The organism is Sphingobium sp. FW305-3-2-15-F-TSA7 (assembly GCF_058787155.1).
On the sequence record NZ_JBYSZM010000006.1, the window covers coordinates 122,318 to 176,793 of the forward strand.

General features: G+C 64.9%; 60 protein-coding genes (2 of these 60 running past the window's edge). 51 read left to right on the forward strand and 9 right to left on the reverse strand.

From position 1 onward, the window contains the following. On the reverse strand, positions 1-556 hold the 5' portion of the coding sequence (gene galE / locus AC3WN8_RS06295; protein WP_492668544.1) for a UDP-glucose 4-epimerase GalE. Its footprint begins 515 nt before the window's first position; the window shows 556 of its 1,071 coding nt (coding positions 1-556); the start codon lies at positions 554-556; its stop codon lies beyond the left edge, outside the window. 142 nt (positions 557-698) lie between these two features. Between galE and AC3WN8_RS06300 the strand changes: the two genes are divergently transcribed. Together AC3WN8_RS06300 and AC3WN8_RS06305 are read left to right on the forward strand one after the other, a co-directional pair. Then, positions 699-1,283 carry a hypothetical protein gene (locus AC3WN8_RS06300; protein ID WP_492668545.1) on the forward strand — a complete coding sequence of 195 codons (585 nt, stop codon included), beginning with the start codon at positions 699-701 and terminating at the stop codon, positions 1,281-1,283. After that, positions 1,280-2,407 carry a M14 family metallopeptidase gene (locus tag AC3WN8_RS06305; protein WP_492668546.1) on the forward strand — a complete coding sequence of 376 codons (1,128 nt, stop codon included), beginning with the start codon at positions 1,280-1,282 and terminating at the stop codon, positions 2,405-2,407. The genes AC3WN8_RS06300 and AC3WN8_RS06305 overlap by 4 nt, the downstream gene beginning before the upstream one ends. Before the next feature lie 20 nt (positions 2,408-2,427). On the opposite strand, the gene AC3WN8_RS06310 is transcribed toward AC3WN8_RS06305, so the two are convergent. Together AC3WN8_RS06310 and AC3WN8_RS06315 are read right to left on the reverse strand one after the other, a co-directional pair. Beyond that, complete coding sequence (locus AC3WN8_RS06310; RefSeq protein WP_492668547.1) at positions 2,428-2,877, reverse strand: carboxymuconolactone decarboxylase family protein; 450 nt, start codon at positions 2,875-2,877, stop codon at positions 2,428-2,430. 78 nt (positions 2,878-2,955) lie between these two features. Beyond that, positions 2,956-3,678 (reverse strand): dienelactone hydrolase family protein, encoded by a 723-nt coding sequence (locus AC3WN8_RS06315; RefSeq protein ID WP_492668548.1) that lies wholly within the window; start codon positions 3,676-3,678, stop codon positions 2,956-2,958. A 226-nt stretch (positions 3,679-3,904) separates the two neighbouring features. On the opposite strand from AC3WN8_RS06315, the gene gpmA reads away from it, so the two are divergent. From gpmA to AC3WN8_RS06330, 3 genes are all read left to right on the forward strand, one after another. Further along, complete coding sequence (gene gpmA, locus AC3WN8_RS06320; protein WP_492668549.1) at positions 3,905-4,591, forward strand: 2,3-diphosphoglycerate-dependent phosphoglycerate mutase; 687 nt, start codon at positions 3,905-3,907, stop codon at positions 4,589-4,591. Between the two features lie 62 nt (positions 4,592-4,653). Further along, on the forward strand, positions 4,654-5,142 hold the full coding sequence (purE, locus tag AC3WN8_RS06325) for a 5-(carboxyamino)imidazole ribonucleotide mutase (RefSeq protein WP_492668550.1): 489 nt from the start codon (positions 4,654-4,656) through the stop codon (positions 5,140-5,142). Beyond that, positions 5,139-6,209, forward strand: a complete 1,071-nt coding sequence (locus tag AC3WN8_RS06330) for a 5-(carboxyamino)imidazole ribonucleotide synthase (RefSeq protein ID WP_492668551.1) — start codon at positions 5,139-5,141, stop codon at positions 6,207-6,209. The genes purE and AC3WN8_RS06330 overlap by 4 nt, the downstream gene beginning before the upstream one ends. Positions 6,210-6,224: 15 nt before the next feature. Here the strand turns inward: AC3WN8_RS06330 and AC3WN8_RS06335 are convergent, their stop codons facing one another. Then, positions 6,225-7,055: a hormone-sensitive lipase gene (locus tag AC3WN8_RS06335; protein WP_492668552.1), complete on the reverse strand. Its 831-nt coding sequence runs from the start codon at positions 7,053-7,055 to the stop codon at positions 6,225-6,227. A gap of 217 nt (positions 7,056-7,272) precedes the next feature. Here AC3WN8_RS06335 and AC3WN8_RS06340 point away from each other — a divergent pair, with 217 nt between their 5' ends. The 4 genes from AC3WN8_RS06340 to kynA all read left to right on the forward strand — a co-directional run bounded on the left by AC3WN8_RS06340 (position 7,273) and on the right by kynA (position 11,552). After that, positions 7,273-7,749: a MarR family winged helix-turn-helix transcriptional regulator gene (locus tag AC3WN8_RS06340; protein ID WP_492668553.1), complete on the forward strand. Its 477-nt coding sequence runs from the start codon at positions 7,273-7,275 to the stop codon at positions 7,747-7,749. 82 nt (positions 7,750-7,831) lie between these two features. Further along, positions 7,832-9,451 (forward strand): AMP-binding protein, encoded by a 1,620-nt coding sequence (locus tag AC3WN8_RS06345; RefSeq protein WP_492668554.1) that lies wholly within the window; start codon positions 7,832-7,834, stop codon positions 9,449-9,451. A gap of 3 nt (positions 9,452-9,454) precedes the next feature. Next, positions 9,455-10,648, forward strand: coding sequence for a kynureninase (gene kynU / locus AC3WN8_RS06350; RefSeq protein ID WP_492668555.1), 1,194 nt, complete (start codon positions 9,455-9,457; stop codon positions 10,646-10,648). A 64-nt stretch (positions 10,649-10,712) separates the two neighbouring features. Next, a complete protein-coding gene (gene kynA, locus AC3WN8_RS06355; protein WP_492668556.1) occupies positions 10,713-11,552 on the forward strand; it encodes a tryptophan 2,3-dioxygenase in 840 nt (279 codons plus the stop codon). Between the two features lie 33 nt (positions 11,553-11,585). Here the strand turns inward: kynA and AC3WN8_RS06360 are convergent, their stop codons facing one another. The 3 genes from AC3WN8_RS06360 to AC3WN8_RS06370 all read right to left on the reverse strand — a co-directional run bounded on the left by AC3WN8_RS06360 (position 11,586) and on the right by AC3WN8_RS06370 (position 15,020). Beyond that, entirely contained in the window at positions 11,586-13,265 is a 1,680-nt protein-coding gene (locus AC3WN8_RS06360) for an ATP-binding protein (protein ID WP_492668557.1), read from the reverse strand. Between the two features lie 82 nt (positions 13,266-13,347). Beyond that, positions 13,348-14,109, reverse strand: coding sequence for a TIGR02186 family protein (locus AC3WN8_RS06365; RefSeq protein ID WP_492668558.1), 762 nt, complete (start codon positions 14,107-14,109; stop codon positions 13,348-13,350). Beyond that, on the reverse strand, positions 14,106-15,020 hold the full coding sequence (locus AC3WN8_RS06370) for a sulfite exporter TauE/SafE family protein (protein ID WP_492668559.1): 915 nt from the start codon (positions 15,018-15,020) through the stop codon (positions 14,106-14,108). The genes AC3WN8_RS06365 and AC3WN8_RS06370 overlap by 4 nt, the downstream gene beginning before the upstream one ends. Before the next feature lie 191 nt (positions 15,021-15,211). Here AC3WN8_RS06370 and AC3WN8_RS06375 point away from each other — a divergent pair, with 191 nt between their 5' ends. The 29 genes from AC3WN8_RS06375 (at position 15,212) to AC3WN8_RS06515 (ending at position 39,994) form a co-directional block, all read left to right on the forward strand. After that, positions 15,212-20,959 (forward strand): alpha-2-macroglobulin family protein, encoded by a 5,748-nt coding sequence (locus AC3WN8_RS06375; RefSeq protein ID WP_492668560.1) that lies wholly within the window; start codon positions 15,212-15,214, stop codon positions 20,957-20,959. A 136-nt stretch (positions 20,960-21,095) separates the two neighbouring features. Further along, a complete protein-coding gene (gene pbpC, locus AC3WN8_RS06380; RefSeq protein ID WP_492668561.1) occupies positions 21,096-23,216 on the forward strand; it encodes a penicillin-binding protein 1C in 2,121 nt (706 codons plus the stop codon). A gap of 282 nt (positions 23,217-23,498) precedes the next feature. Beyond that, positions 23,499-23,870: a 30S ribosomal protein S12 gene (gene rpsL / locus AC3WN8_RS06385; RefSeq protein WP_489070927.1), complete on the forward strand. Its 372-nt coding sequence runs from the start codon at positions 23,499-23,501 to the stop codon at positions 23,868-23,870. Between the two features lie 15 nt (positions 23,871-23,885). Beyond that, the gene (gene rpsG, locus AC3WN8_RS06390) at positions 23,886-24,356 is read left to right on the forward strand and encodes a 30S ribosomal protein S7 (RefSeq protein WP_489070925.1); all 471 of its coding nucleotides are present in this window, start codon (positions 23,886-23,888) and stop codon (positions 24,354-24,356) included. 66 nt (positions 24,357-24,422) lie between these two features. Further along, on the forward strand, positions 24,423-26,519 hold the full coding sequence (gene fusA, locus AC3WN8_RS06395) for an elongation factor G (RefSeq protein ID WP_492668562.1): 2,097 nt from the start codon (positions 24,423-24,425) through the stop codon (positions 26,517-26,519). An 84-nt stretch (positions 26,520-26,603) separates the two neighbouring features. Then, positions 26,604-27,794 carry an elongation factor Tu gene (gene tuf / locus AC3WN8_RS06400; protein WP_492668563.1) on the forward strand — a complete coding sequence of 397 codons (1,191 nt, stop codon included), beginning with the start codon at positions 26,604-26,606 and terminating at the stop codon, positions 27,792-27,794. Between the two features lie 87 nt (positions 27,795-27,881). Further along, positions 27,882-28,193 (forward strand): 30S ribosomal protein S10, encoded by a 312-nt coding sequence (rpsJ, locus tag AC3WN8_RS06405; protein ID WP_222989363.1) that lies wholly within the window; start codon positions 27,882-27,884, stop codon positions 28,191-28,193. 214 nt (positions 28,194-28,407) lie between these two features. Then, positions 28,408-29,172, forward strand: coding sequence for a 50S ribosomal protein L3 (gene rplC / locus AC3WN8_RS06410; RefSeq protein WP_492668564.1), 765 nt, complete (start codon positions 28,408-28,410; stop codon positions 29,170-29,172). Between the two features lie 2 nt (positions 29,173-29,174). Beyond that, positions 29,175-29,801, forward strand: coding sequence for a 50S ribosomal protein L4 (rplD, locus tag AC3WN8_RS06415; protein WP_492668565.1), 627 nt, complete (start codon positions 29,175-29,177; stop codon positions 29,799-29,801). Beyond that, entirely contained in the window at positions 29,794-30,111 is a 318-nt protein-coding gene (locus tag AC3WN8_RS06420) for a 50S ribosomal protein L23 (RefSeq protein WP_492668566.1), read from the forward strand. Before rplD ends, AC3WN8_RS06420 begins: the two co-directional genes overlap by 8 nt. Continuing rightward, positions 30,111-30,962 (forward strand): 50S ribosomal protein L2, encoded by an 852-nt coding sequence (rplB, locus tag AC3WN8_RS06425; RefSeq protein WP_492668567.1) that lies wholly within the window; start codon positions 30,111-30,113, stop codon positions 30,960-30,962. Before AC3WN8_RS06420 ends, rplB begins: the two co-directional genes overlap by 1 nt. 3 nt (positions 30,963-30,965) lie before the next feature. Further along, positions 30,966-31,241: a 30S ribosomal protein S19 gene (gene rpsS, locus AC3WN8_RS06430; RefSeq protein WP_492668568.1), complete on the forward strand. Its 276-nt coding sequence runs from the start codon at positions 30,966-30,968 to the stop codon at positions 31,239-31,241. Further along, positions 31,241-31,618, forward strand: a complete 378-nt coding sequence (gene rplV / locus AC3WN8_RS06435; RefSeq protein ID WP_492668569.1) for a 50S ribosomal protein L22 — start codon at positions 31,241-31,243, stop codon at positions 31,616-31,618. Before rpsS ends, rplV begins: the two co-directional genes overlap by 1 nt. Continuing rightward, positions 31,618-32,313, forward strand: a complete 696-nt coding sequence (rpsC, locus tag AC3WN8_RS06440) for a 30S ribosomal protein S3 (protein ID WP_492668570.1) — start codon at positions 31,618-31,620, stop codon at positions 32,311-32,313. The genes rplV and rpsC overlap by 1 nt, the downstream gene beginning before the upstream one ends. A gap of 20 nt (positions 32,314-32,333) precedes the next feature. Beyond that, positions 32,334-32,756 (forward strand): 50S ribosomal protein L16, encoded by a 423-nt coding sequence (gene rplP / locus AC3WN8_RS06445; protein ID WP_222989371.1) that lies wholly within the window; start codon positions 32,334-32,336, stop codon positions 32,754-32,756. A 12-nt stretch (positions 32,757-32,768) separates the two neighbouring features. Further along, positions 32,769-32,990 (forward strand): 50S ribosomal protein L29, encoded by a 222-nt coding sequence (gene rpmC, locus AC3WN8_RS06450; RefSeq protein ID WP_492668571.1) that lies wholly within the window; start codon positions 32,769-32,771, stop codon positions 32,988-32,990. 12 nt (positions 32,991-33,002) lie between these two features. After that, positions 33,003-33,272, forward strand: a complete 270-nt coding sequence (rpsQ, locus tag AC3WN8_RS06455; RefSeq protein WP_492668572.1) for a 30S ribosomal protein S17 — start codon at positions 33,003-33,005, stop codon at positions 33,270-33,272. Between the two features lie 59 nt (positions 33,273-33,331). Next, on the forward strand, positions 33,332-33,700 hold the full coding sequence (gene rplN / locus AC3WN8_RS06460) for a 50S ribosomal protein L14 (RefSeq protein ID WP_492668573.1): 369 nt from the start codon (positions 33,332-33,334) through the stop codon (positions 33,698-33,700). A gap of 1 nt (position 33,701) precedes the next feature. Beyond that, positions 33,702-34,022 (forward strand): 50S ribosomal protein L24, encoded by a 321-nt coding sequence (gene rplX, locus AC3WN8_RS06465; protein WP_492668574.1) that lies wholly within the window; start codon positions 33,702-33,704, stop codon positions 34,020-34,022. Next, positions 34,015-34,590 (forward strand): 50S ribosomal protein L5, encoded by a 576-nt coding sequence (gene rplE, locus AC3WN8_RS06470; protein ID WP_492668575.1) that lies wholly within the window; start codon positions 34,015-34,017, stop codon positions 34,588-34,590. Before rplX ends, rplE begins: the two co-directional genes overlap by 8 nt. Before the next feature lie 38 nt (positions 34,591-34,628). Beyond that, positions 34,629-34,934: a 30S ribosomal protein S14 gene (gene rpsN / locus AC3WN8_RS06475; protein ID WP_492668576.1), complete on the forward strand. Its 306-nt coding sequence runs from the start codon at positions 34,629-34,631 to the stop codon at positions 34,932-34,934. Between the two features lie 10 nt (positions 34,935-34,944). Then, positions 34,945-35,340, forward strand: coding sequence for a 30S ribosomal protein S8 (gene rpsH / locus AC3WN8_RS06480; protein ID WP_492668577.1), 396 nt, complete (start codon positions 34,945-34,947; stop codon positions 35,338-35,340). Then, positions 35,340-35,873, forward strand: a complete 534-nt coding sequence (rplF, locus tag AC3WN8_RS06485; RefSeq protein ID WP_492668578.1) for a 50S ribosomal protein L6 — start codon at positions 35,340-35,342, stop codon at positions 35,871-35,873. Before rpsH ends, rplF begins: the two co-directional genes overlap by 1 nt. 3 nt (positions 35,874-35,876) lie before the next feature. After that, positions 35,877-36,230: a 50S ribosomal protein L18 gene (gene rplR, locus AC3WN8_RS06490; protein ID WP_222989379.1), complete on the forward strand. Its 354-nt coding sequence runs from the start codon at positions 35,877-35,879 to the stop codon at positions 36,228-36,230. A gap of 2 nt (positions 36,231-36,232) precedes the next feature. Beyond that, positions 36,233-36,949: a 30S ribosomal protein S5 gene (gene rpsE / locus AC3WN8_RS06495; protein WP_492668579.1), complete on the forward strand. Its 717-nt coding sequence runs from the start codon at positions 36,233-36,235 to the stop codon at positions 36,947-36,949. Between the two features lie 5 nt (positions 36,950-36,954). Next, positions 36,955-37,131, forward strand: coding sequence for a 50S ribosomal protein L30 (gene rpmD, locus AC3WN8_RS06500; RefSeq protein WP_492668580.1), 177 nt, complete (start codon positions 36,955-36,957; stop codon positions 37,129-37,131). Positions 37,132-37,194: 63 nt separating this feature from the next. Continuing rightward, the gene (gene rplO / locus AC3WN8_RS06505) at positions 37,195-37,728 is read left to right on the forward strand and encodes a 50S ribosomal protein L15 (RefSeq protein ID WP_492668581.1); all 534 of its coding nucleotides are present in this window, start codon (positions 37,195-37,197) and stop codon (positions 37,726-37,728) included. A 111-nt stretch (positions 37,729-37,839) separates the two neighbouring features. Continuing rightward, positions 37,840-39,207 (forward strand): preprotein translocase subunit SecY, encoded by a 1,368-nt coding sequence (gene secY / locus AC3WN8_RS06510; RefSeq protein WP_492668582.1) that lies wholly within the window; start codon positions 37,840-37,842, stop codon positions 39,205-39,207. A gap of 136 nt (positions 39,208-39,343) precedes the next feature. Further along, positions 39,344-39,994, forward strand: a complete 651-nt coding sequence (locus AC3WN8_RS06515; protein ID WP_492668583.1) for an adenylate kinase — start codon at positions 39,344-39,346, stop codon at positions 39,992-39,994. A 58-nt stretch (positions 39,995-40,052) separates the two neighbouring features. On the opposite strand, the gene AC3WN8_RS06520 is transcribed toward AC3WN8_RS06515, so the two are convergent. After that, positions 40,053-40,184: a hypothetical protein gene (locus AC3WN8_RS06520; protein WP_492668584.1), complete on the reverse strand. Its 132-nt coding sequence runs from the start codon at positions 40,182-40,184 to the stop codon at positions 40,053-40,055. 145 nt (positions 40,185-40,329) lie between these two features. Here AC3WN8_RS06520 and AC3WN8_RS06525 point away from each other — a divergent pair, with 145 nt between their 5' ends. The 13 genes from AC3WN8_RS06525 (at position 40,330) to AC3WN8_RS06585 (ending at position 53,839) form a co-directional block, all read left to right on the forward strand. Further along, positions 40,330-40,881: an SRPBCC family protein gene (locus tag AC3WN8_RS06525; RefSeq protein WP_492668585.1), complete on the forward strand. Its 552-nt coding sequence runs from the start codon at positions 40,330-40,332 to the stop codon at positions 40,879-40,881. 124 nt (positions 40,882-41,005) lie between these two features. Then, the gene (gdhA, locus tag AC3WN8_RS06530; RefSeq protein WP_492668586.1) at positions 41,006-42,361 is read left to right on the forward strand and encodes an NADP-specific glutamate dehydrogenase; all 1,356 of its coding nucleotides are present in this window, start codon (positions 41,006-41,008) and stop codon (positions 42,359-42,361) included. A 199-nt stretch (positions 42,362-42,560) separates the two neighbouring features. After that, complete coding sequence (locus tag AC3WN8_RS06535; protein WP_492668587.1) at positions 42,561-42,710, forward strand: hypothetical protein; 150 nt, start codon at positions 42,561-42,563, stop codon at positions 42,708-42,710. A gap of 139 nt (positions 42,711-42,849) precedes the next feature. Beyond that, positions 42,850-43,542: a winged helix-turn-helix domain-containing protein gene (locus AC3WN8_RS06540; protein WP_492668588.1), complete on the forward strand. Its 693-nt coding sequence runs from the start codon at positions 42,850-42,852 to the stop codon at positions 43,540-43,542. A 4-nt stretch (positions 43,543-43,546) separates the two neighbouring features. Continuing rightward, entirely contained in the window at positions 43,547-44,902 is a 1,356-nt protein-coding gene (locus tag AC3WN8_RS06545) for a sensor histidine kinase (RefSeq protein ID WP_492668589.1), read from the forward strand. A 171-nt stretch (positions 44,903-45,073) separates the two neighbouring features. Further along, entirely contained in the window at positions 45,074-45,442 is a 369-nt protein-coding gene (rpsM, locus tag AC3WN8_RS06550; RefSeq protein WP_489070885.1) for a 30S ribosomal protein S13, read from the forward strand. A gap of 34 nt (positions 45,443-45,476) precedes the next feature. Then, positions 45,477-45,866, forward strand: coding sequence for a 30S ribosomal protein S11 (gene rpsK, locus AC3WN8_RS06555; protein ID WP_489070883.1), 390 nt, complete (start codon positions 45,477-45,479; stop codon positions 45,864-45,866). 85 nt (positions 45,867-45,951) lie between these two features. Continuing rightward, entirely contained in the window at positions 45,952-47,013 is a 1,062-nt protein-coding gene (locus AC3WN8_RS06560; RefSeq protein ID WP_492668590.1) for a DNA-directed RNA polymerase subunit alpha, read from the forward strand. Positions 47,014-47,215: 202 nt separating this feature from the next. Beyond that, positions 47,216-47,638: a 50S ribosomal protein L17 gene (rplQ, locus tag AC3WN8_RS06565; protein WP_492668591.1), complete on the forward strand. Its 423-nt coding sequence runs from the start codon at positions 47,216-47,218 to the stop codon at positions 47,636-47,638. A gap of 135 nt (positions 47,639-47,773) precedes the next feature. After that, positions 47,774-49,918, forward strand: a complete 2,145-nt coding sequence (locus tag AC3WN8_RS06570) for a prolyl oligopeptidase family serine peptidase (RefSeq protein WP_492668592.1) — start codon at positions 47,774-47,776, stop codon at positions 49,916-49,918. A 58-nt stretch (positions 49,919-49,976) separates the two neighbouring features. Next, positions 49,977-52,022: a transglycosylase domain-containing protein gene (locus tag AC3WN8_RS06575; protein ID WP_492668593.1), complete on the forward strand. Its 2,046-nt coding sequence runs from the start codon at positions 49,977-49,979 to the stop codon at positions 52,020-52,022. 125 nt (positions 52,023-52,147) lie between these two features. Continuing rightward, positions 52,148-53,452 carry a dicarboxylate/amino acid:cation symporter gene (locus AC3WN8_RS06580; RefSeq protein WP_492668594.1) on the forward strand — a complete coding sequence of 435 codons (1,305 nt, stop codon included), beginning with the start codon at positions 52,148-52,150 and terminating at the stop codon, positions 53,450-53,452. A gap of 81 nt (positions 53,453-53,533) precedes the next feature. Then, positions 53,534-53,839, forward strand: a complete 306-nt coding sequence (locus AC3WN8_RS06585) for a plasmid stabilization protein (protein WP_492668595.1) — start codon at positions 53,534-53,536, stop codon at positions 53,837-53,839. 2 nt (positions 53,840-53,841) lie between these two features. On the opposite strand, the gene AC3WN8_RS06590 is transcribed toward AC3WN8_RS06585, so the two are convergent. Further along, a protein-coding gene (locus AC3WN8_RS06590) for an alpha-ketoglutarate-dependent dioxygenase AlkB (protein ID WP_492668596.1) crosses the window boundary here: on the reverse strand, positions 53,842-54,476 show its 3' portion. 4 nt of this gene lie beyond the right edge of the window; 635 of the gene's 639 nt are visible here — the last part of the coding sequence; its start codon lies off the right edge, out of view; its stop codon occupies positions 53,842-53,844.

The window sequence follows — 54,476 nt, forward strand, 5'->3', positions numbered from 1 at the left end:
CCACGTTGAAATAGCGCAGCGCGCAATAGTTGATGGGATGTGCGGCCGCGGTGTCGGCCAGCATCATCTCCGTCATCAGCTTCGACGTGCCATAGGGGTTGGCGGGGCGGGTCGGCCAATCCTCCGCGACCGGCCGGTCCGACGGAATGCCGTAGACCGCTGCGGTCGACGAGAAGATGAAGTGCGCAACATGTTCGGCGACTGCGCTTTCGATCAGCGCGCGGCTGTTGGCGGTGTTGTTGCGATAATATTTGAGCGGATCGGCCACCGATTCGGGGACGATGATCGAGCCGGCGAAATGCATGATCGCGCCGATCTCATGGCGGGCCAGCGTCGCGCGCGTCGCAGCGATATCGCCGACATCGCCTTCGACAAAGGCGGCGCGCCGGTCGACCGCCTCGCGGAATCCGGTCGAAAGATCGTCGAGCACCACCACCGGCCAGCCCGCATCGAGCAATGCGAGCACGGCATGGCTGCCGATATAGCCCGCGCCGCCCGTGACCAGCACGGGCATCCGGCACCGTGCGCCGCGGCGCGCACGGACAGGGGTCTGCATGTTCATGGCGCCACGCTAGCGTGATTTGGTAAGCAATCCGTGAAGCTTGCCGGATCGGACGATGGCGGAGCGCTCGGTTTTGAGGCAGAATCGGCGTGCCGTTCGTTGTGGAGACGGCGAGTCGTGTAAAAAGGAATGCGAAATGGCGGCCCCTTTCACCAAGGCCCTGATCATCGGCGCGGCACTGGCGCTTTCGGGATGTGCGACAAGCCTGCCGTCGGTGCAGGTGACGCGTTTCCATCTCGGCCAGCCGATCCCGCCCGGGGGCATCAGCGTTCAGCCCTTCGTGTCGGACGGCGGCCTCGAATTCCAGACCTACGCCAGCGCGGTGCAGGGCGAATTGACCCGGCTCGGCTATCCGGCGGCGGGGGCCGATGGCGGCCAATATGTCGCGATCGTCAGCGCGATGCGCGACACGCGGGAAGCGTTGGCGCGCCGTTCGCCGGTGTCGGTCGGCATCGGCGGCGGAACCGGTAGCTATGGCGGTGGCGTCGGGCTGGGTGTCGGCATTTCGCTGGGCGGCAGGCCCAAGGGCAGCGTCGTCACCGAGTTGCGCGTCCAGATCAAGCGGCGCGGTGGCGGCGATGTGGTTTGGGAAGGGCGCGCCCAGCTCGAAGCACGGGAAAATGCGCCCGCGGCACAGCCGGGCATTGCCGCCGGAAAATTGGCGGCGGGATTGTTCAGGGACTTTCCCGGAGAGTCGGGGCGCACTATCACGGTCAGATGACCTTCAGCATCAGTAGCGATTTCGACGGCGGCAACATCAAGCTGATCGCCGTCGAGGGCGATCGGGTGGATCTCGAGATCGTGCCCGACCGCATGTCCGATTTTTACCAATGGTTCTATTTTCGCGTTTCGGGCGCGGCGGGGCGCGACCTGACCCTGCGTATCCTGAACGGCGGAGGCGCGGCCTATCCCGGCGGCTGGCCCGATTACAAGGCGCGGGTGAGCCATGACGATGCGGCCTGGCATCAGGCCGATACCGATTATGCCGACGGTGTGCTGACGATCCGGACCAGGGCGGAGGGCGACGCGCTGTGGCTCGCCTATTTCGCGCCCTATTCGAGCGATCGTCACGCCGCGACGGTCGCGCGCATGGCGGCACAGCCCGGCGTCTCGCACAGGGTGCTCGGACAGTCGCTCGACGGCAGGCCGATCGATCTGCTGAGCCTGGGCGAAGGATCGAAGCAGGTCTGGCTCTATGCCCGCCAGCATCCCGGCGAGACCATGGCGGAATGGTGGATCGAAGGCGTGCTGGACAAGCTCGTCGATCCCGACGATGCGGTGGCGGCGCTGCTGCGGCGAAAGGCGACGATCCACATCGTCCCCAACATGAATCCCGATGGCGCGGCGCGCGGGCATCTGCGCACCAATGCCGTCGGCATCAATCTCAACCGCGAATGGCATGCGCCGAGCGCGGAGAAGAGCCCCGAAGTGCTGGCGGTGCTGGCGGCGATGGACGAAACCGGCGTCGACTTCGCAATGGACGTGCATGGCGACGAGGCGATCCCGGCGGCGTTCATGGCGGGGTTCGAAGGCATTCCGTCATGGAACGAACGACAGGGCAGCCTTTATGTGAAGTTCCGCGACACGCTCGCCGAACGCACGCCTGATTTCCAGACCAAGCTGGGCTATGTCGTCTCCAGACCCGGGCAGGCGAATTTGTCGATGTCGACGCCGCAACTCGCCGAACGCTTCGGCGCGGTGTCGATGACGCTGGAAATGCCGTTCAAGGACAATTTCGGTGCGCCGGATCCCGTCGAAGGCTGGTCGCCCGAGCGCAGCAAGGCGCTCGGGCGGGCCTGTCTCGACAATCTCGCGGCGATGATCGACGAGATCGGTTCGGCCTAACGAGTTTTCGCCTCCGGCCGTCAGCCCTTGCGCACCGGGTGAACCATGCCGAAGCCGACGCCGAAGCGGTTCCAGCCGTTGATCGCGACGATCAGCAGGGTGAGATCGACTTTCTCCTCGTCCGAGAAATGCGGTGACAGCGCTTCATAGTCGGCATCCGCGACATGATGGCCGGGCAGGGTGGTCAGTTTCTCCGCCCAGGCCAGCGCGGCACGCTCGCGATCGGAATAGACCGGCGATTCACGCCATCCGTCGAGCAGGAAGATGCGCTGCGGCGTTTCACCTGCGCTCAGCATGTCGTGGCTGTGCATGTCCATGCAGAAAGCGCAGCCGTTCATCTGCGACACGCGCATGCGCACGAGTTCGGCCAATGGCTTCTCGATCGTGCCTGCGACCACGGCGTTTTCGAGCGCCATCATCGCCTTGATCGCGGCGGGCTTGACCTGGGCATAGTTCAGTCTGGCTTGCATCGTTCGTCTCCGTTGAAAGGGTTACGCGAACAAGACGAGACAGGCGCCGCCGGTGTGACATGCGGCGCCGGATCTTTTTCAGCCGAACAGCTCTTCCAGGAAATCGCGCATCGCCTTCCAGCTCCGCCGCGCGGAATCGGGCTGATAGACCACGCCGCGCTCGGGCATGTTCGCGCTTTCGTCGGTGAAGCCATGGCCCGTCCTGCCATAAGCATGGATCTGCCAGTCGGCGTCGCCGGCGGTCAGTTCGGCGGCGAGCGCCACGGTGGCTTCGGGCGGTGCGATCGGATCGTCCCAGCCATGGCAGATCAGCAGTTTCGGCCCGATCGGCGTGACATTGGCAAAGGGCGTCGGATCGTAGACGCCGTGGAAGCTGACCACGCCGAGCAGGTCGGCGCCGCTGCGCGCCAGGTCGAGCGCGCATTTGCCGCCGAAGCAGAAACCGATCGCCGCGGTCCGCGCCGCATCGACCTCGTCCAGCGCCTTGAGTTCGGCCAGCGAGCGATGGAGCCGGTCGCGCAGCAATGCGCGGTCGGCGTTCATCGCGTCCATATATTGGGTCGGGTTGGGGGACTGGCGCGTGGTGCGTTTGCCCTGGCCATAGACGTCCGCCACGAAGCCGACATAGCCCAGTGCGGCCAGCCGCTCGGCGGCGAGAGTGTCGGCTTCCTTCGGTCCAAGCACATTGGGCAGCACGAGAATGCCGGGGCGGGGGCCGCTTGCAGCGTCATCCCAGGCGATGACGGCTTCGAACCGGTCGCCCGGACCGTCATGGACAATCGTGCGCCGCTGGATCGCCATTTGCCTTCTCCTCGATGATGATGGGGCGGAGGCTAGAGCATCGTGCGGAAAAGTGGGAACCGGTTTTCCGCAACAACGATGCGATCACAAATGTCTGGAGCGGGCTGTGCGATTGGATTTCGCGCAGCCTGCTCCAGCCATGCCGGGCCGCAGTGCGCAACAGCGTTGCCTCGAGCGCGGCGATCGGTAGAAGGCCCCGATACCGATCCAAGGAGCCCGCTCAAAAATGCCCCAGCTCGTGCTTATCCGTCATGGCCAGTCCACCTGGAACCTGGAGAATCGCTTCACGGGCTGGTGGGATGTGGAGGTGACCGAGAAGGGCGCGGAGGAAGCGCGCGCCGCCGGCCGGCTGATGAAGGAGAAGGGGCTGGATTTCGACCAGTGCTTCACCTCGCTCCAGACCCGCGCGATCAAGACGCTCAACCTGGCGCTGGAGGAAATGGGGCGGCTGTGGCTGCCGGTCGAGAAGGACTGGCGCCTGAACGAGCGCCATTATGGCGGGCTGACCGGGCTCGACAAGGCGGAGACCGCGGCCAAGCATGGCGAAGATCAGGTGAAGATCTGGCGCCGCAGCTTCGACGTGCCGCCGCCGCCGATGGAAGCGGGCTCGCCCTGGGATCTCTCGGCCGACCGCCGCTATGCCGGTATCGCCGTGCCCGCGACCGAAAGCCTGAAGGACACGATCGCGCGCGTGCTGCCCTATTGGGACGCTCGCATCGCCCCCGCGCTCAAGGCGGGGCAGCGCGTGCTGATCTCCGCGCACGGCAATTCGCTGCGCGCGCTGGTCAAGCATCTCTCGGCGATTCCCGACGATGAGATCACCGGGCTGGAGATCCCGACCGGCCAGCCGATCGTCTATGATCTCGACGGTGATCTGGTCGCGCGCGACCGCTATTATCTCTCCGAGCGCTGATTGCGCACGCGGCGCAGCGCCGTTAAGGGGCTGTGCTTCGCGGGCACTGGACGGGACGGGCAATGGCCGAGGCGCAGCCGATCATCGGCATCATCATGGGCAGTCGCTCCGATTGGGAGACGATGCGTCACGCCGCCGAGACGCTGAAGGCGCTCGATGTCCCGCACGAATGCCGCGTGGTCTCAGCGCATCGCACGCCCGAACGGCTTTATGATTATGCGAAAGCGGCGGTGGACCGCGGGCTGCAGGCGATCATCGCCGGTGCCGGCGGTGCGGCGCATCTGCCGGGCATGACCGCATCGATGACGCGCGTGCCGGTGCTGGGCGTGCCCGTCGAATCCAAGGCGCTGAGCGGCATGGACAGCCTGTTGTCCATCGTCCAGATGCCGGCCGGCATTCCCGTCGGCACGCTCGCGATCGGCCGCGCCGGCGCGGTGAACGCTGCGCTGCTGGCGGCCGCGATCGTTGCCAATAACGATGCGGCGCTGGCCGAACGGCTCGACGCCTGGCGCGCGAAACAGACCTCCGACGTGGATGAATCGCCCGAATGAATGTGCTGAGGCCGGGGTCGACGATCGGGATCATCGGGGGCGGCCAGCTTGGCCGGATGCTGGCGGTCGCGGCGGCGCAGCTCGGTTATCGCTGCCATATCTACGCACCCGAAGCCGATTCGGTCGCGGCGGAGGTGGCGGCGCGCTTCACCTGCGCACCCTATGAGGATCAGGCGAGCCTGGAGGCATTTGCGGCCGCGATCGATGTCGCGACCTATGAATTCGAAAATCTGCCGGTGGCCGCGCTTGCGCCGCTCGCCGCCCGGCTGCCCGTGCACCCCGGCTTCGCCAGTCTCGAAACCGCGCAGGACAGGCTGGCGGAAAAGACATTCATGCGCGATCTGGGCGTGCGCACCGCGCCGTGGCGCGCGGTCTCCGATCAGGCCTCGCTCGAAACCGCGGTGGCCGAGATCGGCATGCCCGCGATCCTGAAGACGCGCTTCTTCGGCTATGACGGCAAGGGGCAGGTCCGGCTGAAGACCGATGCCGATGTCGCGACCGCGTGGGATACGATCGGCGCAAAGCCCGCGATCCTCGAAGGGTTCGTCGATTTCGAAGCGGAATTCTCGATCCTGATGTGCCGCGCCGCCGACGGCAGCTGCGTCTTCTGGGATGCGGCGACCAACGTCCATCGCGATGGCATCCTCGACACCTCGACCGTGCCGCCGGGCGCGCTGGTCGCGAGCCAGGCGGAGGAGGCGCGGGCGATCGCGCGCAAGGCGGGCGATGCGCTCGGCCATGTCGGCGTGTTGACGCTCGAATTCTTCGCGGCCCCGGACGGCCCGGTGTTCAATGAGATGGCGCCGCGCGTCCATAATAGCGGTCACTGGACGATCGAGGGTGCGCTGACCTCGCAATTCGAGAACCATATCCGTGCGGTGGCCGGCCTGCCGCTCGGCGACACCGGCTTGGTCGGGCGCCGCGTGACGATGGAGAATCTGATCGGCGCCGATGCCGAGACCTGGCCCGAGATCCTGGCCGATCCGACCGCGCATCTGCATCTCTACGGCAAGGACGAGATCCGTGCCGGTCGCAAGATGGGCCATGTGACCCGGCTGGATCTGTAGAGCAGGCCCCTGAGGCTATTCGCAGAGCAGGCTGCGGACCAGGGGATGATCGGCGTCGCCGAGACCGTCGACCACGTTGAAATGATGCCGGTCGGGCTCTCCGATGAATTGGGTTCTCGCACCGAGCCCCGTCCAGATATTGGCGAGCAATTGGGACTGGCGCACGAATTCGGCGCGTTCGGCTCCGCCGACCCAGCATGTTACGCGCGCATCGGCGATCGGGTGCAGCAGTGCCGGGCTTTCGGCATCGGCCTCCATTTCGTCGAGCCCCAATTGGGCGTTCATCGCGGTGCGCATGATCGGGCGCAGATCATGGAGGCCCGAGATCGACAGCACGTGACGAATGCGTGCCCGGATCGGGTCGGGCAGCGGTGAGGTTTCGCAGATCATGCGCGTGACGAGATGGCCGCCCGCCGAATGGCCGGTCAGGAAGATCGGTCCGTCGACCCGTGCCGCGGCCTTTTCGATCGCGGCGCCGATTTCGCCGGTGATATGGGCTATCCGCCGTTCGGGGCAGAGGCTGTAGGACGGCATGGCGACGGCGAAGCCGCGATCGATCGCGCCCTGCGCGAGATGCGACCAATAGCTTTTGTCGAGCGCGAGCCAGTAGCCGCCATGCACGAAGACGACGAGGCCGGCGGGTGCGGTTTCCGGCAGGAACAGGTCGAAGCGATTTCGCGGCGACGGTCCATAGGCGATGTCGAGCATCGCCCTGCCGGCACGTTCCAGCGCGTCGCGATAGTCCTGCGCCGGCTGCACCCAAGCCGCGGGCCAGCGATCGCCGTCCGCGATATGGCGGCCATTGGCATAAGCGTCGTCCCAATCGACGATCCGGCGCGCGATCATGGTCGTTCACTCTCCATTATCGGCCGCCAGCAAGCGGTCCTTCCATGTCTGTAGAAGCGCACGCTATGGGCGCTCGCAAGGTATTTCAAGTATAAAGCTTTAAGCTTGAACTAATGAAATCGCCGTGCGATGCTTTGCCCGCAAATGATTCGAGGCGCGCAATCGGATGACGCTTGCCGCGCCTCGTGACGGACTGGCGGTTTCGGGGGAGTGAAACATGGTGAGCGCACCGCTTCCTTCGCCTGCGGTCGGCGACGACGGCAAGGAACGACTGCGGCTCTGGGTCAGGCTGCTGCGCGCGTCGCGCGTGATCGAGGCCGAACTGCGCGAGCGATTGAAAACCCAGTTCAACACGACGCTGCCGCGCTTCGACGTCATGGCCGCGCTCTTCCGCACGCCCGAGGGCATGATGATGAGCGAATTGTCGCGCTTCCTACTCGTCTCCAACGGCAATGTGACGGGCATCGTCGATCGTCTCGTCTCGGATGGCCTAGTGACGCGCGCCAATCGCGATGGCGACCGGCGCACATCGATCGTCCGGCTGACCCCCTCGGGAGAGCAGGCCTTTCGCGAGATCGCGGCAGCGCACGAGACGTGGATCAACACATTTCTGGAGAGTGTCGGCGCGGACGAAGCGCGGCACCTCGCTTCGATGCTCACATCGTTTCACAGCAAATGGGAAGGCGAACATTGACCAATCAGGCAGGTCTGACACCGCGGCATTTCCTGTGGCACATTAACGACGTGGCGCCGCGCCGCGCGACGGGAGCATCATGATGTTGGGACCGACCGCACATATCGACAGCTTCGCGCGCGACAATCTGCCGCCCGCGGATCAATGGCCCGTCATGCCGCTCGACCGTTTCACCTATCCCGAACGGCTGAATGTCGGCGTCGAACTCACCGATGCGATGGTCGAAAAGGGCTTTGGCGATCATACCGCGCTGATCGGCAATGGCCGCCGCCGCACCTATAAGGAGCTGGCCGACTGGTCGAACCGCATCGCGCATGCGCTGGTCGAGGATTTCGGGATCAAGCCGGGCAACCGGATCCTGATCCGTTCGGCCAACAATCCCGCGATGGTCGCGTGCTGGCTCGCGGCGACCAAGGCGGGCGCGGTCGTGGTCAACACCATGCCGATGCTGCGCGCGTCCGAGCTCGCGGCGATCGTCGACAAGGCCGAGATCGCCTTTGCCTTGTGCGATACGCGCATCAAGGACGAACTCGTCGCCTGCGCCAAGACCAGCCGTTTCCTGAAGCTGATCGTGGGTTTCGACGGCACCGCCAATCATGATGCGGAGCTCGATCGCGTCGCGCTCAACAAGCCGGTGCGTTTCGCCGCGGTGGAGACGGGGCGCGACGATGTCGCCCTGCTCGGCTTCACTTCGGGTACGACGGGAGAACCCAAGGCGACGATGCATTTCCACCGCGATCTGCTGATCATCGCCGACGGCTATGCGAAGGAAGTCCTGGGCGTGACGTCCGATGATATCTTCGTCGGATCGCCGCCGCTGGCCTTCACTTTCGGTCTGGGCGGGCTGGCGATCTTTCCGCTGCGCTTCGGCGCGACCGCGACCCTGCTCGAAAACGCATCGCCGCCCAATATGATCGAGATCATCGAAACCTATCGCGCGACGATCAGCTTCACCGCGCCCACCGCCTATCGCATGATGCTGATGGCGCTCGACGAGGGCGCCGATCTGTCCTCGCTGCGCATCGCGGTATCGGCGGGCGAGACGCTGCCGGCGCCGGTGTTCGAGGACTGGACGCGCAAGACCGGCAAGCCGATCCTTGACGGTATCGGCGCCACCGAAATGCTGCATATCTTCATCTCGAACAGGCTCGACGACATGGCGCCGGCGACGACGGGGCGGCCGGTGGCTGGCTATGAAGCGATGATCGTCGACGAGGATATGCAAGAATTGCCGCGCGGCGAAATCGGCAAGCTCGCGGTGCGCGGGCCGACGGGGTGCCGCTATCTCGCCGACGACCGCCAGCTTAAATATGTTCGCGACGGCTGGAACCTGACCGGCGATTCCTTCTTTCAGGATGAGGACGGCCGTTTCCACTTCGCCGCGCGTTCGGACGACATGATCATATCGTCGGGCTACAATATCGCCGGCCCCGAAGTGGAGGCCGCGCTGCTTGCGCACCCGGATGTCAGCGAATGCGCGGTGATCGGTATCGCCGATGCCGCGCGCGGCCAGATCGTCGAGGCGCATATCCTGCTCGTCGAGGGCGCGGAGGCCGATGATGCGATGCGCAAGCGGCTGCAGGATCATGTGAAGGCGACGATCGCCCCGTTCAAATATCCGCGCTCGGTGAAATTCGTCAGCGCGCTTCCCAAAACCGCGACCGGCAAGATCCAGCGCTTCCGGCTGAAGACCGAGAACTGAACCATGACCGATTTTACCCGCACGCGCGCGCAATTCCACTTGCCCGAGGGCGTGATCTATCTCGACGGAAATTCGCTCGGCCCGCTGCCGCGCGCCGCGAAAGGGCGCGTCGCGCGCGTGCTCGAGGATGAATGGGGCGATCAGCTCATTCGTGCCTGGAACACGGCCGGATGGATGGTTCAGCCACGTCGCGTCGGCGACCGTGTCGGCCGGCTGATCGGCGCGCCCCAGGGCTCGGTGGTGATGGGCGATACCTTGTCGATCAAGGTCTATCAGGCGCTGGCATCGGCGCTTGCGCTCAATCCCGAACGCCGCGTCATCATTTCGGACAATGGCAATTTCCCGTCCGATCTCTACATCGCCCAGGGCCTGATCGCGTCGCTCGATCGCGGCTATGAACTGAAGGTCGTCGATCCCGAAGCGGTCGAGGCGGCGATCGACGAAAGCGTCGCGGTGGTGATGCTGACCGAGGTCGATTACCGCACCGGTCGTCTCCACGATATGAAGGCGCTGACCGAAAAGGCGCATGCCATGGGCGCGCTCGCCATCTGGGATCTTGCCCATTCGGCGGGAGCGATTCCGGTCGATGTGGCGGCGGCGGGCGCGGATTTCGCGGTGGGCTGCACGTATAAATATCTGAACGGGGGCCCCGGCGCGCCCGCATTCATCTATGTCGCGGAGAAACATGCCCATGCGGCACCGCCCGCGCTGTCGGGCTGGATGGGGCATGAGGCGCCCTTCGCTTTCGATCTGGACTATCGCGCCGGCGCGGGGATCGAGCGCATGCGCGTCGGAACCCCGCCGATCGTCGCGCTGGCCGCGCTCGATGCGGCGCTCGACGTCTGGGATGATGTCGACATGGCGGATGTCCGCAAGACCTCGATCGCGCTGGCGGATCTGTTCATCGCCGAAGTCGAGGCCCGCTGCCCTGGTCTCGAACTCGCCTCGCCGCGCGACGGCGCACGGCGCGGCAGCCAGGTCTCGTTCCGCCACCCCGACGGCTATGCGATCATGCAGGCGCTGATCGCGCGCGGGGTGATCGGCGATTTCCGGGCACCCGATGCGCTGCGCTTCGGCTTCACTCCGCTCTATATCGGCGCGGATGATGTGGTGCGCGCGGTCGACACCATCGAGGATGTCGTCGTCCATCGCCACTGGGATACGGCCGAGTATCGCAAACCCGCGCTCGTCACATGAACCATCGCGATCGTCATGACGCGGCAGCGACGCGCGGAAATATCACGCAGAAGGACCTGGTTGGATGAGCGGCAAACCCTATGACCCCGCGAGCGAAGGCGCGCAAATGTCATTCGAAGGGCGGATGTCCTATGGCGACTATCTGGGGCTCGACCAGATCCTCAACACCCAGAAGCCGCTCTCCGACGCGCATGATGAGATGCTGTTCATCATCCAGCATCAGACGTCCGAATTGTGGATGAAGCTGGCGATCCACGAGGTTCGTTCGGCGATCAAGGCGATCCGCGAAGACCGGCTGCCGCCCGCATTCAAGATGCTGTCGCGCGTCGCGCGCATCTTCGAGCAGCTCAACAGCGCCTGGGACGTGCTCAGGACGATGACCCCGAGCGAATATACCGAGTTCCGCGAATCATTGGGCCAATCCTCGGGTTTTCAATCCTATCAATATCGCGAGATCGAGTTCCTTGCCGGCAATCGCAACCTGGCGATGCTGCGCCCGCACGCCCATCAGCCGGACGCTATCGCGAAGCTGGAGGACGTGCTTGCCCAGCCGAGCCTTTATGACGAAGCGCTGCGATTGCTCGCGCGCAATGGCATTGCGGTCGGCCCCGATGCCGATCGCACCGAATGGCGCACGCAGCGCGAGGTGAGCGACGATGTGATCCAGGCCTGGAAGGTGGTTTACCAGGCGCCCGAAAAACATTGGGCGCTTTACGAGCTTGCCGAGAAACTCGTCGATTTCGAGGATTATTTCCGCCGCTGGCGTTTCAACCATGTGACCACGGTGGAACGCATCATCGGCCTGAAGCGGGGCACCGGCGGTACCTCGGGCGTTTCCTATCTGCGCAAGATGCTCGAAGTCGAGCTTTTCCCCGAGCTATGGCGGGTGCGGACCGAAATGTAGCGATATCGGGGCCGGTCGAACGGCACCCGATGTTTATCTGCCCTGCGAACGCCAGCGCTTGATGACGCGGCCGAGTATCTCGGTCTCGCCGCCGCTTTGGCGCCACAGATTGGTGAAGACCGGATCGCTCGACGCCGGACGGCGAACCTCTTCGAGCGTGTCGAGCGACACGCGGATGGGAATCGAGACGCCTTCGCCGCAGATGATGCATTCGCGGTTGCGCAGCGCGGGGATGGTGTCGAGGAATCCCTTGGCGCCTTCGGGCATCGCCGCTTTCACGAATGCCTGGTCGCGCTCGTTGTTGAGGCGCATCGCGATGATCGTGCCGCATTGCGAAAGCACGCCTTCGGCCAGGTCCGATGGACGCTGCGTGATCAGCCCCAGCGAGACGCCGTATTTACGGCCTTCCTTGGCGATGCGGCCGAGGATCTTGCCGACCGATGAGCCGTCGGCGTTCTTTTCGGACGGCACGTAGCGATGCGCTTCCTCGCAGACGAGGAGGATAGGGCGTTGCGGCTCGTTGCGCGACCAGATCGCATAGTCGAACACCATCCGGCTGAGCACCGCCACCACGACGGCGGTGATGTCCGACGGCACGCCCGACACGTCGATGATCGAGATCGGCTTGCCGTCGCCCGGCAGGCGGAAGATCCGCGCCAGGAAATCGGCCATGCTGTCGGCGACGAGCATGCCGGAGAACATGAAGCTGTAGCGTGGATCGGTCTTGATCTCGTCGATCTTGGTCTTGAGCCGCATATAGGGGGCGCTGTCGCCCGCCTTGTCGAGCTTGCCCATCTCGTTCTGGATGAGCGTGGTCAGGTCGGACAGCAGATAGGGGATCGGCGAATCGACGGTCAGCTTGGTAATACCCTCCGCCGCGCGGTTCTTCATGCGCGCGGCGAGCAGGCATTTGGCCAATATGTCGCGGTCGAGCTGGTTCTCGCTGCCCCGGGACTGGACGAAGACCTCGCAATGCTCCTCGAAGTTCATCAGCCAATAGGGCATTGCGAGATTGCCGACGTCGTAGATCGCGCCGTTGGTCTTGAACGCCGCCGAATATTCGCCATGCGGATCGATCATCACGATATGGCCCTGCGGCGCCATGTCGCAGATCCGGTGCAGGATCAGTGCCGCCGACGTCGATTTGCCGGTACCGGTCGAGCCGAGCAGCGCGAAATGCTTGCCGAGCATGGCGTCGACGAACAGGGCGGCGCGGATGTCCTTGGTCGGATAGACCGTGCCGACCTCGATATTCGGGATCTCCTCGGCCGAATACATCTGCATCATGTCGTCGCTGGTGACGGGATAGATGCGCGTGCCGGGCACCGGATAGCGGGTGATACCGCGGCGGAAATGGGTGAGCCGGCCGGTGAGGCGCGCTTCGCTGCCTTCGCCGAGAAAATCGATCTGCGCGATGATCAGGTCGCTGTCCGCCCGGTCGAGGCTGAGGTTGCGGACATTGGCGACGATCCAGAGCGGGCCGACCTTCATCTTGATCTGGCTGCCGACCTGCCCAGCCACCGCGATGCTCGGATCCTCGTCATTGCCCAGCCGGCGCATCGTCGGCGCATCCAGCTCGATGCGCGCGCCCGAACCCGAAACCTCGAAGACCTTGCCGATTTCGATACCCTCGAAGCTGGCCTGCTTTGCGCTTGTCGCGAGCTGGTCATCGGTCGGCGCTCTGCTGATCGGCGTCGCCGCGAAATCGGTCATGCGATATCCCTTTGCGGGCACAGGCGCCCCGGATCGCTCTAACCCGGCTGGGTAAAGAATTGTTTTACCGTGCCACCGGCGGTCAGGTTCGCCGGAACAATGCCCCCGCCGCCCAGCCGAGCAGAACCGACATCGCGGTCGCGAACAGGCCATAGGCGAGGGGATTATGCTCCGCCGCATCGGCGACATAGCCTTCGAAGCCGGTCTTGCGGATCGCGACGTCGCGGCTGGCGCCCGCGATCACCCGGCCGTCCTGGATCAGGAAGGTTTCGGCGGTGTAGCGCCCGATCGGCACCCGCGCCGGAATGACGAGCCGGGCGCGGTAGAGCACGCCGTCGGTGATCTCGACGCCGCTGGTCCGCTGTCCATAGAGCTGGGTGCGTTGCCGCAGGTCGATCAACCCGTCCTCGAAGCGGCTGAGCTCGCCCGGGGAGCCGACATTGGCGGGGGAAAGCTGGAGATTGCCGAGCCCAAGCTCGAAGATCGCGGCGGTGCGGTCATTGACCATCTGGCGCAGCGGGCGCGACGATGCGACCGCGTAGAAGGAAGGGGCCGACCGGAAGCGGACGCTTTCGGCATTCACCCAGATGCCCGCCACTTTCTGTTTCTCGCGCACGACGATCGGCTGCACCGGGCCGCGCAGCACCACTGCGACCTCGGCGGGCTTCGCGGGCACCTTGCCGCCGGGATAGAGGATCGCGCCGAACAGCAGCAGTTCGGCACCGGTGAAGCTGTAGCGGATCTCGACATCGCGCTGCGACACGTCGGGCACCAGCACGGGCTTGTCGGCGGCCAGCAGCAGTGGCGCGAGCGCGAACAGCGTCAGGGCGGCCGCCCGGCTCATTCGACGATCACCGAATAAATCTCGTCGGGCCGCCAGCCCAGACCCAATGCCATGCGGATCGCGACCAGCAGCACGATCGCGGCGAGCACGCCGCGCAGATATTCCGGCTTCATCTTCTGCGCCAGCCGCGCGCCATATTGCGCGCCGATCACGCTGCCGATCAGCAGCAGCCCGGCAAGCACGATATCCACCGCCTTGGTCGTCGTGGCATGGACCAAAGTTGCCGCCATGGTGACGAACAGGATCTGGAACAGCGACGTGCCGACGACGACCTGGGTCGGCATGCCGAGCAGATAGAGCATCGCGGGCACCATCACGAAGCCGCCGCCGACACCGAGCAATATCGTCAATATGCCCGTACCGAAGCCGAGCAATAGCGGCGCGAGCGGCGAGATATAGAGGCCGGACCGATAGAAGCGCCAGCGCAGGGGTAGGCTGGCGACCAGCGGATGGTGCCGCCTTTTGCGCGCGACGATCTGCGTGCCGGTGCGCATCGCGATCAGGGTGCGGACGGCGTCGCGTGCCATCATCCCCCCGATCCCGCCGAGCATCACGACATAGAGCAGCGCGATCACGGTATCGATCTGGCCGCTGTCCTGGAGCAGGCGGAAAATGCCCGCGCCGGCGATCGAGCCGAGCACCCCGCCCACGACCATCACCGCGCCCATGAGGAAGTCGATCCCGTTGCGCCGGGCATGGGCAAAGACGCCCGATACGCTGGCGCCGGTCACCTGGGTGGCGGCGGACGCGGCGGCAACGGTCGGCGGGATGCCGTAGAAGATCAGCAGCGGTGTGGTCAGGAAGCCTCCGCCGACGCCGAACATGCCCGAAAGCAGGCCAACAAGTCCGCCCAGCCCGACGATGACGAGCGCGTTGACCGAGAGGTTGGCGATGGGAAGATAAAGGTCCATCTCCCGTCCAGCGGGTAGACCGGAATTGCCGCGCGGAAAAGCTGCAGCGCACACCGTCGCTCAGAAAAACATGCACACCGCGCTTCTCCCGCCAGGCAAAGCCGGGCAAGGTCTTGAATGGATTTCGGATAATCTCTGGATTCGGCGTCGGCTTCACGCCAGTCTGGGACCTCTTGCGAGGAGAGCGGTATATGCTGAGTCGGTCGTGGCGCTTCGCTATACTTGCCTTGGCGCTTGCGCCCGTTGCGGCGGTGGGGGACCAGACCGCGCAGGTGGTGCTGGCGACTCCGGGCACTGGCGACGGCGCGATCGAGCGCTTCACCATCCGTTTCTCCGACGACATGGTGGCACTTGGCGATCCGCGTGCGACCGCACCGGCCAAGGTGACGTGCCAGGTCGGCGGGCAGGGCCGCTGGATCGATACCAAGACCTGGGTGTGGGAATTCGCCAATGCGCTGCCCGGCGGAATCTCGTGCGGATTCGCGCTGAACGACGATCTCAAGACGCTTGCCGGTAGCGCGATCGGCGGATCGCGCAATTTCACCGTCGATACCGGCGGTCCCTCGGTCCGGGCGGTGCTGCCCGGCAGCTATGACGGCGATATCGAGGAGGATCAGGTTTTCCTGGTCGCGACCAATGTCCGCGCCGATCCGGCCTCGGTCGCCACCAACGGCTATTGCGCGGTCGACGGCGTCGGCGAGAAGATCGCGCTCGATATACTCAAGCCCGATGTGGCCGGCGAAGTGCTGGCCGGGCTCGGACCCGACCGGTACCAGGTGACCAATTTCCTCGGCGAGGCGGGGCTGCCGCAGGTGCTGCCTGCCAATGCTGCTGAACGGATCAAGGCGCTGTCCACCATCATGGCGGTCAAGTGCCGGCGCCCTTTGCCGCCGGGCCGCGACATGGCGCTGGTCTGGGGCCAGAATATCTCGGGCGCCGGACGGCTGGCGGGACGCGACCAGCGTTTCGACTTCACCGTCCGCAAGCCGTTCGAGGCGCGTTTCGAATGCTCGCGCGTCAATCCGCAGGCGGGATGCAGCCCGGTGCAGAAGGCGTGGGTCCGTTTCTCCGCCCCGATCGCGAAATCGGCGGCGGAAACGATCCGGATCCAGCTGGCCGACGGCAAGCTGCTCAAGCCCGAGATCGAGAAGGGCAGCGCCCAGACCGTGACGCAGGTGAGCTTTGCGCCGCCGCTGCCCGCCGCGACGACGGCGAAGGTGACGCTGCCCGATGCGCTGAAGGACGAAAGCGGCCGTCCGCTCGTCAACCAGCAACGCTTTCCGCTCGACGTCCGCTTCGACGCGCCGCCGCCTTTGGTCAAGTTCGCGGCCAATTTCGGAATCATCGAGGCCGGTGACAATGCCGCGCTGCCCGTCACCGTCCGCAACGTCGAACCCGAATTGCAGGGGCGCAACCTGGGCGTCAGCGGCGCGACTTTGCGTGTCGCCGGATCGGACGGCCAGATCGCCAAATGGCTGCGCGATATCGAGAAAGCGAGCGAGACCGATATCCGCACCGAGAAGCGGGGTGGCGAGGATATCAGCGTCAACTATACCGGCAGCGCACCGCTGATCGCCGGTCAGGGCGCCGCGATGAAGCTGCCTTTGCCTGGCAAGGGCAAGGATTTCGAGGTTGTCGGCATCCCGCTCGCCAAGCCGGGATTCTATGTCGTCGAACTGGCCAGCCCGACGCTGGGTCGCGCGCTGCTGGGGCGCGAAACGCCGCGCTATGTGACGGCGGGCGCGCTCGTCACCAATATGAGCGTCCATTTCAAATGGGGCCGCGCCGCTTCGCTTGCCTGGGTAACCGCGCTCGATAGCGGCAAGCCGGTCGGCGGCGCCGCGGTGCAGGTGACCGATTCCTGTTCGGGCGCAGTGCTCGGCAAGGGCCAGACCGACGCGCAGGGGCGGCTGGTGATCAAGGGCGGACTGCCGTCGCCCGAAACCTATGGCAGTTGCGAGGGCAGCGGCGAGTCTCCGCATCCGCTGATGGTCTCGGCGCGCAAGGGCGACGATTTCAGCTTCACCCTCACCCAATGGGGCAGCGGCATTCGCCCCTATGATTTCGACCTGCCCTATGGCTGGCAGGAGAATGCGGACCTGTTCCACACCATTTTCGACCGCACTTTGCTGCGCGCGGGCGAAACGGTGAATATGAAGCATATCCTGCGCAAGCCGGTGGCGGAGGGTTTCAGCTATGCCGGCGGTCTGGCGGGCACGCTCAAGCTCAGCCATCGCGGCTCGGGCACCGAATTCGAACTGCCGCTCACCATCGGCGCCGACGGCATCGGCGAGACGACATGGACCGCGCCGCAAGGCGCCCCGCAGGGCGATTACGACATATCGGTGGTTGCCAAGGACCGGACGATCTTCACCAACCAGTCGGTCAAGGTCGACGAATTCCGCCTGCCGACGATGCGCGCGACGATCGACGGACCGAAGACGGCGACGGTGCGGCCCAAACAGGTGCCGCTCGACCTGTTCGTCGGCTATCTGTCAGGCGGCGGCGCCGGCGGCCTGCCCGTCCGCGTGCGCAGCGCGTTCAACCGCAGCGGCGGTGCGCCCAAGGGCTGGGAAGGCTGGAGCTTCGGTGGCCGCGACATGGTCGAAGGCACCGTGCCCCTGAACGGCGACGGCGAGACGATCGAGAAGCCGCTGCCGCCCGCGCAGACCCTGCCGATCACCTTGTCGGGCGAGGGTACCGCCAAGGCGACGGTCGAGGTGCCGATGGCGGTCGACGACATCACCGACATGACCGTCGAGATGGATTATGAGGATGCTAATGGCGAGATCCTGACCGCGTCGCGCACCATCCCGCTTTACCCCTCCGCCGTCCGCCTCGGCATCAAGACCGATGGCTGGATGATGAAGGACGACGATCTCCGCCTGAAGCTCGTCGCGGTCGATACCGAGGGGCAGGTGCTCAAGGGCAAGCGCATCAAGGTGGCGCTGTACAGCCGCGAGGTGCTGACCGCCCGGCGACGGCTGATCGGCGGCTTTTATGCCTATGATAATCAGGCGCGGACCAAGCGGATCGACGCGAGCTGTTCGGTGAGCACCGATGCCCAGGGCCTGGCCGAATGCCAGCTCGATCCCGGCGTCTCGGGTGAGGTCTATGCGGTCGCGACCACCGAGGATGACGACGGCAATGTCGCGCGCGCGGTGACGTCGGTCTGGCTGGCCGGCGAGGATGACTGGTGGTTCGGCGGCGACAATGGCGACCGCATGGACGTGATCCCCGAACAGAGGGAGTATAAGGCGGGCGAGACCGCGAAGTTCCAGGTGCGCATGCCGTTCCGCTCGGCGACCGCGCTCGTGACGGTCGAGCGCGAGGGCGTGCTCTCCAGCTTCGTGACCGAGCTGTCGGGCAAGGATCCGGTGGTCGAGGTGAAGATGCCCGGTACCTATGCGCCCGACGTCTTCGTCTCGGTGATGGCGGTGCGCGGGCGCATCGGCGGTTTCCGATTGTGGCTGGCCGATCTCGCGCGGCGGTGGAACCTGCCCTTCTTCTCGCGCGAAGGCGCGCGACCGACCGCGTTGGTCGACCTCGCCAAACCCAGCTACCGGCTCGGCATCGCCAAGGTGAATGTCGGCTGGGAAGGGCATCGTCTGGGCGTCGAGGTGAAGGCGGACAAGGCCAAATATGCGGTGCGCGACACCGCTAATGTCGATGTCGCGGTGACGCAGCCCGGCGGCAAACCCGCGGCCGAGGCGGAGATCGCCTTCGCGGCGGTCGACGAGGCGCTGCTCCAGCTTTCGCCCAATGAGAGCTGGAAGCTGATCGACGCGATGATGGGGGAACGACCATTGTCGGTCCTGACCTCGACCGCGCAGACCCAGGTCGTCGGCAAGCGGCATTTCGGCAAGAAGGCGGTCGAGGCCGGCGGTGGCGGCGGTGCCGACCTGTCCGCGCTCAACCGCGAGGATTTCCGTCCGGTCCTGTTGTGGAAGGGGCGGGTGAAGCTCGACGCGGCCGGTCATGCGAAGATCCCCGTCCAGCTTTCGGATTCGCTGTCGTCGTTCAAGCTGGTCGCGATCGCGACCGACGGGGCGAATCTGTTCGGTACGGGCGACGTATCTGTCCGCACGACGCAGGATCTGACGATCTTCTCCGGCCTGCCGCCGCTGGTGCGCACGGGCGATTATTATGGCGCCAGCTTCACGCTGCGCAACGCGTCGGACAAGCCGATGACGGTGACGGCGAGCGTCTCGCTCAATCCCGATGTGGCCAAGGGCGCGCCGCTGACCGTCACATTGCCGCCGGGTGCGGCCGCGCCGGTCACCTGGAACCTGCCGGCGCCGGCCGGCATCGACAAGCTCGACTGGACGGTCGAGGTGCGCGACGCCGGCGGCAAGGCGCTCGATCGGATCAGCGTCAGCCAGGTGGTTGCGCCGGCGGTGCCGGTGGAGACCTGGGCGGCATCGATCTTCCGCGTCGGCGCGGGCGGTACGCAGGTGCCGATCGCCGCGCCGGCCGGGGCGCTGCCGGGGCTCGGCAGCGTCGATGTGCGCCTGACCGATACGCTGGCGCCGCCGATGTCGGGGGTTCGCGACTATATGGCCGCCTATCCCTATAATTGCTTCGAACAGCAATTGTCGCGGGCGATGGTGCTGGGCGACCTCGGCACCTGGGGGCGGCTGTCGGGCGAGATCCCGGCCTATCTCGATGGTGACGGGCTGCTGCGCTATTTCCCGGTCGACCGGCTCCAGGGATCGGAGGCGCTGACGGCCTATGTGCTGTCGCTGACCGCCGAAGCCGGCTGGGTCATTCCGGAAAGCGCGAAGGCGCGGATGGTGCAGGCGCTGACCGCGGTGATCGACGGCCGGTTGCGGCGCGACGCGCCCTGGGCGGGGGACGATCGGCTTCAGCGGATCGCGGCGTTGGCGGCACTGGCGCGCAATGGCGCGGCGACGCCGCAGATGATCGGCCAGATCGGGCTGGCGCCGCAGGACATGCCGACCAACGCGCTGGTCGACTGGCTGGTCGCGGTCGACCGGACGGCAGGATTGCCCAACGCCGCGCAATTGCGCGCGCAGGCACAGCAGATCCTGCGCCAGAGGATGGTCTATGAAGGCACGCGGATCGACATGGTCGACGGCAAGAGCGCGCCCTGGTGGATGATGTCCTCGGGCGACGAGATGGTGCTGAAGGCGCTGATCGCAACGCTCGGCAAGCCGGGCTGGCAGGACGAGACGCCCAAGATGATGGTCGGCGCGGCGGCACGGCAGCAGCGCGGCCATTGGGATACGACGCCCGCCAATGCCTGGGGCGCGGTCGCGGTGCAGAAATTCGCATCGCTTTATCCCGCCACCGCGATCATCGGCACGACGACGGCGACGCTGGGCAGCCAGAGCCTCAGCCGGAGCTGGCCGCAGGCGGTGGGGGCGGCGCCCCTGAGTCTGGCGCTGCCGGTGCAGCGCACGCCGCTGATGCTCAGCCAGGCGGGCGGTGCCGGCCCCTGGGCATTCGTCTCGGTCCGCGCCGCGGTACCGCTCACCCAGGCGCTGTTCGCGGGCTACCGGATCAGCAAGTCGGTCGCCTTCCTCGAACAGAAGGTGAAGGGCCGGGCGACGCGCGGGGACGTGATCAAGGTGACGATCACCGTCGACGCGACCGCCGATCGCAACTGGGTGGTGGTCAATGATCCGGTGCCGCCGGGGGCGACGATCGTCGGCAATCTCGGTGGCCAGTCCGGCATGTTCGCGCAGGCGGGCGCGGAAGGTGGGGAGGGCGTCCAGCCCAGCTATGTCGAACGCGGCAAGGATGCGTGGCGCGGTTATTTCGAATGGGTGCCGCGCGGGCGCTTCACCGTGTCCTACGCGATGCGGCTGAACGGCACCGGCCGGTTCGGATTGCCGCCGACCAAGGTGGAGGCGCTCTACTCGCCCGAGATCCGCGCGGCGATCCCGAACCAGCCGATGGCGGTGGTGCTGAAGTGACGAAGACTGCCTGCCGCTTGATCCCGGCGAGTTATCCTCTCGGTGTCATTCCCGCGAAAGCGGGGATGACAGGTGGGGGATATTGGCCGGGGATTTACGCAAAGCTCCCGCCGTCATCGGCATGACCCGTATGCGAATGCCAGCGTTTCGCAGGGCCCATCTCTGGTGGGCGGTGGCGGCTGCCGTCTTCGCCGCTTTCGCCGCGCTCTGGTTCCTGACGCTGCCGCCACCTTTGCCCGATTATGCGGCGGTCAAGGCGCGCTGGCGGCCGAGCGAGGCGTGGCTCTATGATCGCGACGGGCAGTTGCTCGACAGTGTCCGTGTCGATTTCGCGGCGCGGCGCCTCGCCTGGACGCCGCTCGACCGGATCTCGCCGGTGGTGCGCGAGACGCTGGTCGCTGCCGAAGATCGTCGTTTCGCCGATCATGGCGGAGTCGACTGGCTGGCGATCGCCGGCTCGATCCGCGACAGGATCGAACGGCGGCGTTCACGCGGCGCCAGTACGCTTTCGATGCAGGTGGCCGCTTTCCTCGCGCCCGACCTCGCCGCGCCGGGATCGCGCGGCTGGCGCGAAAAGGCGCGGCAGATCCGCGCCGCCTGGGCGCTCGAGGATCGCTGGAGCAAGGACGAGATCCTCGAAGCCTATCTCAACCTGGCGGGTTATCGCGGCGAGGCGCAGGGGATCGGCGCGGCGGCGCTGTCGCTGTTCGGCCGGACGCCCGACGCGCTGGGCCGGCAGGAAGCTTTGCTGCTCGTGGCGCTGCTGCCCGATCCCCGGGCGGGGCCAGGCGCGCTGGCGCGGCGCGCATGCGGATTGGCCGGGGGCGGGGACTGCACCGCACTGAACGCGGCGGCACGCGACATGCTCGGGCCGTCGCGCCGGCTGGCGCTCGACCCCGGCCTGGCGCCGCATCTCGCCAACCGGCTGCTGACCGAGCCGGGCATGCAGGTCACGACCACGCTCGACACGCGCGTCCAGCGGGTCGCGGCGCAGGCGCTTGCGCGTCAGCTCCAGGGGCTGGGGTCGGACCGTGCGCGCGACGGGGCGGTGGTGGTGGTCGACAATGCGACCGGCGACGTGCTGGCCTATGTCGGCGGGGTCGGGGGCGCATCGACCGCGGCGCAGGTCGACGGCGCCGACAGCTATCGTCAGGCCGGATCGACCTTGAAGCCGTTCCTCTACGCGCAGGCGATCGAGCGGGGCTATCTGACCCCCGCATCGATCCTCGACGATTCGCCCGTCCAGCTCGACACGGCATCGGGCCTTTATGTGCCGCAAAATTACGATCGCGACTTCAAGGGGCCGGTTTCGGTGCGCAGCGCGCTCGCCGGATCGCTCAACGTGCCCGCAGTGCGGACCCTGCTGCTTGCCGGCGTCGATTCGTTCCGCGACCGGCTGTGGGATACCGGCTATCGCGGGCTGACCGAGGACGGCCAATATTACGGCTATTCGCTTGCGCTCGGATCGGCGGAAGTGACTCTGCTCGAACAGGCGGCCGCGTATCGCGCATTGGCGCTCGAAGGGCGCTGGTCGCCGTTGCGCATCCGTCCGGAGGACAAGCGGGAGCGGGCGCGCGTCGTGTTCACGCCGCAAGCATCGTGGATCGTCGCCGACATGCTCGCCGACGCCAATGCGCGTGCGCAGACCTTCGGCATGGACAGCGCACTGCGTCTGCCATTCTGGGCGGCGGTGAAGACGGGCACCTCCAAGGCCATGCGCGACAATTGGTGCATCGGTTTCTCGGACCGATTCACCGTGGCGGTGTGGATCGGCAATCTGGAGGGCGATTCGATGCGTGCCGTTTCGGGCACCAGCGGTGCCGCGCCGGTGTGGCGCGACGTGATGCGCGCGCTTCATGCCGACCGGCCGGGCCGCGCGCCGCCGCGCCCGTCGGGTATCGAGCAGCGCGCGATCCGCTTCGCCGACGCGATCGAGCCGCCGCGCCGCGAATATTTCCTCGCAGGCACGGGGCAGGCCGTCGTCGGAACCGCGCCCCCGGCATCGCGGCGCCCGAGAATCGTCAGCCCGGTCGGCGGCAGCGTCTATGCCCTCGATCCCGATATCCCGATCGAGCGGCAGCGCATGGCGGTGCAGGTGGCGGGCGAAGTGCTCGGGCATCGGCTGACGCTCGATTCGCGCGACCTGGGCGATGCCGCGGCGCGGCCGTTGGTGCTGGCGGGGCCGGGCACGCATAGGCTGAAGCTGCTCGATCCGGGGGGGAAGGTGATCGACAGCCTGATGTTCACCGTGCGATGAGCTTTTGCCTGGGAAAGTGCGGAAGAGCGCTTTCCGCCGCGGGCACGGGTTTCTCCGCCAAACTCTGATTTCGCGCCGGTTGACCGCCTCCGAGTCCATCGCTATAGGCCGCCCCTGCCTGCGGGCTGGTGGTGGAGTCCATCCAGACGCTGTCCTTAAGCAGGCACGCTTGAACATTGCTGATGCGTGGGAAGGCCTGGGGGGCCGTTATGGCCGCCGGGGTCCTTTTTGCATTTTGCATGCCTCATGCTGCAGCAAAGTAACTGAGAAGGTGAAGGCTTCATGCCAACGATTAACCAGCTGATCCGCAAGGGTCGCGAACCGCAGAAGGCCAAGTCCAAGGTCCCTGCGATGGAGGCGAACCCGCAGAAGCGCGGCGTTTGCACTCGCGTTTATACGACGACCCCGAAAAAGCCGAACTCGGCGCTTCGCAAGGTGGCCAAGGTTCGCCTGACCAACCAGCGCGAAGTCATCACCTATATCCCGGGTGAGGGCCACAACCTTCAGGAGCACTCGGTGGTGCTGATCCGTGGCGGCCGCGTTCGCGACCTTCCCGGTGTTCGCTACCATGTTCTGCGCGGCGTGCTCGACACGCAGGGCGTGAAGGATCGCAAGCAGAGCCGTTCGAAGTACGGCGCGAAGCGTCCCAAGTAAGAAGGATCGGCTGAAATGGCACGTCGTCGTCGTCCCGAGAAGCGGGAAATCCTCCCTGATCCCAAGTTCGGTGATCAGATTCTTTCGAAATTCATGAACAGCGTGATGCTCGACGGCAAGAAGTCCGTCGCTGAAGGCATCGTGTATGGCGCCCTGGAAACCGTCGAGGCTCGCGCCAAGAAGGATCCCATCGGCGTATTCCACGAAGCGCTGACCAACGTGAAGCCGGGCATCGAGGTCCGCAGCCGCCGCGTCGGCGGTGCGACCTATCAGGTGCCGGTCGAGGTTCGCCCCGAGCGTGCCCAGGCTCTGGCGATCCGCTGGCTGATCACTGCCGCGCGTGCGCGCAGCGAGACCACGATGGCCGCACGGCTTTCGGGTGAGCTGCTCGACGCTTCGAACAATCGCGGCAACGCGGTGAAGAAGCGCGAAGACACGCACCGCATGGCCGAGGCGAACCGCGCCTTCAGCCACTACCGCTGGTAAGCTTCGTACCTATATCGTGGGGAGCCGGTCGATCCGGCTCCCCGCATCGCTAAGGAAGACCCGATCATGGCCCGCAGCCATCCGCTCGAGAAATATCGCAATATCGGCATCATGGCGCACATCGACGCCGGCAAGACGACGACGACCGAGCGCATTCTCTATTACACCGGCAAGTCCTACAAGATCGGCGAGGTCCATGAGGGCACCGCGACGATGGACTGGATGGAGCAGGAGCAGGAGCGCGGCATCACGATCACGTCGGCTGCGACGACCTGCAAATGGCGCGCTGATGACGGCAAGGGCGAAGAGCACCTGATCAACATCATCGACACGCCGGGTCACGTCGACTTCACCATCGAGGTCGAGCGTTCGCTGCGCGTGCTCGACGGCGCCGTGGCGTGCTTCGACGGCGTTGCCGGTGTGGAGCCGCAGTCGGAGACGGTGTGGCGCCAGGCGGAGAAGTACAAGGTTCCCCGCATGTGCTTCGTCAACAAGCTCGACCGCACCGGCGCGAGCTTCGAGCGCTGCGTCGACATGATCAAGGACCGCCTGGGTGCGCGTCCCGCCGTGCTGTATCTCCCGATCGGCATCGAGGGCGGCTTCAAGGGTCTGGTCGATCTGGTCCAGAACCGCGCGATCATCTGGCTCGACGAGCAGCTGGGTGCGAAGTTCGAATATCAGGACATCCCCGACGACCTGAAGGACGCGGCGGAAGTCGCGCGCGCCGAGCTGATCGAAATGGCGGTCGAGCAGGACGACGACGTGATGGAGGCGTATCTTGAGGGCAACGAGCCCGATACCGCCACCCTCAAGAAGCTGATCCGCAAGGGCACGCTGAATTTCTCGTTCGTTCCGGTCGTCTGCGGCTCGGCGTTCAAGAACAAGGGCGTGCAGCCCCTGCTCGACGCGGTGGTCGACTATCTGCCTTCGCCGCTGGATATTCCCGACGTGCAGGGCGTGAAGCTCGACGGCGAGACGCCGGACTCGCGTCCGCCGGCCGACGACGCACCGTTCTCGGCACTGGCGTTCAAGATCATGAACGATCCGTTCGTGGGCACGCTCACCTTCGCGCGCATCTATTCGGGCAAGCTCGAGGCTGCGTCGACCGTCACCAATTCGGTGAAGGACAAGAAGGAGAAGGTCGGTCGCATGCTGCTGATGCATGCGAACAGCCGCGAGGACATCCAGGAGGCTTTCGCCGGCGACATCGTCGCTCTCGCGGGCCTGAAGGACACCACGACCGGCGATACGCTCTGCGCGCAGCAGGCGCCGATCATCCTTGAGCGCATGGAATTCCCGGATCCCGTGATCGAGCTCTCGGTCGAGCCCAAGACCAAGGCCGACCAGGAGAAGATGGGCGTCGCGCTCAATCGTCTCGCCCGCGAAGATCCGTCGTTCCGCGTGAGCTCGGACGCCGAGAGCGGCCAGACCATCATCAAGGGCATGGGCGAGCTCCATCTCGAGATCCTGGTCGACCGCATGAAGCGCGAGTTCAAGGTCGAGGCCAATGTCGGCGCGCCGCAGGTTGCGTATCGCGAATATCTGAAGAAGCCCGTCGACATCGACTATACCCACAAGAAGCAGTCGGGCGGCACTGGCCAGTTCGGCCGCGTGAAGGTCAAGGTTCAGCCGGGCGAGCGCGGTTCGGGCATCATCTTCAAGGACGAGATCAAGGGTGGTAATATTCCCAAGGAATATATCCCCGCGATCGAGAAGGGTTTCCGCGAGACGGCGGCGACGGGCTCGCTGGTCGGCTTCCCGATCATCGACTTCGAGATCCTGCTGTATGATGGTGCGTACCACGACGTCGACTCGTCGGCGCTGGCGTTCGAAATCTGTGCCCGCGGCGCGATGCGCGAAGCGGCCCAGAAGTCGGGCATCACGCTGCTCGAGCCGGTGATGAAGGTCGAAGTCGTCACCCCGGAGGATTATCTGGGCGACGTGATCGGAGACCTGAACAGCCGCCGCGGCCAGATCCAGGGCACCGACACGCGCGGTAATGCGCAGGCGGTGACCGCGATGGTGCCGCTGGCGAACATGTTCGGCTATGTGAACTCGCTCCGCTCGTTCACCCAGGGCCGTGCGCAGTACAGCATGCAGTTCTCGCATTATGACGAGGTTCCGCAGAACGTTGCGGATGAAGTGAAAGCAAAGCTGGCATAATTCGGGAATCGTCGCTATGGGGCCACGCTTCGAGCACCCCCCTGGCGGCCGGCGATCGAGTTCAGAGAAGAAGGTAGGAAGAAAATGGCGAAAGCTAAGTTTGAGCGGACGAAGCCGCACTGCAACATCGGCACCATCGGTCACGTCGACCATGGCAAGACCTCGCTGACCGCGGCGATCACGAAGGTGCTGGCCGAAACCGGCGGCGCGACGTTCGTCGACTATGCCAACATCGACAAGGCTCCCGAAGAGCGCGAGCGCGGCATCACCATCTCGACCGCGCACGTCGAGTATGAGACCGCTGGGCGCCACTATGCGCACGTCGATTGCCCGGGCCACGCGGACTATGTGAAGAACATGATCACCGGCGCCGCGCAGATGGACGGCGCGATCCTCGTGGTCTCGGCCGCTGACGGCCCGATGCCGCAGACCAAGGAGCACATCCTGCTCGCCAAGCAGGTCGGCGTTCCCACGATGGTCGTCTTCCTGAACAAGGTCGATCAGGTTGACGATGCGGAGCTGCTCGAGCTCGTCGAGCTTGAAATCCGCGAAGAGCTTTCCAAGCGCGGTTTCGACGGCGACAACATTCCGATCATCGCGGGTTCGGCTCTCGCCGCGCTCGAGGACAGCAACTCCGAGATCGGCCGTGATGCCATCCTGAAGCTGATGGCTGCCGTCGACGAGTGGATCCCGCAGCCGGAGCGTCCGCTGGACCGTCCGTTCCTGATGCCGATCGAAGACGTGTTCTCGATCTCGGGCCGTGGTACGGTCGTGACCGGCCGCGTCGAGACCGGCATCGTCAAGGTTGGCGAAGAAGTCGAGATCGTCGGCATCAAGGACACCAAGAAGACCGTCGTCACCGGCGTCGAGATGTTCCGCAAGCTGCTCGATCAGGGCCAGGCCGGCGACAACATCGGTGCGCTGATCCGCGGCGTCGGCCGTGAAGAGGTCGAGCGTGGCCAGGTGCTCTGCAAGCCCGGCTCGATCAAGCCGCACAGCGAGTTCACTTCGGAGGTATATGTCCTCTCGAAGGACGAGGGTGGCCGTCACACGCCGTTCTTCGCGAACTATCGTCCTCAGTTCTACTTCCGCACCACGGACGTCACCGGTGAGGTTGTTCTCCCCGAGGGCACCGAGATGGTCATGCCGGGCGACAACGTCCAGCTGGCAGTCAAGCTGATCGCTCCGATCGCGATGGATCCGGGTCTGCGCTTCGCAATTCGCGAAGGTGGCCGTACCGTCGGCGCAGGGGTTGTCGCGACGATCACGAAGTAATATAGGCACCGCAGCCGCCCGATTCTCTTCGAGGGAATCGGGCGGCTCGCATTTTACAGTTACGGCTCTTTCGCATCGGTAGTGGACATGGAAACGCAGAATATACGGATTCGCCTGAAGGCGTTCGATCACCGCGTGCTCGACCAGGCAACTGGCGACATCGCTGATACGGCTCGCCGCACCGGCGCTCTGATTCGCGGACCTATTCCGCTGCCGACGCGCATCGAGAAATTTACCGTGAACCGCGGCCCGCACATCGACAAGAAGTCGCGCGAGCAGTTCGAGGTGAGAACGTACAAGCGGCTGCTCGACATCGTGCAGCCCACGCCGCAGACCGTCGACGCGCTGATGAAGCTCGACCTTGCTGCCGGCGTGAACGTCGAAATCAAATTGGCCTGAGCCAATTGACCTTTTGCCCTCGCTGATGCGGGGGCGCCTGAAGAGCTTCGGTTCTTCGGAGATGAAAGGGATACCGCACGGTTCGCCGTGGACTGCGTCCCCCGTCTCCCTCTTCGGAGGGAAACCAGCCCGGACGGGGCGACGCATGAATTCAGGGCTGACATGCCCCCCGGAAATGGTTCCGTGGGGGCCTCTGTTTTAAGGAGTCTTGATCATGCGCACTGGCGTGATCGCCAAGAAGATGGGGATGACCCGCCTGTTCCAGGGCGATGGTCGTCATGTTCCCGTCACTGTCCTGTCCCTTGAAGGGTGTCAGGTTGTCGCGCGCCGTGAGGCCGATCGCGATGGCTATGTCGCCGTTCAGCTCGGCGCCGGTACAGCAAAGGCGAAGAATGTTTCGAAGCCCGTTCGCGGGCATTTCGGCAAGAACGAAGTCGAGCTGAAGGCGCGTGTCGCCGAGTTCCGCGTCGCTGACGATGCGCTGCTCGATGTCGGCGCGACCATCGCTGCCGACCATTTCGTGACCGGCCAGCTGGTCGACATTGCCGGCCAGACGCAGGGCAAGGGCTTTGCCGGTGCGATGAAGCGCTGGGGTTTCGGCGGTATGCGCGCCACCCACGGTGTTTCGATCTCGCACCGTGCGCACGGTTCGACCGGCAACCGCCAGGATCCGGGCCGCGTGTTCAAGAACAAGAAGATGGCCGGCCATATGGGCGACCGTCAGCGCACCCAGCAGAATCTGGAAGTCGTCGGCACCGATGTCGAGCGCGGCCTGATCTTCGTGAAGGGCTCGGTGCCCGGCTCGAAGGGTGCGTGGCTTCTCGTCAAGGACGCCGTCAAGGTCGCCCGCCATGCTGAAGCGCCGTATCCGGCCAGCCTGAAGCAGGCAGCCAATTCCAACAACGACAGTGTTCCCGCTGACACCCCGGCTGAAGCCGAGGCTGCGCCTGCGGAAGTCACTGAAGGCCAGGAGGGCTGAACGTGAAGGTCAAGGTTCAAACCCTCGACGCCAAGGGCAAAGGCGATATCGAGCTCAATGATGCCGTGTTCGGCCTCGAGCCGCGCGCCGACATCCTGCACCGCGTCGTCACCTGGCAGCTCGAAAAGGCCCGCGGCACCGCCCGTGGTGCCCGTGAGCGTTCGGATGTCGCACGCACCGGCAAGAAGTTCGGTCGCCAGAAGGGCGGCGGTACGGCGCGTCACGGCGATCGTCGCGCCCCGATCTTCATCGGCGGCGGCAAGGCCCACGGTCCTCGCGTTCGCGACTTCAATCCGTCGCTGAACAAGAAGATTCGTGCACTGGGGCTCCGCATGGCGCTGTCGTCCAAGGCGAAGGCCGGACAGCTCATCGTGATGGACAGCCTCGAAGTGAAGGATGGCAAGACCAAGGCGCTGGCAGCCGATCTGGCGAAGCTGGGCTTCGGCAAGAGCGCACTGGTGATCGATGGCGAAAGCGTCGAGCAGAGCTTCGCGCTGGCATCGGCCAACCTGCACGCGATCAACGTGCTCCCGGCGATCGGCGCGAACGTCTATGACATTCTTAAAGCCGACACGCTGGTGCTGACCCGCGCCGCTGTCGAAAAGCTGGAGGCGCGGTTCAATGGCTAAGAAGCAGAACGCCGTGGACAATCGCCACTATGACGTGGTGGTCGCTCCGCACATCACCGAGAAGTCGACCCTGTTGAGCGAGCACAACGCCGTTGTGTTCAAGGTGGCGGGTGACGCCACCAAGCCGCAGATCAAGGCGGCCGTCGAGGCGCTGTTCGACGTCAAGGTCACCGGCGTGAACACGCTGGTCGTCAAGGGCAAGACCAAGCGCTGGAAGGGCAAGCCGTATACGCGCTCGGACGTGAAGAAAGCGATCGTGACGCTGAAGGCCGGCGATTCGATCGACGTGACCGAAGGGGTTAAGGCGTAATGGCACTCAAGCATTACAACCCGACGAGCCCGGCCCGACGCGGCCTGATCCTCGTCGACCGCTCTGCGTTGCACAAGGGCAAGCCCGTCAAGGCGCTGACCGAAGGCAAGCGCAAGACGGGTGGCCGCAACAACAAGGGTCACGTGACGTCGCGCGGCATCGCCGGCGGCCACAAGCAGCGCTATCGCATCGTCGATTTCAAGCGCCGCCTGTGGGACGTCGAGGGCACGGTCGAGCGGATCGAATATGATCCCAATCGCACCGCGTTCATCGCGCTGATCAATTACGGTCCCGACGAAGCCGGCAAGGAGCGTCTGGCCTATATCATCGCGCCGCAGCGCCTGGGCGTTGGCGACAAGGTGATCGCGGGCAAGAAGACCGACGTGAAGCCGGGCAACGCCATGGAGCTCGGTCAGATGCCGGTCGGCACCATCGTCCACAATGTGGAGATGAAGCCGGGCAAGGGCGGTCAGATCGCGCGTTCGGCGGGCACCTATGTCCAGGTCGTCGGTCGTGACCGTGGCCTCGTCATCGTCCGCCTCAACTCGGGCGAGCAGCGTTATATCCGCGGCGAGTGCATGGGCACGGTCGGTGCAGTGTCGAACCCCGACAATGCCAACCAGAACTTCGCCAAGGCTGGTCGCAGCCGCTGGATGGGCAAGCGCCCGCTGACCCGCGGTGTCGCCAAGAACCCTGTCGATCACCCGCACGGCGGTGGTGAAGGCCGGACCTCGGGTGGCCGTCATCCGGTCACGCCCTGGGGCAAGCCGACCAAGGGTGCGCGCACTCGTCACAACAAGGCGACGGACAAGATGATCATCCGTTCTCGCCACGCCAAGAAGAAGAGGTAAGCCATGGCCCGTTCCGTCTGGAAAGGTCCGTTTGTCGACCTGCATCTGCTGAAGAAAGCCGAGACCGCTCAGGAATCGGGTGGCCGCGCGCCGATCAAGACCTGGTCGCGTCGTTCCACCATCCTGCCGCAGTTCGTGGGGCTGACCTTCAGCGTCTACAATGGCCGCAAGTTCGTTCCCGTCTCGGTGAACGAGGATATGGTCGGCATGAAGCTCGGTGAATTCGCGCCCACGCGCTACTTCCCCGGCCACGCCGCCGACAAGAAGGGCAAGCGCTGATGAGCAAGGAAAAAGCCCCCCGTCGCGTTGGCGACAAGGAAGCGCTTGCCGTCGGCACGCAGATCCGCGGTTCGGCGCAGAAGCTGAACCTGGTCGCGGCGCTGATCCGCAACAAGAAGGCCGGCGACGCGCTGAACATCCTCTCCTTCTCCAAGAAGGGGATGGCGGTCGATGTCCGCAAGGTTCTCGCCAGCGCGATCGCCAATGCGGAGAACAACCACAATCTCGACGTCGACGCGCTGATCGTGTCCGAGGCGAGCGTGGGCAAGAGCATCTCGATGAAGCGCTTCGCCGCCCGCGCCCGCGGTCGTTCGTCGCGGATCGTGAAGCCGTTCAGCCGCGTGCGCATCGTGGTCCGTGAGCAGGAAGAAGCATAATGGGTCAGAAGAGCAATCCGATCGGGCTCCGCCTCCAGATCAACCGGACCTGGGACAGCCGCTGGTTCGCCGAAGGCGGCGATTATGGCCGGCTGCTGCTGGAGGATCTCCGGATCCGTCAGTATGTCATGAAGGAACTGCCGCAGGCCGCGATCTCCAAGGTCGTGATCGAGCGTCCGGCCAAGCTGTGCCGCGTTTCCATCTATGCCGCACGCCCCGGCGTGATCATCGGCAAGAAGGGCGCCGACATCGAAAAGCTTCGCAAAAAGCTGGGCGCGATGACGTCGTCGGACGTCAGCCTGAACATCGTCGAGATCCGCAAGCCGGAAATCGACTCCAGGCTGGTGGCCCAGTCGGTCGCTGATCAGCTCGAGCGCCGCGTGGCTTTCCGTCGTGCGATGAAGCGCGCCGTGCAGTCGGCTCTCCGCCTTGGCGCGGAAGGCATCCGGATCACCTGCGGCGGCCGTCTCGGCGGCGCCGAGATCGCGCGGACCGAATGGTATCGCGAGGGCCGGGTTCCGCTGCACACGCTGCGCGCGAACGTCGACTATGCCGAGGCCGAGGCTCACACCGCTTATGGCGTGTGCGGCATCAAGGTCTGGATCTTCAAGGGCGAGATTCTCGGCCATGATCCCATGTCGCAGGATCGGCTCATGCTGGAGGCACAGACCTCCGGCGTGCGTCCGGCACGCTGAACGAATTGAGGTAGGCTCCAATGCTGCAACCCAAAAAGACCAAGTTCCGCAAAGCGTTCAAGGGCCGCATCCACGGCGACGCCAAGGGCGGCACGGCGCTGAACTTCGGGTCGTTCGGCCTGAAGGCGCTTGAGCCCGACCGGATCACCGCGCGCCAGATCGAGGCGGCCCGCCGCGCGATCACGCGTCACATCAAGCGTCAGGGACGTTTGTGGATCCGCGTGTTCCCCGACGTGCCGGTGTCGAAGAAGCCCGCCGAAGTCCGCCAGGGCAAGGGCAAGGGTTCGAACGAATATTGGGCGGCGCGCGTCAAGCCCGGTCGTATCCTGTTCGAGCTGGACGGCGTTCCCGGCCCGCTGGCCCGCGTCGCTTTCGAGCGTGCGATGGAAAAGCTGCCGATCAAAACCAAGGTGGTCGCCCGCCTTGGCGAATCGATGCACTGAGGAATTTGAGAGATGGCAAAGAAATCCACAGCCGCTCCGAAGGACGATCTGAAGGTGAAAACCGACGACGAGCTGTCGACGCAGCTCGGCGAGATGAAGCGCGAGCAGTTCAACCTGCGCTTCCAGGCCGCCACCAACCAGCTCGAGAAGCCGAGCCGTGTGCGTGAGGTTCGCCGCACGATCGCCCGGATCAAGACGCTCCAGACGCAGCGTTCCGCTGCGGCTGGCAAGTAAGGAGCATCTGAGATGCCGAAGCGCGTGCTGACCGGGACGATCGTCTCGGACAAGACCGACAAGACCGTGGTGGTGAAGGTGGAGCGCCGGGTGAAGCACCCGCTCTACGGAAAGATCATCAAGCGGTCCAAGAAGTACCACGCCCATGACGAGGCGAATACGTACAAGGAAGGCGAGACCGTGCGCATCGAGGAGACCGCGCCGATCTCGAAGCTGAAGACGTGGAAGGTCGTTGACCGGGTGGATACCCACCGGGCACCGGAAGCCGCAGTCGAAGGCTGACAAGCAGTCAGGGAACTACCGGGGCATCCCGGCAAGCCAAGTGAGAAGGAACCGGATCAATGATCCAGATGCAGTCAAATCTTGACGTCGCCGACAATAGCGGCGCCAAGCGCGTCCAGTGCATCAAGGTGCTCGGCGGCTCCAAGCGTCGCACCGCGAGTGTCGGCGACGTGATCGTCGTTTCCGTCAAGGAAGCGGCGCCGCGCGGCAAGGTTAAGAAGGGCGACGTCCATCGCGCCGTGATCGTTCGCACCGCGAAGGACATTCATCGTCCCGACGGTTCGACGATCCGCTTCGACGGCAACGCCGCGGTGCTGGTCAACAAGAACGAGGAGCCGATCGGCACCCGTATCTTTGGCCCGGTCGTTCGCGAGCTGCGCTCGAAGAACTTCATGAAGATCATCTCGCTCGCGCCGGAGGTGTTGTAAGATGGCTTCCGCGAAGATCCGCAAGGGTGACACGGTTGTCGTTCTGTCCGGCAAGGACAAGGGCCGCACCGGTGAAGTCACCAAGAGCTTGCCCAAGGACGGCAAGGTGATCGTGTCCGGCGTCAACGTCGCGACCCGCCACCGCAAGCCGACCCAGGCGAACCCGCAGGGCGGGCTCGAGCGCACGGAAGCGCCGCTTCACGTCTCGAAGGTCGCGATTGCCGACCCCAAGACGGGCAAAGCAACGCGCGTCCGCTTTGAAACCAAGGACGGCAAGAAGGTCCGTGTGGCCGTGAAGTCCGGGGAGGTCATCAATGGCTGACAAATATACGGCGCGACTCCGGAAGGTCTATGACGACACGATCGTCAAGGCGATGACCGAGAAGTTCGGCTATGAGAACGCAATGCAGGTGCCCCGGCTCGAGAAGATCGTGCTGAACATGGGTGTCGGCGAAGCGACGCAGGACAAGAAGAAGGTCGACACCGCGGCAGCGGAGCTTGAGCTGATCGCGGGCCAGAAGCCCGTCATCACCAAGGCGAAGAAGTCGATCGCGCAGTTCAAGCTGCGTGAAGGCATGCCGATCGGTGTGAAGGTGACTCTGCGCCGCGAGCGGATGTACGAGTTCCTCGACCGCCTGGTGACGATCGCGCTTCCGCGCGTTCGCGACTTTCGCGGTCTGAACCCGAAAAGCTTCGACGGACGTGGCAATTATGCCATGGGCCTCAAGGAGCAGATCGTGTTCCCCGAGATCAACTATGACCGCATCGAAAAGGTGCGCGGCATGGACGTGATCGTGACCACCACGGCGAAGACCGACGATGAAGCGCGCGAGCTGCTTCGCCTGTTCGGTTTCCCGTTCCCGATTGAAGAGCAGAAGCAGGCGGCTTGAGGCCGGACCTGCCTGACAGAAGGAAGAGAACTTAAGTCATGGCGAAACTGAGTTCGATCAACAAGAATGAGCGTCGCAAGAAGCTGGTGAAGAAGTATGCCGGCCGTTATGCGAAGCTGAAGGCACTGGCCGCGGACAACACGCTCGACGAGACCGAGCGCCTGATCGCGCGCCTGAAGATGGCTGAGATCCCCCGTAACGGCAATCCGACCCGGATTCGCAACCGTTGCGAGCTCACTGGCCGTCCGCGCGCCTATTATCGCAAGTTCCGTCTCTGCCGTATTCAGCTGCGCGATCTGGCCAATAAGGGCCTGATCCCCGGCGTTACGAAGTCGAGCTGGTAAGGGTAAGAAGATGGCATTGACCGATCCCCTGGGTGATTTGCTCACCCGCATCCGCAACGGCCAGCGGGCCCGCAAGGACAGCGTGGTTTCCCCCGCGTCCAAGCTGCGCGCGCGCGTCCTCGACGTGCTTCAGCGCGAGGGCTATATCCGCGGCTATAAGGAAGAAGAGCTTGCCGGCCATGACGGTCTGCGCATCGAGCTGAAATATTTCGAGGGCCAGCCCGCGATTCAGCATGTCGCGCGCGTCTCGAAGCCTGGCCGCCGCGTCTATTCGGGTTCGAAGGACCTGCCGCGCGTGCGCAACGGCCTCGGCATCACGATCGTTTCGACGCCGAAGGGCGTTCTGTCGGACGCGGAAGCGCGCGAGCAGAATGTCGGCGGCGAAGTGCTGGCGGAGGTGTTCTGATGAGCCGCATCGGTAAAGTACCGGTTCCCGTGCCCGCCGGCGTCAGCGCCAGCATCGAGGGCAGCATTCTTTCGGTCAAGGGACCGAAGGGCACGCTGACCATGCCGATGATGGACGACATCAGCTATGGCATCGAGGATGGCCGTATCGTCGTGAAGCCCGCGAACGAGAGCAAGCGTGCACGCGCCTTCTGGGGCATGCATCGCACGCTCGTTCAGAACCTGGTGACCGGCGTCACCGACGGTTTCTCGAAAGTGCTCGAGATCACCGGCGTCGGCTATCGTGCCAATGCGCAGGGCCGGAAGCTCAAGCTTCAGCTCGGCTACAGCCATGATGTCGATATCGAGGTGCCCGAGGGCATCGAGGTGAAGACGCCCGATCAGACCACGGTCGAGATCAGCGGCATCGACAAGCAGAAGGTGGGCCAGCTGGCCGCCGAGATCCGTCGCTGGCGCAAGCCGGAGCCCTATAAGGGCAAGGGCATCAAATATCGCGGCGAGTTTATCTTCCGCAAAGAAGGCAAGAAGAAGTAAGCCATGGCGAAACTCTCTCTCTTCGATCGCCGCCGTCGGCGCGTCCGGACCGCTCTCAAGGCGCGTGGCGGTTTGCGTCCCCGGCTCTCGGTCCATCGCTCGGGCCGTCACATCTACGCTCAGGTCATCGACGATGCCCAGGGCCGTACCGTGGCGTCCGCTTCGACTCTCGACAAGGATGTGCGCGGCAAGACCGGCGCAACGGCCGAAGCCGCTGCCGATGTCGGCAAGCGCGTGGCCGAGGCTGCCAAGAAGGCGGGCGTCACCCAGGTGGTGTTCGACCGTGGCGGCTTCCTGTTTCACGGACGCGTCAAGGCGCTGGCGGAAGCCGCGCGTGAAGGCGGATTGGAGTTCTGATTATGGCTGACGAAACTGAAATCCAGGGCGTCGAAGCCACTCCCGCAGCCGAGGGCGCTCCCGCAGAGGGCCGCGGCCCCCGTGGTCCGCGTGGCGGCCGTGGCGGCAATCGCGGCGGCAACGACCGCGGTGGTGGTCGTGGTGGCCGGCGCGACGATCGTCGCGGTGGCCAGAACCAGGACGAAGGCGGCGAAGAGCTGATCGAGAAGCTGGTTCACATCAACCGCGTCTCCAAGACCGTGAAGGGCGGCAAGCGCTTCGGCTTTGCCGCGCTGGTCGTGGTCGGCGACGGCAAGGGTCGTGCGGGCTTCGGCCACGGCAAGGCCCGCGAAGTGCCCGAGGCGATCTCCAAGGCGACCGCGGCGGCCAAGAAGGCCATGATCCGCGTGCCGCTGCGCGAAGGTCGCACGCTGCATCATGACGGCAATGGCCATTTCGGCGCCGGCAAGGTGACGCTGCGGTCGGCGCCTGCCGGTACCGGCATCATCGCGGGTGGCCCGATGCGCGCCATCTTCGAGAGCCTCGGCGTTGCCGATGTGGTGACCAAGTCGGTCGGCACGTCCAACCCGTACAACATGATCCGCGCGACCTTCGCGGCGCTCGGCGAGCAGACCTCGCCGAAGAGCGTGGCGCAGCGTCGCGGCAAGAAGATCGCCGACCTGCTCGGCCGCGGCGGTTCGCAGACCGCTCAGGCCGATGCCGAAGCGGTCGTGGAGTAAGCGACATGGCGAAGATCAAGATCAAGCAGATCGGTTCGCCGATCCGTCGTCCCGCCAGCCAGCGTGCGATCCTGACGGGCCTCGGCCTCGGCAAGATGCACCGTGAGGTTGAGCTGGAGGACACTCCCGAAGTGCGCGGCATGATCAAGAAGCTGCCGCACATGGTCCAGGTCCTGGATTGAACGAATATCCGCTGCTCTTCGGGGCAGCGGTAGCGCGACAAAAGCGAAAGCGAGTGCAAGACAATGAAACTCAATGACATCCGCGACAATGAAGGTGCCCGCAAGGGCCGCATGCGCGTTGGCCGGGGCATCGGCTCGGGCAAGGGCAAGACCGCTGGACGCGGCCAGAAGGGCGCCAAGGCGCGTTCGGGCGTTGCGATCAACGGCTTCGAGGGCGGTCAGATGCCGCTCCACATGCGTATCCCGAAGCGCGGCTTCAACAACATCTTCGCCAAGGACTTCTCGGAAGTGAACCTGGGCGCGATCCAGAAGCTGCTCGACACCGGCAAGCTCGGTACCGAGGGCACGATCGACCATGCTGCGCTGAAGGCCGTCGGCCTCGCGCGTGGCGGCAAGGACGGCGTGCGCATCCTGGGCAAGGGCGAATTCTCCGCGAAGCTCTCTTTCAAGGTTGCCGGCGTGTCGAAGGGCGCGAAGGAAGCCATCGAGAAGCTCGGCGGCTCGGTTGAGGTGATCGCGGTGGTTCCGGCCGCCGAGAAGGCCGCAGCCAAGAAGGGCAAGACCCTGGCCGCGAAGAAGGAAAAGGCGAAGGGCTGAATCAGCCCCTCGCGTGATCAGGCTTAGACAAAGCCGGATCGACCACTATATGGGGCGGCGGGGTGCGGCAACGCGTTCCGCCGCTCTTATTTTCTGGGTCTAAGGACGATCATGGCATCCGCAGCCGACAACCTGGCATCCAATCTCAACCTGTCGAAATTCGCGCAGGCCACCGAGCTCAAGAAGCGCCTGTGGTTCACGCTGGGCGCGCTCATCATCTTCCGATTGATGAGCCACGTCCCGCTGCCCGGCATCGACCCGCGCGCGCTGTCGACGCTTTATGCGACGACGCAGGGTGGCGTGCTCGATTTCTTCAACACCTTTTCGGGCGGATCGCTCGAGCGGATGAGCGTGATCGCGCTAGGCGTGATGCCGTACATCACCGCCTCGATCGTCATCCAGCTGGCGACCGCGCTGTCGCCGACGCTGACGGCGATCAAGAAAGAGGGTGAGAGCGGCCGCAAGCGGCTGAACCAATATACCCGCTACGGCACGGTCGGCCTGACCGCGATCCAGGGCTATTTCATCGCCGTGGGCCTCGAGAATTGGGGCGCGGCGCAGGGCATGGCCGCGGTCGTCGAACCGGGCATCGCCTTCCGCGTCGCCGCGGTGATCTCGCTGGTCGGCGGCACGATGTTCCTGATGTGGCTGGGTGAGCAGATCACCAGCCGCGGCGTCGGCAACGGCGTATCGCTCATCATCATGGCGGGCATCGTCTCGCAGTTGCCGCGCGCGCTGGTCAACCTGTTTGAAGGCGGCCGTACCGGTTCGATGCAGCCGCTGGTGATCCTCGGCATCATCGGCCTGGCGCTCGGCCTGATCGCGTTCATCTGCTTCATGGAGCGTGCGCAGCGACGCGTGCTGATCCAATATCCCAAGCGACAGACGCAACGCGGGCTGATGCAGGCGGAAAAGAGCCACCTGCCGCTCAAGATCAACACCGCGGGCGTGATCCCGCCGATCTTCGCCTCGTCGCTGCTGCTGATGCCGCTGACTTTGGTCCAGTTCGCCGGACAGCGCGCCGCGGGCGAGAGCGCCTGGGGCGACTTCATGATCTCGGTGACGACGTCGCTGCAGCATGGTTCGCCGCTCTACATGTCGCTCTATGCGGCGGGCATCATCTTCTTCTGCTTCTTCTACACCGCGGTCGTGTTCAACCCGGAAGAGACGGCGGACAATCTGAAGCGCTATGGCGGCTTCATCCCCGGCATCCGTCCCGGCAAGAACACCGCCGACTATCTGGATTTCGTGCTCACGCGCATCACCGTGATCGGCGCTGCCTATCTGACGGTGATCTGCCTGGTGCCCGAATATCTGATCGCGACCGCCGGCATCCCCTTCTATCTGGGCGGCACCAGCCTGTTGATCGTCGTCAATGTGACGATGGATACGGTCACGCAGATCCAGAGCCACTTGCTGGCGCACCAATATGGCGACCTGATCAAGAAGGCGAAGCTGAAGGGCGGTCGGCCGCGCTGACCGGTCCAGGCGATTTGCGGTTCGATGGGGTCATCGAACGACTCGAAAATCGCGACAAAACGAATATCCAGGTCAGGCTGCGTGATTCCGGAATTGGGCAGCTTGATCTGGAACGATACGCGGAGAGACTGCGCACATGAATATCATCCTGTTGGGACCCCCGGGGGCGGGGAAGGGGACGCAGGCCAGCCGGCTCGTCGAGGAACGCGGAATGGTTCAGCTCTCGACGGGCGACATCCTCCGTGCGGCGGTGAAGGAGGGGACCGAGGTCGGCAAGATGGCCGACGAGATCATGAAGGCCGGCAAGTTCTTCCCGGACGAGCTGATGGCGCAGATCCTGGGCGAGCATATGGACAAGCTCGATCCGGAAACCGGCATCATCTTCGACGGCTATCCGCGCACCGCGCGCCAGGCCGAATTGCTCGACGAACTGGTGGCTGATCGCGGACGGACGCTCGATCACGTCATCGAACTCGAAGTCGATGAGGATGCGCTGGTCGAGCGTATCACCGGCCGCTTCACCTGCGCCAAGTGCGGCGAAGGCTATCATGACCGGTTCAAGCAGCCCAAGGTCGAGAATGTCTGCGACGTCTGCGGTAGCCATGAGTTCAAGCGCCGGCCCGACGACAATGCGGAGACCGTCCGGACGCGCATGGCCGAATACCGCGCCAAGACCGCACCGATCCTGCCGATCTACGATGCGCGCGGACTGGTGAGCCGGGTGGACGGCATGGCCGACATCGCCGAGGTGACCGAGGCGATCGAAAAGATCCTCGGCCCCGCCTGATCACATATGAAATCTCCCCTCCGCGCTGCGCGCGGGGGAAGATGACAGGACTGCCGGATCAGCCGATCAGCGCGGCGAAGAATTCCGGTTTCATCGCGATCAGCAACGCGATCATGCCGCCGATGGCCAGGCCCATCAGCGTGCCGGCGGCGACCCCGCGCATCACCAGCTTCTGTTCTCCGTTCGTCATGTAATTCTCCACTGGCCGCGTCATGATCCCGGCCAGACTCGATAGTGTCATGCGCGCGGACTTTCTTACAGTGTGAATCACATATCCGTGTGCGCCCGAGCGAATCCCGCTAATATCGAGTGATCGGGTTGGACATGGAGGGGGCATGCGCAAAATCTGTCTTTTCGTCGGGCTGGCGCTGTTCGCGGCTGCGCCAGCGGCGGCCGAGGTCAAGTCGGCGAGCGATACCGGCTTCGAACTGGTCTTCAGCGAAACGGTGAGCAAGCCGCCCGAAGAGGTGTGGGCCGCGCTCAAGGCGCCCGCCAGATGGTGGAACAAGGACCATACCTATAGCGGCGACGCGGCCAATCTGTGGATGGACGCGCAGGCCGGCGGCTGCTTCTGCGAGAAGCTGGCGGGCGAGGGCGGCAGCCGGGGCAGTATCGAACATGCGCGGGTCGTCTACGCCCAACCCGGCAAGGTGCTACGTCTCCAGGGCGCGTTCGGGCCGCTCCAGGCTCATCCTGTGATCGGCATCATGACTTTCACGCTCAAGCCCGCCGAAGGCGGCGGCACGGCCATCGCGGTCAGCTATGTGCTGGGCGGCCATGTCGCTGCGGACGGCGGCACCGCCGCCATCGCGCCGCTGGTCGACAAGGTGCTGGGCGAGCAGGTCGCGGGCCTCAAGGCGTTCGTCGACGCGGCCCCCGCGCAATAGATCTTCGGACCAATTGATTCGGACGGAAGGAGGTTTAACCTCCTTCCACGGACGACCGCCGACTCGAGCGGGCCGCCGTGGGTCGCCTGTGCTGCGTTTGGAACGAACGGCGGGGGCGAAGCAAATGGCGATAACCGATCATGTCGATCTGCCCACCTTCATGGAGGGGGTGAAGAAGCGTAATCCCGGACAGCCCGAATTCTGTCAGGCGGTGCAGGAGGTGTCGGAGGACATTTTCGACTTTATCGAGGACAAGGAGCAATATCACTCCCAGCAGATATTGCGCCGCATCGCCGAGCCGGACCGGATCATCTCGTTCCGCGTCTGCTGGGAGGACGATGCCGGCAATATCCGCGTCCAGCGCGGCTGGCGCGTGCAAAACAACAATGCGATCGGGCCGTACAAGGGCGGCATCCGCTTCCATCCGTCGGTCACCGAAAGCGTGCTCAAATTCCTCGCCTTCGAACAGACCTTCAAGAACGCGCTGACCGGCCTGCCCATGGGCGGCGGCAAGGGCGGCGCGAACTTCAATCCGAAGGGCAAGAGCGATCGTGAGGTCATGCGCTTCTGCCAGAGCTTCATGACCGAGCTTTACCGGCATGTCGGCGCGGACGTCGATGTGCCGGCCGGTGATATCGGCGTGGGCGGACGCGAGATCGGCTATATGTTCGGCCAGTATAAACGGATCACCAACCAGTTCACCGGCGTGCTGACGGGTAAGGGGCTGGAATATGGCGGTTCGCTGATCCGGACGGAGGCGACCGGCTATGGCGCCACCTATTTCCTGCAGAATATGCTCGCGACCAAGGGGCGCGACCTGAGCGGGATGACCGCGGTGATCTCGGGATCGGGCAACGTCGCGACGCACGCGGCGGAAAAGGTGACGCAGCTTGGCGGCAAGGTGCTGACCCTGTCGGACTCGGCGGGCTTCATCCATGATCCCGACGGCATCGATCTGGAGAAGATCGACTGGGTGAAACACCACAAGACGCACACGCGCGGCCGCATCTCCGATTATGTCGCGCAATATCCGCGCGCCAGCTTCACCGAGGGGCGGACGCCCTGGGGCGTGCCGTGCGATGTGGCGCTGCCCTGTGCGACGCAGAACGAATTGCTGGGGGAGGATGCGCGGACTCTGGTCGCCAATGGCTGTATCGCGGTTTCCGAGGGGGCCAATATGCCGACCGACCTGGCGGGCGTGCATATCTTCAAGGATGCGCGAATCCTCTTCGCGCCGGGCAAGGCGGCGAATGCCGGCGGTGTCGCTGTCTCGGGGCTGGAAATGAGCCAGAATTCGGAGCGCCGGTCGTGGAAGGAGGCCGAGCTCCAGCAATTGCTGCTCGATATCATGGCCGGTATCCATGCCAGCTGCCTGCGCTACGGCCGGGTGACCGACGACTATGTCGACTATGTGAAGGGCGCGAACATCGCGGGCTTCAAGAAAGTGGCCGATGCGATGCTCGCTTATGGGGTGGTGTAGCGGGCGGCGCGGTCGAGGGTTTTTGTTCGGTGTGGGAATTCCCTCCCCTCCCTGCGCGCAGCGTGGGGAGGAGAGAGGTCTCCCGTCATCCACCGCGCATGACAATTTCTTCATCTGCCCGTCACCGGGGCGAGCGGAGCGGGCTGCTACATCCTGGATCGACCCGAGCGATGGGTGCTCGGTTGAAGGAGAAAACAGGATGCGCAAGACTCTCGTCGCCTCGCTGGTCATGGCCGGCCTCGTCGCCGTGCCGACGATCGCCGCCGCCAAGTCGGACAAGCCAGCCGTGCACAAGGTCGTGAAACACGAGAAGAAGGCCAAGAAGGCAACCGCCGCGAAGACCAGCTGACCCTGATACTCCTCAGACGATCCTCCCGGCGGGCCCGGCGGAGCTTCCTCTTCTCCGCCGGGCCAACCGCGTCGGCGATCGGCGAAACGCTGGCTTGTCGAGTTGAGCCGGCCCGAAGGACATGACTGGAGACGCGTCCATGAGCCGCAAGATCCTGATCATGGAAGACGATGCGGCGACTGCCGACTATGTCGCCAGGGGGCTGGGCGAGGCGGGTTATGTCGTCGACAGCACGGGCAATGGCCGTGAAGGCTTCTTCCTCGCCAGCGAGGACAGCTACGATCTGCTCATCGTCGACCGGATGATGCCGGGCATGGATGGATTGTCGGTCGTTCGCGCCTTGCGCGCGGCCAATATCGGCACGCCGTCGATCATCCTGTCCGCGCTCGGATCGGTGGAGGACCGGATCGACGGGCTTCGCGACGGGTCGGACGATTATGTGACCAAACCCTTTTCGCTGGCGGAACTGATGGTGCGCGCCGAGGCCCTGCTGCGTCGCGCGGAACGCGCGGCCGCAAATGCCGGCGACGCCAGGCTGACCATCGGCGATCTCGAGATCGACCTGCTCGCGCGAACCGTGCGGCGCGGCAATCGGCCGATCGCACTCGTCCCGCGCGAATTCAGCCTGCTCGTCTTCCTTGCCCGGCATGCCGGCCATGTCGTGACGCGCACGATGATGCTCGAAAAGCTGTGGGGATATCATTTCGATCCCGGCACCAACGTCATCGACGTGCATATCGGCCGCCTGCGCCGCAAGATCGACGAAGGCTGCGATCGTCCGCTGCTCCACACCGTCCGCGGCGCCGGCTACAGGCTGTCGTCGGAGCCCTGATGCGATGCGGATATCGACCACTGCCCGCCTTGCCGCACTCGCCGCTTTGCTGGTCTTCGCGTCGAACCTGGCGGTGATCGGCTATGTCCGCATCCAGACCCATGACGATGCGGTGGCGCGGCTCGAGAGCGAGGTCACCGAACAGGCCGACGCATTGCAGGCGGTCTATCGGTCGGGTGGAGCACAGGCGCTCGCCCGCGCAGTCGGCGAACTGACGGTGTCGGGCGATGAGGATCTGATCGTCGCGCTGACCGATGCCGGCGGACGCGTGCGGCAAGGGAATGTCCGGGGCCCGATTCCGCTGAAAAAGGCAGCGTCCTTCCAGATTGCGCCGCCCGCGGGTGGCGAACCCCCATCGGGTTTCGTGGTCCGCCGCGTCGGGACCGGCTGGCTGTTGAACGGCCGCAGGGCCGATGAAAGCCTGTTGCTCCAGCGCGCGCTGGAGCGTGCCTTGCTGGTTTCGGGCGCGCTTTCGCTGCTGATGGGGGCGATTGGCGGCGTGATCATCGCTTATTTCGTCGGCCGCAGGCTGCGCGTGATCGCGGGCGTCGTCGACGCGGTCGCCGCCGGGGATCTCTCGCATCGCGCGGGCATCGTCTCGGGCGGGGACGCCTTCGACGCGCTTGCCGGCCGCGTCAACATGATGCTCGACCGGATCGAGGGGCTGATGCACGAGCTCCAGCTGCTCACCAACAGCCTGGCGCACGACCTCCGGTCGCCGCTGTCGCGGCTTCGCGTCAAGGTGGAGCGCGCGGTCGCGCTGGGCGACGGGCCGCAGCGCGATGCTGCGCTGAACGGCTTGTTGCAGGAAACCGACATCATCATGCGGATGCTCTCGACCTTGCTCGAGATCGGGCGACTCGAAACCATGCATGGTCGTTCGCAGTTCGACTGGATCGAGCCGGGCGCGCTGGTGAGCGATCTCTGCGACATGTACGAGCCGGTGATGGAGGATGCGCGAATCGCATTCACCTCGACTATCGAGGGACCGATCCTGCCGATGCGGGCGCATCGCGAACTGCTGTCGCAGGCGCTGGCCAATCTGGTCGACAATGCGATCCGGCATGGCTGCCATGGCGACGGCAATGATGCGATCGCGGTTCGCCTGCGCGCGCATGCGGGCGAACTCGCCCTGGTGGTCGAGGATCGCGGATCTGGTATCACGCGGGAAGAGGAAGCCGAGGCGCGCCGCCGCTTCGGCCGGCTGGACGTTGCCCGGTCTCGTCCTGGCGCAGGGCTCGGTTTGGCACTTGTGGAAGCGGTCAGCCGGATGCATGGCGGGCGACTGGAGCTGGCGGACAATGCCCCCGGTCTTGCCGCGCGCATGATCCTGCCGGCGGGCCTGGGGTCGCGTGGCTGAGAAAGCCCGCTGCCGCTTGACTCTCTCCCGCGGCAAGCCTAAATCCAACATATTCCGAAACACCGGTTCCCGGCGGCGCTTTCTTGCGCTCGCCGATTTCTTGCGTTTCGGGAGTCAGGCGTTGAGATGGGTGGCCGTGCCAAAGTCACCCGTGGAGCAGGAGAAAGAAGAATGGCTCGTATTGCGGGTGTCAACATCCCGACCAACAAGCGCGTGCTGATCGCGCTTCAGTATATTCACGGAATCGGCCCGGCCAAGGCCAAGGCGATCACGGAGAAGCTGGGCATTGCGTCCGAGCGCCGCGTTCAGGACCTGTCGGACCAGGAAGTGCTTCAGATCCGCGAGACGATCGACGCCGATCACACCGTGGAAGGCGACCTGCGTCGCGAGACCGCGATGAACATCAAGCGTCTTATGGACCTGGCCTGCTATCGCGGCCTGCGTCACCGCAAGGGGCTGCCCGTTCGTGGCCAGCGCACGCACACCAATGCGCGCACCCGCAAGGGCAAGGCCAAGCCGATCGCCGGCAAGAAGAAGTAAGCCCGCGGGCTAGATACAGGTCAGGATATATCCAATGGCACGTGAACCGCAGCGCATTCGCCGTCGCGAGCGCAAGAACATCACTTCCGGCGTCGCGCATGTGAACGCCAGCTTCAACAACACGATGATCACCATCACCGACGCGCAGGGCAATGCGATTTCCTGGTCGTCCGCCGGCATGATGGGTTTCAAGGGCAGCCGCAAGTCGACGCCCTATGCTGCCCAGGTTGCCGCCGAGGACGCGGGCAAGAAGGCCGCCGAGCACGGCGTCCGCACGCTCGAGGTCGAGGTGAAGGGTCCGGGTTCGGGTCGTGAATCCGCGCTTCGCGCGCTTCAGGCGGTCGGTTTCAACATCACGTCGATCCGCGATGTGACGCCGATCCCGCACAACGGCGTGCGCCCCTCCAAGCGTCGCCGCGTCTGATTCCTGGACGCCGCGCAACCGCGCGGCGTTCTTGCAGTTTATCCCGGCGGACCGTTCGTGTCCGCCCAAAGCCAAGGGGAAGCCCGTGTCTGTCAATGCAAAGAACTGGCAGGAAATGAAGAAGCCCAATGGCCTGGAAAAGAAAGCAGGCGGAGACAGCAAGCGCAAGGCGACCTTCGTCGCCGAGCCGCTGGAGCGCGGCTTCGGCCTGACGCTCGGCAACGCGTTGCGTCGCGTGCTGCTTTCGTCGCTCCAGGGTGCTGCGGTGACTTCGATCCGTATCGAGAACGTGCTCCACGAGTTCTCCAGCCTCGCCGGTGTTCGTGAGGACGTGACCGATATCGTCCTCAACGTGAAGCAGATCGCGCTCAGGATGGAAGGCGAGGGCCCCAAGCGGCTCCAGCTTTCGGCGACCGGGCCGGCGGAAGTGACCGCCGGCATGATCTCCGTCTCGGGCGACATCGAAGTGATGAACTCGGATCTGGTGATCTGCCACCTCGACGAGGGTGCGACGCTGAACATGGAACTGACCGCGGATGTCGGCAAAGGCTATGTGCCCGCCGCCGCCAACCGCCCGGCCGACGCGCCGATCGGCCTGATTCCGATCGACGCGCTCTATTCGCCGGTCCGCCAGGTCGCCTATAAGGTCGAGAACACCCGCGTCGGCCAGGAGCTCGATTACGACAAGCTCACCCTGACGCTCGACACCGATGGCACCGTGACGCCGGAAGATGCGCTGGCCTATGCCGCGCGCATCCTTCAGGACCAGCTCCAGCTGTTCGTCCACTTCGACGACCAGATGATCCAGTCGTCCGCGCCGATCGGCATGGCCGCTCCCGCTTCGTCGGAAGGCGAGAGCGACACCAACCAGATCAACCGCTACCTGCTCAAGAAGGTGGACGAGCTGGAACTGTCGGTGCGTTCGGCCAACTGCCTCAAGAACGACAACATCATCTATATCGGCGATCTGGTGCAGAAGACCGAAGCGGAGATGCTGCGTACGCCGAATTTCGGCCGCAAGTCGCTCAATGAGATCAAGGAAGTCCTCTCCAGCATGGGCCTGCGCCTCGGCATGGAGATCCCCGGCTGGCCGCCCGAGAATATCGAGGAAATGGCCAAGAAGCTGGAACAGGAAATCATGGGCTGACGCCCATCGGGTCGAAGCCTGGCTTCGACCCGGATTTCCGGCTTCGCATTCCGGCTGCCGCTGGAGTGACGAGACGATTTCAAGGGTTTTCGGCGGTGGCCCGTTTCGCACCGCCTGGTCCGGGGTACCAGCGGGTCTCCATCAAAGTACCGCTTTGATGGGTTCGCTATACGGCCCCCGAACGAACTGAAGGAAGATTACCATGCGTCATCGCGTCGGCGGCCGTAAGCTGCAACGTACCTCGTCCCATCGCGCGGCCCTGTTCCGCAACATGGCGGCGGCGCTCATCAAGCATGAGCAGATCCTGACCACCACCGCCAAGGCCAAAGAGCTTCGCCCCTATGTGGAGAAGCTGATCACCCTGGCGAAGAAGGGCGGCCTGTCGAACCGCCGCCTGGCGCATGCCCGGCTGCTCGACGATACCCAGCTGAAGAAGCTCTTCGAGGTGCTGGCGGATCGCTACAAGGATCGCAACGGCGGCTATACCCGCGTCATCAAGGCCGGTTTCCGCGCCTCGGATGCGGCGGCGATCGCCTATATCGAACTCGTCGATCGCGACGTCAGCGCCAAGGGGCAGGATTCCGGCCCGGTGCTGAGCGATGACGAATATGCCGACGCCGCGTAAGCAGCGTTGAGCGACGAGACAGAAGGGGCCTCGCGGAAACGCGGGGCCCTTTTTCGTTTCGGGGGTCGCGATAGTGGATTCCCGACCCCGAATTGCTCTAGTCTCCGGGATAAGAATTACCGGAGATGATCGTTGATGCGCGCTGCGCCGTTCCTGTTTCTGTCTTTGTTCACGCTCGGCGCGCCGGCGCATGCGGCCGATGCCGGCGGCTATGGCTATCCTGCAACCGCGACGGTGCCGGTGGTCGAGACGCAGTTCGGCGTGGCGGTGGCCGACCCCTATCGCTGGCTCGAGAATGACGTGCGTACCGACGCGAAGGTGCGGCAATGGGTCGAGAGCGAGAATGCGGCCACCAACAAATATCTCAATACCCTGCCGGGACGCGATATCCTGAAGACGCGGATGCGTGCGCTGACCGATTTCGAGCGGTTCGGTGTGCCGCGCAAGGCGGGCGCCCGCTATTTCTACATGCGCAATGACGGGCTCCAGAACCAGTCGGTGCTGTGGGTGCGCGAGGGACTGGCCGGCCCGGCGCGCATATTGATCGACCCCAATGGCTGGGCGAAGGACGGCGCGACCGCATTGGGCGAATGGAGCGCGTCCGACGACGGCGCCAGGCTGGTCTATGCGATCCAGGACGGCGGCACTGACTGGCGGACGCTCAAGCTGCTCGACGTGGAGAATGGACGCACGCTCGACGACGAGGTCAAATGGGTCAAGTTCTCGCCTCTGTCATGGGCGGCGGACGGTAGCGGCTTCTATTATTCGCGCTTTGCCGCGCCCGAGGCGGGCCAGGCCTATCAGTCGACCAACCTCAACCAGACCGTCCATTTCCACCGCATCGGGACCCCGCAGGCGGAGGATGTGCTGATCTATGCCACGCCGGACCGGCCGCGCCTGGGCCATCGCGCCCAGGTGACTGATGACGGGCGCTGGCTGCTGATCACCTCGTCGGAGGGAACCGACGCGCGGTTCGAACTGCATGTGCTCGACCTGACCAGGCCGAACGCCAGGCCGGTGACGCTGATCAAGGGGCTCGAGCATAATTGGGCGATGATCGGCAATGTCGGTCCCAGCTTCTATTTCGTGACCAATCACGATGCGGCGCGTCAGCGGATCGTGACGCTCGACGTGACCAGTCCCCGGCGCAAGCCCGTGCCGATCGTGCCGGAACGCCCGCAGACACTGGTCGGTGCGTCGATGGTCGGCGCGAAGATCGTCCTGTCATATCTCGGCGACGCGAAGTCGGACGCGGAGATGGTCCATCTGGACGGCAGCCCCGCCGGCGACGTCCGCCTGCCCGGCATCGGCACCGCGGCCGGCTTTGGCGGCAAGGTGGGCGATCCCGAGACCTTCTACAGTTTTTCAAGCTACGCCACGCCGCCGACCATCTACCGTTTCGATACCGCGACTGGTGCGGCGGAGATCTTCGCGCGGCCCAGAACCGCGTTCGACCCGGATCGCTTCGAGACGGTCCAGCATTTCTATTCGTCGAAGGACGGGACGCGGATTCCAATCTTCGTGATCCGTCGCAAGGGCGCGGCCCCCGCGGGCGGCGCACCGACATTGCTCTATGGCTATGGCGGCTTCAACGCGTCGCAGACGCCGGGTTTTTCCGCGACGCGGCTCGCCTGGATCGAGCAGGGCGGCGTGTTCGCGATCGCCAATCTCAGGGGCGGCGGCGAATATGGCAAGGCCTGGCACGATGCCGGGCGGCTGCAGAACAAGCAGAATGTCTTCGACGACTTCATCGCGGCGGGCGAATATCTGATCGCTCAGGGGATCGCCGCGCCGGGCAAGCTGGCGGCGGAGGGGCGTTCGAACGGCGGGTTGCTGGTCGGGGCCGTCGTCAATCAGCGGCCTGATCTCTTCGTCGCCGCGCTGCCCGCCGTGGGCGTGATGGACATGCTGCGTTTCGACCGCTTCACCGCCGGACGCTATTGGGTGGATGATTATGGCAATCCGGCGAAGGAAGAGGATTTCAGGACGCTTTATGCCTATTCGCCCTATCATAATATCCGCAGCGGCGTGGATTATCCCGCGATCCTGGTGACGACCGCCGATACCGACGATCGCGTCGTGCCCGGGCACAGCTTCAAATATGCTGCAAAGCTCCAGGCATCGGATATCGGCCCCAGGCCGCATCTGATCCGCATCGAGACGCGCGCGGGCCATGGTTCGGGCAAGCCCACCGACAAGCTGATCGAGGAAAGCGCGGACATGTATGCCTTCGCCGCTAAATGGACGGGGCTGGCGATCGGCCAGCCCGCCGCAGATTGAACGGCACCGCAAATTGGGGCTCGCCGAAGCTGTATTGTTCATGTAGCACAGCGGAATCGTGACCGAGTCCGCAACGCCCGCTCCGCCGTTTCCGGAGGACAGGATCAACCCAGCCCCCGGGGCGATGCCGCCCGAGGCATTGCCGCCGCAAAGCCCCTGGCCGCGCCGGCGCAGGATCGCCAAGCGGATCGCGCTGGGCTTGCTGATCATCTTCATGCTGCTGTTCGCCTGGCTGGCGGTGACGGCGCCGCTGTCGCGGTCGCTGCAGCCGATCGCGCCGCCGAGCATCACCTTGCTGTCCGCGGACGGCAAGCCGATCGCGCGCAAGGGAGCGATCATCGACAAGCCGGTGGTGATCGCCCAATTGCCCGAACGCGTGCCGCAGGCGTTCCTCGCGATCGAGGATCGGCGATTCTACAGCCATCTCGGCGTCGATCCGATCGCGATCGGGCGCGCGGCCTGGCGCAACCTGCTTGCCGGCGGGGTTCGCGAGGGCGGCAGCACGATCACCCAGCAACTTGCCAAGGTCGCGTTCCTCAACGCCGATCGCACGGCCGCGCGCAAGCTGCGTGAGGTGCTGATCGCCTTCTGGCTCGAAGCCTGGCTGAGCAAGGACGAGATCCTCGCGCGCTATCTGTCGAATGTCTATTTCGGCGACAATGTCTACGGCCTGCGTGCCGCGTCGCTCCACTATTTCAACCGTCCGCCGGAAAAGCTCAGCACTGCCCAGGCGGCGATGCTGGCCGGATTGCTGAAGGCGCCGAGCCGGCTGGCTCCCACCGTCAATCTGAAGGGCGCGCGTCAGCGCGCGGCGGTGGTCGCCGATGCGATGGTCGATGCCGGCTATCTCACCCGAGCCGAGCGCGACGCCATGCAGCCGGCCAGGCTCAACGTCCGCCCGGTCAAGACGATGGCAAGCGGCACCTATTTCGCCGATTGGGTGCTGCCCGAGGCGCGCGACCGCTCGGGGCAGGTCTATGAACAGCGGACCGTCGAGACGACGCTGGACAGCGGTCTCCAGCGGACGGCGGAGCAGGTGGTGCGTCGCGCCGCGCTGGGCGGTGCCGAGGTCGCGATCGTCGTGATGCGCCCCGATGGCCGCGTCGTCGCCATGGTCGGCGGCAAGCGCTATAGCGACGGCGCGTTCAACCGCGCGACCCAGGCACGGCGCCAGCCCGGCTCCACTTTCAAGCTCTTCGTCTATCTGGCGGCGCTGCGTGCGGGCATGACGCCGGACACGCTGGTCGCGGACGAACCGGTGACGATCGGCGAGTATACGCCGCGCAACGATGGCGGGCGTTATCGCGGGCAGATCACCTTGCGTCAGGCATTCGCGTGGTCGAGCAATGTCGCGGCAGTGCGGTTGGCCGAGCAGGTCGGGCAGGAGAATGTCGTGCGCGCCGCGCGCGACCTGGGCGTCACCAGCGCGCTCCATACCGAACCCAGCATGGCGCTCGGCACTTCGGGCATGACTTTGCTCGAACTGACGTCCGCCTATGCTGCGGTTGCGGGCAATCGTTACCCGGTAAAGGCCCATGGCCTACCCGATGCCGAGCGGACCTGGTTCGCGCAGCTCGTCGATCGCCAGCGCAGCCTGGGCGACGATACGCATAAGATGATGCTCGAACTGCTGTCGGCCGCCGCCAATCAAGGCACCGGGCGATCGGCGGCGCTCAGGACGCGGACCTATGGCAAGACCGGGACGACACAGGATAATCGCGATGCGATCTTTGTCGGCTTCGCCGGCGATCTGGTGACGGGCGTCTGGGTGGGCAAGGACGACAACAGCCCGCTTGCCGGTGTCGCGGGCGGCGGATTGCCGGCGCGTATCTGGCGCGATTTCATGGGCCGGGCGCTCAATGACGCGCCGCCGCCGGCGGCGGTGGAAGAGGCGCCGGACAATGATCTCGACCTCGATCTCGGCAATATGGAGCTGAATGCGCAGATCGGCGGAGTCGAACTCGGTATCGACATCGCCAACGAGACGCTGCGCATCCGCGGACCGCGCGCGCCGGGAGAGCCGCCGGCACCCGGCGAGCGCCGGATCCAGCCGCCGACATTGCCGCCATCATCTGAGGATGACGCGCCACCGCAACCCCGCTGACGGCGGGATGTTTCTTTCGCTCTCCCTTTGGACTGAGCTTGTCGGCGCTCCGTTCTTCTTTACTGCATGATGCTCAGAGAAGGCCGGGCGGAGAGAGGCACGATGTTGAACGGAGTGGGCGGGGCATGGTGACGCCGGTTTTGACCGAATATGATGCCGAGGCCGCGCCGCGCCGGCGAAGGTGGGCGGGGCAGCTCTACGTCCAGGTGCTGATCGCGATTCTGCTGGGCGCGACGCTGGGGCATTTCTGGCCCGACACCGGCGAAGCGCTCAAGCCGCTCGGCGACGGCTTCATCAAGCTGGTCAAGATGATCATCGCGCCGGTGATCTTCCTGACTTTGGTCACCGGCATCGCCGGCATGAAGGAGATCGCCTCGGTCGGGCGGGTTGCCGGCAAGGCCTTCGCCTATTTCCTGTTCTTCTCGACGCTGGCGCTGATCGTCGGGCTGATCGTTGCCAATGTCATTCAGCCCGGCGCGGGCATGAATATCAACCCGGCGACGCTCGATACCAGCGCCGTCGCCGATTTCAGCGCCAAGGCGCATGAGACCAGCATCACCGGTTTCATGCTTGCCATCATTCCCGATACCATGGTCTCGGCGCTCACCGGTGGCTCAATCCTCCAGGTGCTGTTCGTCGCGATCCTGTTCGGCATCTCGCTGTCGCTGGTCGGCGAGCCCGCCCAGCCGGTGCTGGAATTCCTCGAGCGTGTCTCGCTCGTCGTTTTCCGCCTGGTCGGCATATTGATGCGCGCGGCGCCGATCGGTGCGTTCGGCGCGATCGCTTTCACCATCGGCGCCTATGGCATCGGATCCTTGGTCAATCTGGGCGCGCTGGTCGCGACTTTCTACCTGACCTCGCTGATCTTCGTGCTCGGCGTATTGGGCATTGTGGCGCGGCTGAACGGATTTTCGATCTTCAAGCTGATCCGCTATCTCAAGGCCGAGCTGCTGCTGGTGCTCGGCACGTCATCGTCGGAAGCGGCTTTGCCCAATCTGATCGACAAGATGGAGCGCGCGGGCTGCGCACGGCCGGTGGTCGGGCTGGTGGTGCCGACCGGCTATTCGTTCAATCTCGACGGCACCAACATCTATATGACGCTGGCCGCATTGTTCATCGCGCAGGCCTGCAATGTCGATCTGTCGCTGGGCGACCAGATCGCATTGCTGCTCGTCGCGATGATCAGCTCGAAGGGGGCGGCGGGCGTGACGGGCGCGGGCTTCATCACGCTGGCTGCCACGCTCTCGATCGTGCCGTCGGTGCCGGTCGCGGGCATGACGCTGATCCTGGGCATCGACCGCTTCATGAGCGAATGCCGTAGCCTGACCAATTTCATCGGCAATGCGGTCGCCACCATCGTCGTCGCGCGCTGGGACAAGGCGCTGGACCGCGAGGCTCTGAACCGTGCGCTCAACGGCGAATCCGCCTGACGCAGGTTGCTCCGGCATATTGAACGCTTTGCGCCGCAGATGCGTTGTGGCGGGCGAGCGGGTCGATGAAGGAGAACGACCATGCCGCGCGGCGACAAGAGCAGCTATACCGACAAGCAGAAGCGCAAGGCCGAGCATATCGAGCAAGGCTATGAAAAGCGTGGCGTTTCCAGCAAAGAGGCCGAGAGCCGCGCCTGGGCGACGGTGAACAAGGAATCCGGCGGCGGCAACAAATCGGGTTCGGGCCGCGGCAAGCCGGAAAGCCACGTATCGTCGCGCAAGGGCGGCCGAAAGGGCGGCGCCGCCTCGGCGGGTCGATCCGCCGCAGCTCGCTCGGCCGCGGCGAAGAAGGGTTGGGAGACCCGGCGCAAACGCGCCAGCGGGTGAAGCTATCCGCGTTCTTCCGGCTGCATCGCCAGGCCGCGTTCGGAGAGGCTGCGAAAGGTGATCGACCAGCGCCGTTCGTCGAGCGACGCGATGCTATGCTCCCAATCGTAGCGCGCTTCGCCGGCAAGGACATAGGCGGAGCGGGGCGATGCCGGCAGCGCGAAGCGCTCGAAGCCCTGGGATGTGCGGCGGCGGAAACGGATGGTTGCGGCACTCAGCAATGAGATGCCGATAACGGTATCGAATACCGGTCGATCGCGATGCCAGCCTATGCCCGCGCCCGGATCATAACGTGTGACGAGCGTCTGGGCGAGGTCTTCGCCCGCCAGTCCGGCCAACATGGCTGCGCGGTCGCGCAGCGGTAACAGGAAATCGGGTATCTCGGCCGCGCGGGCAAAGCGTGCCTCGGTGAAATCATAGCGCCAGCCGAACGAGATCACCTGCCGCTTGCCCAACCAGCCCTGAAATTCGAAAGGTTTCAGGGGCAGGGGATCGAGCGCTGCGACGAGCGCCCGCTCCTCGTCCTTGTCGAGCATGTCGGGCGCATAGCTCAGCCCAGGCAGCAGCGGCGGTCCAAACAGATCTTCGAGCACGGGCATATCGATCGGCATGTCGCCGATATGTGGATCCGTGGCTG

Bases quoted from the DNA above. Each gene is read 5' to 3' on its own strand.
- rplR (WP_222989379.1), top strand. From the start codon at position 35,877: ATGGCGAAACTCTCTCTCTTCGATCGCCGCCGTCGGCGCGTCCGGACC.
- rpsE (WP_492668579.1), top strand. From the start codon at position 36,233: ATGGCTGACGAAACTGAAATCCAGGGCGTCGAAGCCACTCCCGCAGCC.
- AC3WN8_RS06420 (WP_492668566.1), top strand. From the start codon at position 29,794: ATGGCTAAGAAGCAGAACGCCGTGGACAATCGCCACTATGACGTGGTG.
- rplN (WP_492668573.1), top strand. From the start codon at position 33,332: ATGATCCAGATGCAGTCAAATCTTGACGTCGCCGACAATAGCGGCGCC.
- rpmD (WP_492668580.1), top strand. From the start codon at position 36,955: ATGGCGAAGATCAAGATCAAGCAGATCGGTTCGCCGATCCGTCGTCCC.
- AC3WN8_RS06335 (WP_492668552.1), bottom strand. From the start codon at position 7,055: ATGATCGCGCGCCGGATCGTCGATTGGGACGACGCTTATGCCAATGGC.
- AC3WN8_RS06520 (WP_492668584.1), bottom strand. From the start codon at position 40,184: ATGACGAACGGAGAACAGAAGCTGGTGATGCGCGGGGTCGCCGCCGGC.
- rpsQ (WP_492668572.1), top strand. From the start codon at position 33,003: ATGCCGAAGCGCGTGCTGACCGGGACGATCGTCTCGGACAAGACCGAC.
- AC3WN8_RS06515 (WP_492668583.1), top strand. From the start codon at position 39,344: ATGAATATCATCCTGTTGGGACCCCCGGGGGCGGGGAAGGGGACGCAG.
- rplF (WP_492668578.1), top strand. From the start codon at position 35,340: ATGAGCCGCATCGGTAAAGTACCGGTTCCCGTGCCCGCCGGCGTCAGC.
- kynA (WP_492668556.1), top strand. From the start codon at position 10,713: ATGAGCGGCAAACCCTATGACCCCGCGAGCGAAGGCGCGCAAATGTCA.
- rpsC (WP_492668570.1), top strand. From the start codon at position 31,618: ATGGGTCAGAAGAGCAATCCGATCGGGCTCCGCCTCCAGATCAACCGG.
- AC3WN8_RS06300 (WP_492668545.1), top strand. From the start codon at position 699: ATGGCGGCCCCTTTCACCAAGGCCCTGATCATCGGCGCGGCACTGGCG.
- AC3WN8_RS06330 (WP_492668551.1), top strand. From the start codon at position 5,139: ATGAATGTGCTGAGGCCGGGGTCGACGATCGGGATCATCGGGGGCGGC.
- rplQ (WP_492668591.1), top strand. From the start codon at position 47,216: ATGCGTCATCGCGTCGGCGGCCGTAAGCTGCAACGTACCTCGTCCCAT.
- rpsS (WP_492668568.1), top strand. From the start codon at position 30,966: ATGGCCCGTTCCGTCTGGAAAGGTCCGTTTGTCGACCTGCATCTGCTG.
- AC3WN8_RS06340 (WP_492668553.1), top strand. From the start codon at position 7,273: ATGGTGAGCGCACCGCTTCCTTCGCCTGCGGTCGGCGACGACGGCAAG.
- fusA (WP_492668562.1), top strand. From the start codon at position 24,423: ATGGCCCGCAGCCATCCGCTCGAGAAATATCGCAATATCGGCATCATG.
- AC3WN8_RS06525 (WP_492668585.1), top strand. From the start codon at position 40,330: ATGCGCAAAATCTGTCTTTTCGTCGGGCTGGCGCTGTTCGCGGCTGCG.
- rpsL (WP_489070927.1), top strand. From the start codon at position 23,499: ATGCCAACGATTAACCAGCTGATCCGCAAGGGTCGCGAACCGCAGAAG.
- rplC (WP_492668564.1), top strand. From the start codon at position 28,408: ATGCGCACTGGCGTGATCGCCAAGAAGATGGGGATGACCCGCCTGTTC.
- AC3WN8_RS06535 (WP_492668587.1), top strand. From the start codon at position 42,561: ATGCGCAAGACTCTCGTCGCCTCGCTGGTCATGGCCGGCCTCGTCGCC.
- rpsJ (WP_222989363.1), top strand. From the start codon at position 27,882: ATGGAAACGCAGAATATACGGATTCGCCTGAAGGCGTTCGATCACCGC.
- AC3WN8_RS06545 (WP_492668589.1), top strand. From the start codon at position 43,547: ATGCGGATATCGACCACTGCCCGCCTTGCCGCACTCGCCGCTTTGCTG.
- AC3WN8_RS06315 (WP_492668548.1), bottom strand. From the start codon at position 3,678: ATGGCGATCCAGCGGCGCACGATTGTCCATGACGGTCCGGGCGACCGG.
- rplB (WP_492668567.1), top strand. From the start codon at position 30,111: ATGGCACTCAAGCATTACAACCCGACGAGCCCGGCCCGACGCGGCCTG.
- rpsM (WP_489070885.1), top strand. From the start codon at position 45,074: ATGGCTCGTATTGCGGGTGTCAACATCCCGACCAACAAGCGCGTGCTG.
- rplO (WP_492668581.1), top strand. From the start codon at position 37,195: ATGAAACTCAATGACATCCGCGACAATGAAGGTGCCCGCAAGGGCCGC.
- rpsK (WP_489070883.1), top strand. From the start codon at position 45,477: ATGGCACGTGAACCGCAGCGCATTCGCCGTCGCGAGCGCAAGAACATC.
- rpsG (WP_489070925.1), top strand. From the start codon at position 23,886: ATGGCACGTCGTCGTCGTCCCGAGAAGCGGGAAATCCTCCCTGATCCC.
- AC3WN8_RS06580 (WP_492668594.1), top strand. From the start codon at position 52,148: ATGGTGACGCCGGTTTTGACCGAATATGATGCCGAGGCCGCGCCGCGC.
- AC3WN8_RS06345 (WP_492668554.1), top strand. From the start codon at position 7,832: ATGTTGGGACCGACCGCACATATCGACAGCTTCGCGCGCGACAATCTG.
- AC3WN8_RS06540 (WP_492668588.1), top strand. From the start codon at position 42,850: ATGAGCCGCAAGATCCTGATCATGGAAGACGATGCGGCGACTGCCGAC.
- rpsN (WP_492668576.1), top strand. From the start codon at position 34,629: ATGGCGAAACTGAGTTCGATCAACAAGAATGAGCGTCGCAAGAAGCTG.
- AC3WN8_RS06305 (WP_492668546.1), top strand. From the start codon at position 1,280: ATGACCTTCAGCATCAGTAGCGATTTCGACGGCGGCAACATCAAGCTG.
- rplV (WP_492668569.1), top strand. From the start codon at position 31,241: ATGAGCAAGGAAAAAGCCCCCCGTCGCGTTGGCGACAAGGAAGCGCTT.
- AC3WN8_RS06310 (WP_492668547.1), bottom strand. From the start codon at position 2,877: ATGCAAGCCAGACTGAACTATGCCCAGGTCAAGCCCGCCGCGATCAAG.
- AC3WN8_RS06370 (WP_492668559.1), bottom strand. From the start codon at position 15,020: ATGGACCTTTATCTTCCCATCGCCAACCTCTCGGTCAACGCGCTCGTC.
- purE (WP_492668550.1), top strand. From the start codon at position 4,654: ATGGCCGAGGCGCAGCCGATCATCGGCATCATCATGGGCAGTCGCTCC.
- pbpC (WP_492668561.1), top strand. From the start codon at position 21,096: ATGCCAGCGTTTCGCAGGGCCCATCTCTGGTGGGCGGTGGCGGCTGCC.
- kynU (WP_492668555.1), top strand. From the start codon at position 9,455: ATGACCGATTTTACCCGCACGCGCGCGCAATTCCACTTGCCCGAGGGC.
- rpsH (WP_492668577.1), top strand. From the start codon at position 34,945: ATGGCATTGACCGATCCCCTGGGTGATTTGCTCACCCGCATCCGCAAC.
- rplX (WP_492668574.1), top strand. From the start codon at position 33,702: ATGGCTTCCGCGAAGATCCGCAAGGGTGACACGGTTGTCGTTCTGTCC.
- gdhA (WP_492668586.1), top strand. From the start codon at position 41,006: ATGGCGATAACCGATCATGTCGATCTGCCCACCTTCATGGAGGGGGTG.
- AC3WN8_RS06360 (WP_492668557.1), bottom strand. From the start codon at position 13,265: ATGACCGATTTCGCGGCGACGCCGATCAGCAGAGCGCCGACCGATGAC.
- rpmC (WP_492668571.1), top strand. From the start codon at position 32,769: ATGGCAAAGAAATCCACAGCCGCTCCGAAGGACGATCTGAAGGTGAAA.
- rplP (WP_222989371.1), top strand. From the start codon at position 32,334: ATGCTGCAACCCAAAAAGACCAAGTTCCGCAAAGCGTTCAAGGGCCGC.
- secY (WP_492668582.1), top strand. From the start codon at position 37,840: ATGGCATCCGCAGCCGACAACCTGGCATCCAATCTCAACCTGTCGAAA.
- AC3WN8_RS06570 (WP_492668592.1), top strand. From the start codon at position 47,774: ATGCGCGCTGCGCCGTTCCTGTTTCTGTCTTTGTTCACGCTCGGCGCG.
- tuf (WP_492668563.1), top strand. From the start codon at position 26,604: ATGGCGAAAGCTAAGTTTGAGCGGACGAAGCCGCACTGCAACATCGGC.
- AC3WN8_RS06365 (WP_492668558.1), bottom strand. From the start codon at position 14,109: ATGAGCCGGGCGGCCGCCCTGACGCTGTTCGCGCTCGCGCCACTGCTG.
- gpmA (WP_492668549.1), top strand. From the start codon at position 3,905: ATGCCCCAGCTCGTGCTTATCCGTCATGGCCAGTCCACCTGGAACCTG.
- rplE (WP_492668575.1), top strand. From the start codon at position 34,015: ATGGCTGACAAATATACGGCGCGACTCCGGAAGGTCTATGACGACACG.
- AC3WN8_RS06585 (WP_492668595.1), top strand. From the start codon at position 53,534: ATGCCGCGCGGCGACAAGAGCAGCTATACCGACAAGCAGAAGCGCAAG.
- AC3WN8_RS06375 (WP_492668560.1), top strand. From the start codon at position 15,212: ATGCTGAGTCGGTCGTGGCGCTTCGCTATACTTGCCTTGGCGCTTGCG.